45 protein-coding genes and 1 pseudogene are annotated in these 56,357 nt (G+C 71.5%); 34 read left to right on the top strand and 12 right to left on the bottom strand.

Annotated elements, in window-relative coordinates:
- Positions 1-258 precede the first annotated feature (258 nt).
- The 13 genes and pseudogenes from AC0666_RS32490 to AC0666_RS32430 all read left to right on the top strand — a co-directional run bounded on the left by AC0666_RS32490 (position 259) and on the right by AC0666_RS32430 (position 18,887).
- Positions 259-1,704: an aldehyde dehydrogenase family protein gene (locus AC0666_RS32490; protein WP_468963470.1), complete on the top strand. Its 1,446-nt coding sequence runs from the start codon at positions 259-261 to the stop codon at positions 1,702-1,704.
- 1,304 nt (positions 1,705-3,008) lie between these two features.
- Positions 3,009-4,787, top strand: a pseudogene (locus AC0666_RS32485) (DNRLRE domain-containing protein); the annotation flags it as partial.
- Between the two features lie 321 nt (positions 4,788-5,108).
- Positions 5,109-6,959, top strand: a complete 1,851-nt coding sequence (locus AC0666_RS32480; protein WP_478708955.1) for an amidase domain-containing protein — start codon at positions 5,109-5,111, stop codon at positions 6,957-6,959.
- Positions 6,956-7,528 carry a hypothetical protein gene (locus AC0666_RS32475; protein WP_478708954.1) on the top strand — a complete coding sequence of 191 codons (573 nt, stop codon included), beginning with the start codon at positions 6,956-6,958 and terminating at the stop codon, positions 7,526-7,528. The genes AC0666_RS32480 and AC0666_RS32475 overlap by 4 nt, the downstream gene beginning before the upstream one ends.
- A gap of 108 nt (positions 7,529-7,636) precedes the next feature.
- Positions 7,637-7,822: a hypothetical protein gene (locus AC0666_RS32470; protein ID WP_478708956.1), complete on the top strand. Its 186-nt coding sequence runs from the start codon at positions 7,637-7,639 to the stop codon at positions 7,820-7,822.
- A gap of 449 nt (positions 7,823-8,271) precedes the next feature.
- Positions 8,272-10,215: an acyl-CoA dehydrogenase family protein gene (locus tag AC0666_RS32465; protein ID WP_468963471.1), complete on the top strand. Its 1,944-nt coding sequence runs from the start codon at positions 8,272-8,274 to the stop codon at positions 10,213-10,215.
- 68 nt (positions 10,216-10,283) lie between these two features.
- Entirely contained in the window at positions 10,284-11,618 is a 1,335-nt protein-coding gene (locus AC0666_RS32460; protein ID WP_478708953.1) for a hypothetical protein, read from the top strand.
- A gap of 20 nt (positions 11,619-11,638) precedes the next feature.
- The gene (gene dxr / locus AC0666_RS32455; protein ID WP_468581146.1) at positions 11,639-12,892 is read left to right on the top strand and encodes a 1-deoxy-D-xylulose-5-phosphate reductoisomerase; all 1,254 of its coding nucleotides are present in this window, start codon (positions 11,639-11,641) and stop codon (positions 12,890-12,892) included.
- Positions 12,889-14,190, top strand: coding sequence for a M50 family metallopeptidase (locus tag AC0666_RS32450; RefSeq protein ID WP_478708952.1), 1,302 nt, complete (start codon positions 12,889-12,891; stop codon positions 14,188-14,190). Before dxr ends, AC0666_RS32450 begins: the two co-directional genes overlap by 4 nt.
- 175 nt (positions 14,191-14,365) lie before the next feature.
- Positions 14,366-15,523, top strand: coding sequence for a flavodoxin-dependent (E)-4-hydroxy-3-methylbut-2-enyl-diphosphate synthase (gene ispG, locus AC0666_RS32445; protein ID WP_361722282.1), 1,158 nt, complete (start codon positions 14,366-14,368; stop codon positions 15,521-15,523).
- A 139-nt stretch (positions 15,524-15,662) separates the two neighbouring features.
- The gene (locus tag AC0666_RS32440; protein ID WP_478708951.1) at positions 15,663-16,505 is read left to right on the top strand and encodes a GNAT family N-acetyltransferase; all 843 of its coding nucleotides are present in this window, start codon (positions 15,663-15,665) and stop codon (positions 16,503-16,505) included.
- A gap of 49 nt (positions 16,506-16,554) precedes the next feature.
- A complete protein-coding gene (locus AC0666_RS32435; protein WP_478708950.1) occupies positions 16,555-17,127 on the top strand; it encodes a GNAT family N-acetyltransferase in 573 nt (190 codons plus the stop codon).
- A gap of 65 nt (positions 17,128-17,192) precedes the next feature.
- A complete protein-coding gene (locus tag AC0666_RS32430) occupies positions 17,193-18,887 on the top strand; it encodes a proline--tRNA ligase (protein WP_468963475.1) in 1,695 nt (564 codons plus the stop codon).
- 167 nt (positions 18,888-19,054) lie between these two features.
- Here AC0666_RS32430 and AC0666_RS32425 read toward each other — a convergent pair whose 3' ends face one another.
- The 4 genes from AC0666_RS32425 to AC0666_RS32410 are packed head-to-tail and all read right to left on the bottom strand — an operon-like array spanning position 19,055 to position 21,976.
- The gene (locus tag AC0666_RS32425; RefSeq protein WP_468963476.1) at positions 19,055-20,020 is read right to left on the bottom strand and encodes a slipin family protein; all 966 of its coding nucleotides are present in this window, start codon (positions 20,018-20,020) and stop codon (positions 19,055-19,057) included.
- Positions 20,021-20,062: 42 nt separating this feature from the next.
- Positions 20,063-20,965, bottom strand: a complete 903-nt coding sequence (locus tag AC0666_RS32420) for an aminoglycoside phosphotransferase family protein (protein WP_468963477.1) — start codon at positions 20,963-20,965, stop codon at positions 20,063-20,065.
- A 16-nt stretch (positions 20,966-20,981) separates the two neighbouring features.
- Entirely contained in the window at positions 20,982-21,440 is a 459-nt protein-coding gene (locus AC0666_RS32415; protein WP_478708949.1) for a ferritin-like domain-containing protein, read from the bottom strand.
- Positions 21,437-21,976: a hypothetical protein gene (locus AC0666_RS32410; protein WP_468963535.1), complete on the bottom strand. Its 540-nt coding sequence runs from the start codon at positions 21,974-21,976 to the stop codon at positions 21,437-21,439. Before AC0666_RS32410 ends, AC0666_RS32415 begins: the two co-directional genes overlap by 4 nt.
- Positions 21,977-22,143: 167 nt before the next feature.
- Between AC0666_RS32410 and rimP the strand changes: the two genes are divergently transcribed.
- From rimP to AC0666_RS32370, 8 genes are all read left to right on the top strand, one after another.
- Positions 22,144-22,656, top strand: coding sequence for a ribosome maturation factor RimP (gene rimP / locus AC0666_RS32405; RefSeq protein ID WP_361722258.1), 513 nt, complete (start codon positions 22,144-22,146; stop codon positions 22,654-22,656).
- A 2-nt stretch (positions 22,657-22,658) separates the two neighbouring features.
- Positions 22,659-23,669, top strand: coding sequence for a transcription termination factor NusA (gene nusA / locus AC0666_RS32400; RefSeq protein WP_468963479.1), 1,011 nt, complete (start codon positions 22,659-22,661; stop codon positions 23,667-23,669).
- Between the two features lie 119 nt (positions 23,670-23,788).
- On the top strand, positions 23,789-24,076 hold the full coding sequence (locus AC0666_RS32395) for a YlxR family protein (protein WP_478708948.1): 288 nt from the start codon (positions 23,789-23,791) through the stop codon (positions 24,074-24,076).
- 156 nt (positions 24,077-24,232) lie between these two features.
- Positions 24,233-27,355 carry a translation initiation factor IF-2 gene (infB, locus tag AC0666_RS32390; protein WP_468581132.1) on the top strand — a complete coding sequence of 1,041 codons (3,123 nt, stop codon included), beginning with the start codon at positions 24,233-24,235 and terminating at the stop codon, positions 27,353-27,355.
- 154 nt (positions 27,356-27,509) lie between these two features.
- A complete protein-coding gene (locus AC0666_RS32385) occupies positions 27,510-27,803 on the top strand; it encodes a DUF503 domain-containing protein (protein ID WP_468581131.1) in 294 nt (97 codons plus the stop codon).
- Positions 27,804-27,831: 28 nt separating this feature from the next.
- On the top strand, positions 27,832-28,281 hold the full coding sequence (gene rbfA, locus AC0666_RS32380) for a 30S ribosome-binding factor RbfA (protein ID WP_030011581.1): 450 nt from the start codon (positions 27,832-27,834) through the stop codon (positions 28,279-28,281).
- Positions 28,278-29,186, top strand: a complete 909-nt coding sequence (gene truB, locus AC0666_RS32375) for a tRNA pseudouridine(55) synthase TruB (protein ID WP_468963481.1) — start codon at positions 28,278-28,280, stop codon at positions 29,184-29,186. The genes rbfA and truB overlap by 4 nt, the downstream gene beginning before the upstream one ends.
- A 400-nt stretch (positions 29,187-29,586) precedes the next feature.
- Entirely contained in the window at positions 29,587-30,543 is a 957-nt protein-coding gene (locus AC0666_RS32370; protein ID WP_468581129.1) for a bifunctional riboflavin kinase/FAD synthetase, read from the top strand.
- Between the two features lie 125 nt (positions 30,544-30,668).
- Here AC0666_RS32370 and AC0666_RS32365 read toward each other — a convergent pair whose 3' ends face one another.
- The 3 genes from AC0666_RS32365 to eccE all read right to left on the bottom strand — a co-directional run bounded on the left by AC0666_RS32365 (position 30,669) and on the right by eccE (position 35,244).
- A complete protein-coding gene (locus tag AC0666_RS32365; RefSeq protein WP_468963482.1) occupies positions 30,669-33,062 on the bottom strand; it encodes an SCO5717 family growth-regulating ATPase in 2,394 nt (797 codons plus the stop codon).
- A 212-nt stretch (positions 33,063-33,274) separates the two neighbouring features.
- Positions 33,275-33,973: a hypothetical protein gene (locus AC0666_RS32360; protein ID WP_468581126.1), complete on the bottom strand. Its 699-nt coding sequence runs from the start codon at positions 33,971-33,973 to the stop codon at positions 33,275-33,277.
- Positions 33,970-35,244, bottom strand: coding sequence for a type VII secretion protein EccE (gene eccE / locus AC0666_RS32355; protein ID WP_468581124.1), 1,275 nt, complete (start codon positions 35,242-35,244; stop codon positions 33,970-33,972). The genes AC0666_RS32360 and eccE overlap by 4 nt, the downstream gene beginning before the upstream one ends.
- A 274-nt stretch (positions 35,245-35,518) precedes the next feature.
- On the opposite strand from eccE, the gene eccB reads away from it, so the two are divergent.
- From eccB to AC0666_RS32335, 4 genes are all read left to right on the top strand, one after another.
- Positions 35,519-37,126 (top strand): type VII secretion protein EccB, encoded by a 1,608-nt coding sequence (eccB, locus tag AC0666_RS32350; RefSeq protein ID WP_468581123.1) that lies wholly within the window; start codon positions 35,519-35,521, stop codon positions 37,124-37,126.
- Between the two features lie 11 nt (positions 37,127-37,137).
- Positions 37,138-38,403, top strand: coding sequence for a type VII secretion-associated serine protease mycosin (mycP, locus tag AC0666_RS32345; protein WP_468963483.1), 1,266 nt, complete (start codon positions 37,138-37,140; stop codon positions 38,401-38,403).
- 214 nt (positions 38,404-38,617) lie between these two features.
- The gene (locus AC0666_RS32340; protein WP_361722225.1) at positions 38,618-38,956 is read left to right on the top strand and encodes a hypothetical protein; all 339 of its coding nucleotides are present in this window, start codon (positions 38,618-38,620) and stop codon (positions 38,954-38,956) included.
- Between the two features lie 56 nt (positions 38,957-39,012).
- The gene (locus AC0666_RS32335) at positions 39,013-39,321 is read left to right on the top strand and encodes a WXG100 family type VII secretion target (protein WP_361722222.1); all 309 of its coding nucleotides are present in this window, start codon (positions 39,013-39,015) and stop codon (positions 39,319-39,321) included.
- A gap of 115 nt (positions 39,322-39,436) precedes the next feature.
- On the opposite strand, the gene AC0666_RS32330 is transcribed toward AC0666_RS32335, so the two are convergent.
- Together AC0666_RS32330 and eccCa are read right to left on the bottom strand one after the other, a co-directional pair.
- Positions 39,437-39,682 carry a DUF397 domain-containing protein gene (locus tag AC0666_RS32330; protein ID WP_361725536.1) on the bottom strand — a complete coding sequence of 82 codons (246 nt, stop codon included), beginning with the start codon at positions 39,680-39,682 and terminating at the stop codon, positions 39,437-39,439.
- 178 nt (positions 39,683-39,860) lie between these two features.
- Positions 39,861-43,826 carry a type VII secretion protein EccCa gene (gene eccCa, locus AC0666_RS32325; protein ID WP_468581121.1) on the bottom strand — a complete coding sequence of 1,322 codons (3,966 nt, stop codon included), beginning with the start codon at positions 43,824-43,826 and terminating at the stop codon, positions 39,861-39,863.
- 208 nt (positions 43,827-44,034) lie between these two features.
- Here eccCa and eccD point away from each other — a divergent pair, with 208 nt between their 5' ends.
- The 6 genes from eccD to AC0666_RS32295 all read left to right on the top strand — a co-directional run bounded on the left by eccD (position 44,035) and on the right by AC0666_RS32295 (position 51,206).
- Positions 44,035-45,540, top strand: a complete 1,506-nt coding sequence (gene eccD, locus AC0666_RS32320; RefSeq protein WP_468963484.1) for a type VII secretion integral membrane protein EccD — start codon at positions 44,035-44,037, stop codon at positions 45,538-45,540.
- Positions 45,541-45,710: 170 nt separating this feature from the next.
- Positions 45,711-45,998, top strand: a complete 288-nt coding sequence (rpsO, locus tag AC0666_RS32315) for a 30S ribosomal protein S15 (protein ID WP_030161433.1) — start codon at positions 45,711-45,713, stop codon at positions 45,996-45,998.
- Positions 45,999-46,307: 309 nt separating this feature from the next.
- Entirely contained in the window at positions 46,308-48,530 is a 2,223-nt protein-coding gene (locus AC0666_RS32310; protein ID WP_356847858.1) for a polyribonucleotide nucleotidyltransferase, read from the top strand.
- Positions 48,527-49,906 (top strand): M16 family metallopeptidase, encoded by a 1,380-nt coding sequence (locus AC0666_RS32305; RefSeq protein ID WP_468963485.1) that lies wholly within the window; start codon positions 48,527-48,529, stop codon positions 49,904-49,906. The genes AC0666_RS32310 and AC0666_RS32305 overlap by 4 nt, the downstream gene beginning before the upstream one ends.
- 73 nt (positions 49,907-49,979) lie before the next feature.
- Entirely contained in the window at positions 49,980-50,735 is a 756-nt protein-coding gene (gene dapB / locus AC0666_RS32300; protein ID WP_468963486.1) for a 4-hydroxy-tetrahydrodipicolinate reductase, read from the top strand.
- A gap of 18 nt (positions 50,736-50,753) precedes the next feature.
- Positions 50,754-51,206: a hypothetical protein gene (locus AC0666_RS32295; protein WP_468963487.1), complete on the top strand. Its 453-nt coding sequence runs from the start codon at positions 50,754-50,756 to the stop codon at positions 51,204-51,206.
- A 34-nt stretch (positions 51,207-51,240) separates the two neighbouring features.
- On the opposite strand, the gene AC0666_RS32290 is transcribed toward AC0666_RS32295, so the two are convergent.
- Positions 51,241-51,801, bottom strand: coding sequence for a PH domain-containing protein (locus AC0666_RS32290; RefSeq protein ID WP_468963488.1), 561 nt, complete (start codon positions 51,799-51,801; stop codon positions 51,241-51,243).
- Positions 51,802-51,847: 46 nt separating this feature from the next.
- Positions 51,848-52,087 carry a hypothetical protein gene (locus AC0666_RS32285; RefSeq protein WP_468581114.1) on the bottom strand — a complete coding sequence of 80 codons (240 nt, stop codon included), beginning with the start codon at positions 52,085-52,087 and terminating at the stop codon, positions 51,848-51,850.
- A gap of 153 nt (positions 52,088-52,240) precedes the next feature.
- On the opposite strand from AC0666_RS32285, the gene thyX reads away from it, so the two are divergent.
- The 3 genes from thyX to AC0666_RS32270 all read left to right on the top strand — a co-directional run bounded on the left by thyX (position 52,241) and on the right by AC0666_RS32270 (position 55,911).
- Complete coding sequence (gene thyX, locus AC0666_RS32280; RefSeq protein WP_356847840.1) at positions 52,241-52,981, top strand: FAD-dependent thymidylate synthase; 741 nt, start codon at positions 52,241-52,243, stop codon at positions 52,979-52,981.
- A 229-nt stretch (positions 52,982-53,210) separates the two neighbouring features.
- On the top strand, positions 53,211-54,110 hold the full coding sequence (dapA, locus tag AC0666_RS32275; RefSeq protein WP_468963489.1) for a 4-hydroxy-tetrahydrodipicolinate synthase: 900 nt from the start codon (positions 53,211-53,213) through the stop codon (positions 54,108-54,110).
- 115 nt (positions 54,111-54,225) lie between these two features.
- Entirely contained in the window at positions 54,226-55,911 is a 1,686-nt protein-coding gene (locus AC0666_RS32270; protein ID WP_468581110.1) for a ribonuclease J, read from the top strand.
- A 146-nt stretch (positions 55,912-56,057) separates the two neighbouring features.
- Here the strand turns inward: AC0666_RS32270 and AC0666_RS32265 are convergent.
- Positions 56,058-56,357 (bottom strand): hypothetical protein (locus AC0666_RS32265; RefSeq protein ID WP_478708947.1); only part of this gene is annotated, 300 nt, incomplete at its 5' end.

Raw genomic sequence — 56,357 nt, 5'->3', positions numbered from 1 at the left:
AAGTACGTCCAGTACGAGCCGCGGGCCTCCGCCTTGCGATGCACCGCACCGGACAACGCGACCCGGCAAACCTTCCCGGCCACAGCACTAGCCGGAGCCCGGCCGTCCTGACGCCACAACGGGTACGCGCCCACGACAGTGACAAAGCGGCGCGGCCGGAACCTCGGGTACTCCACCCCGGACAAACAACGAAACCGCGCCGGAGTCCTACGGTGGAGGAGACAAGGACCCGCACACATCCGAAGGGCCGGGATTCGCATGACTTCCACCCACGCCTTCTGGCTCGCCGGCCGCCAGGCCACCGGCGATGCCAGCTTCGACGTCCACTCCCCGTGGGACAACCGGCTCGTCGGCACCGTCAGCGTGCCCACCGACGCCCAGGTCGAAGAGGCCGTGGCCGCGGCGCACGCCGTGACGGCGGAATTCTCCGCGACCCCCGCCCACGTGCGCGCCGCCGCCCTGGACCACGTGTCCAAGCGGCTCACCGAGCGCACGGAGGAGATCGCCCAGCTGATCTCGGCCGAGAACGGCAAGCCCATCAAGTGGGCCCGCGGTGAGGTCGGCCGTGCCGTGTCCGTGTTCCGCTTCGCCGCCGAAGAGGCCCGCCGCTTCAACGGCGGAGAGGCCCAGCGCCTCGACACCGACGCCGGCGGCGTCGGCCGTCTCGCCCTGACCCGCCGCTTCGTCAAGGGCCCGGTCCTCGGCATCGCGCCGTTCAACTTCCCGCTGAACCTGTGCGCCCACAAGGTGGCCCCCGCCATCGCCGTCGGCGCGCCGATCATCCTCAAGCCGGCCCCGGCCACCCCGCTCTCCGGGCTCATCCTCGGCGAGCTGCTCGCCGAGACCGACCTCCCGGCCGGCTCCTGGTCGGTCCTGCCCGTCGCCAACGACAAGATGCCGGCCCTGGTCAAGGACGAGCGCCTGCCCGTCATCTCCTTCACCGGCTCCGACAAGGTCGGCTACGCCATCCAGCAGTCCGTGCCCCACAAGCACTGCACCCTGGAACTCGGCGGCAACGCCGCCGCCGTCGTCCTCGACGACTGGACCTCCGAAGCCGACCTCGACTGGGCCGCGACCCGTATCGCGACCTTCTCGAACTACCAGGCCGGCCAGTCCTGCATCTCCGTGCAGCGCGTCATCGCCGACGCCTCCGTCTACGACCGCCTCGTCGAAAAGGTCGTCGCCAAGGTCCAGGTCCAGGTCACCGGCGACCCGGGCGACGACGCCACCGACGTCGGCCCCCTCGTCTCCGAGGACGCCGCCAAGCGCGTCGAGTCCTGGGTCGACGAAGCCGTCTCCGCCGGCGCCAAGCTGCTCACCGGCGGCAAGCGCGACGGTGCCTCCTACGAGCCCACCGTCATCGCCGAACTGCCCGCCGACACCACCCTCGCCCGCGAGGAGGTCTTCGGGCCGGTCCTGACGCTGCAGAAGGTCGAGAACACCGACGAGGCCTTCGCCGCCGTCAACGACTCGAAGTTCGGCCTGCAGACCGGCGTCTTCACCCGCAACATCCAGACCGCGTTCCGCGCGCACCGCGAGCTCGAGGTCGGCGGTGTGATCGTCGGCGACGCGCCGTCCTACCGCGCCGACCAGATGCCGTACGGCGGCGTCAAGCAGTCCGGCGTGGGCCGCGAAGGCGTCCGCTACGCGATGGACGACTACACGTACGAGCGGGTCCTGGTCCTGACCGGCCTCGACATCTGATTCGTACGGCCCAGAAGCCGACGGCCGGAGCCTACTGTGCGGGGGCTCCGGCCGTCTTTCTTTACACCCCCTCTGGCCTGGGGAAATGGCCGGATCTTGGCTGGCTCCGATGGAGTCACGGGAACACGGCGGTCACTCTCCCGGCCATGGCGGACGCGGATGCGGTAGGCATCGACCTGGGGCTCGGGTCGCCTCCACGGTGAAGAGGCGCTGGACCTCCGGCAGGCGCTCGGTGTCTTCCTCCGCCTCGTCGAGCAGCGCAAGCGCCGTCGACCGGTCGCCGCCGGAAGCCGCCGAGTACGCGGCGGTCAACAGCAACGTGGTCCGTACGGCCCCGGTGCGATCTTCGGATGGGTCCAACTCGGCTGCCTCGCCCGTGCGGACGTACGCCCGCGATCTGCGGTGACGGGAACGCACGCAAACTCGGCCTCTACCTCCCCGACCGCGACGTCCCCGACCCGATGGCCCAGGGCGACGACGCGTTGAACGACTGCGTCGTGCTGATCGAGGCGGGCACCGCGCTCCACATCGACCGACGTCGCGTGTCACTGACTGGTCAGCCGGACGCCGCGGACCGGTGGCAGCGCTGCCGCGTGCTGCCGCAAGTCTTCGACGTTGGCCGACCGGCACTGGTGAATCACGTTCGCGCGCTCCAGCAGCCACGGCAGCGTGTACCGGACGAGGTCGTGGAGGGTGCCGTGTCGGCGGTTTCGAACTCCTGCCGCACCGGCACTCCAGGCGGCTGGCCGGGATGGCGACGGGAACGGGCCGCGATCGCGGTCTTCTCGTCGTTGGACAGCACCACCGCGCCATCGGCCGGGTCGAGGAAGAGGCCGCACATGTCGGCGACTCGGTCCCAGAAGCCCGGGGTGTCCCGGCGCGTGAGCCAGCCCCTGGAGACACCGTCCCGCACCCGAGCCCCTCAATCCCGCGCAGGCTGCGGAGGCCGCCCGGCGGCCGCACCGCCCACCCGCAACCGGTCGCAGCCTGGCTTCCATCCTGTTCACCGGCGCCTCGTTCCAGCAGGTCAAGCAACGTGCTGACCTGTCAACGCTCGCCCTTCTCTGCAGCCTTGAACGCATGTGAGGTGAAGTGCGTCACTACGGCGCGAGTTGTGTCCCCCTTGTCCGATTGAGAGTTTGAACTGCCTGGTCAGAGCGCTACGTTGCAGCTTTCGTGTCGAGATCGCTCGATACTCACCGCAAGACTGAGGAAGTATGGCTACTCGCTTGTCCACGGCTCGACGTCGTGGAAGAGGGTCCTGGGGGACCTCGCACTGGATAGCGGGCGCGGCGGCACTCATCGTGACCGCCACCCTGCTCCAGGGCTCGAACACAGCAGTTGCGGCTGCGGCTCCGGCACGGGTCTCCGCCGCCGAGTCCGGCGGGGTGACCGAAGAAGTCGACATCGCGCGAGCCCGTGTGGCCGCGCGCACCGCGGGCCACCGCGTCGAGGCGGTCTCGGAGCGTTCCGAGACCGCTACGACGTGGGTGAACCCGAACGGCACTCTCACCACCGAAGTGGCCGCCGGGCCGGTCCGTTTCTACGACCAGCAGGCGCGCGGCTGGCGCAACGTCGATGTGACCCTGGGCCGCGGTACGGACGGTTCCGTGGCGTCCAAAGCCCACCCGCAGGGCTTGAAGCTGGGCGCGGGCACCAGGCCTCGCATGGCCCAAGCCGCCCCCGTCGCTGCGCCCGCGGTGAACTACATCAGCACCGAACTCGTCACCTTGGGCGACGGCGACCATCAGATCACCCTCCAGTGGAAGGGCGCCCTGCCGGCCCCCAAGCTCGACGGTGCCCGCGCCGAGTACACCAACGCCGTGCCTGGCGGCGACGTCGTCATCGAGGCGACCCGCGCCGGCTTCGAGCAGTTTGTCGAACTGAAGCAGCGTCCGGCCGCGGGCAACTACTCGTACACCCTGCCGTTGACCGCCAAGGGCCTGAAGGTGGAGCAGCAGGCCGACGGCAGTGTGCAGTTCACCGACCGCAAGAGCCACCGGGCGGCGGTCATGCCGACGCCGATGATGTGGGACTCCACCGTGGACCCGGTCTCCGGGGAGCACACCCGCAAGGTGCCCGCGGCCATGAAGGTCGTGCAGGGCAATGGCACGGTCGAGCTGGTCGTGACGCCCGACGCAAAGTTCCTCGCCGACCCGGCCACGAAGTACCCCGTGACCGTCGACCCCTCGACGTCCTCGCTGGGCAGTGTCTTCGACACCTACGTCCAGCAGGGTGAGACGGTCGACTGGTCGAACGACACCGAGCTGGACTTCGGCAACCCGGGTACGAAGAACGCGGACGGCACCTTCCGTACCGCGCGTTCGTTCATCACCTGGAACACCGCGCCCATCGCGGACTCGCTGGTCTCCAGCGCGAGCCTGAGCCTGTGGAACTTCCACTCGGGCAACACCGACTGCGTCGCGCAGCCGTGGGAGGTCTGGGGCGCCGCCGCCGCGACCACCGCGTCGCGCTGGACGAACCAACCGGTCATGAACACCAAGTACGCCACCTCCACCGAGACCCGTGGCAATCCCGGCTGCGCCTCGGCACCAGACGGCTGGATCAATGCCGACGTGACCACCCTCGTGCAGACCTGGGCGTCCGCGAAGGCGCCCCTGTCCAGCATGGGTCTGCGTGCCTCGTCGGAGTCGGTGACTGGGCAGTGGAAGCGCGTCAACTCGGCGAACGCCACGGCCAATCCGCCCAAGCTGACCGTGAACTACAACTACCGGCCGCAGACCGGTACGAAGCAGGAGGCCGGTCCTCCGTTCGTACAGGACAAGACGCCGGCCTGGCGTGTCGACACGACGACGCCGACCTTGCGCGACACGTTCGCGGACAAGGACGGTGACCTGGTCAACGGCACCTTCCAGATCTTCGACGCGGCCACGAACACCCAGGTCGGGAACACCCTGGTGTCGCCGTTCGTGCCCCAGGGCACCCCTGCCTCCGTGGTTGTGCCGGCGGGCGTGCTCCAGTACGGGCACATGTACCGGTTCCGTACCTCGCCCTACGACGGAACGCACTACAGCGCCAGCTGGTCCCCCTGGTCCAACTGGACCACCTTCACCGTCAGCCCGCTGCCCGACGCCCCGCAGGACCTCCAAGCCGGTGCCCAGCAGACCCTGACACCCATCCTGTCCGCGATCGTCACGACCCCGGCACAGACCCGCGTGAGCGCCGAGTTCTTGTTCAAGGACTCGGCCGGCAACCCGGTTCCCGGCCTGCCCCTGCCGCCCGTCTGGGTGGAGAGCGGCAGCCGAGCGGCCCTGGAGATTCCGGAGGGCAAGCTGACGGACGGCGCGAGCTACCGCTGGTCCGTCCGGACCTGCGACGGCGTCGGCTGCTCGCCGTGGTCGGCCGAGCAGAGCCTGACGGTCCGCCTCCAGCCGCTGCCCACCATGCCGGCGACGCAGTCCCTGGGCGTCACCGGCTCGGCGCTGGCAGGCGTATCGGCCGCCACCGACTGCAACGCGGCCGACTGCGCCACCGTACCGGGCGGCCGGCTCTGGGTCGGTCCGGCCGACGGGCACGTGTGGGCCACCCACCTGAAGGCGGACCTCGGCGCCCTGCCGAAGGGAGCCCGGGTCACCTCCGCCAAGCTGGCCCTGACCAGGGCCGACTGCACCACGCAATGCGAGGTGCAGAAGCCGGACGTGTACGAGCTGTCCGCCTCCTGGTCCCCCGCCCAAAGCGGCAAGGACCTGCTCACGGCCGCCGGCAGCGAGAGTTACGCCTCCGGCACCCCGCTGGCCGAGGTCGACTTCGGCATGCTGGTGCAGTCCTGGACCGACCGCGCGAACGAGGGCATGGCCCTGACCGTTCCCGCCGGTGCGGCCGGGGCGGCCTACTACTCGGATGCGGCGGCGGACCCCGCCCTGCGCCCGCGGCTGACGATCGAGTACCTGCCGCCGACCGCCCCGGGAGCGGTCACCGACGTGGTGTCCACGGCCGGCGACACGGGACTCCTCGCCACCTGGAACGCTCCCCTCGACGGGGGTGCGACCGGTGACATCAGCTACGTGGCGAAGGCTGAGAAGAGCGACGGCACCGTGGTCGGGACCTGGGAGGGCACGGAGCGTCGTGCCGTCTTCTCCGGGCTGGACAACTCGCTCTCCTACCGGGTCGCGGTGACGGCGAAGAACGGTGTCGGCAGCGGCCCCGTGTCGCGGTCCGCACTGGTCCGGGGCACCGCGGTGTCCGGGGGAAGCGCCTCCTACAAGGACTACGTCCAGGCGTACCTGAGCGCCCGGAACAAGGTCACCACGGGGGTGAGCCTCACCACCGCGGATGCCGCAGCCGAATCCCCTTACGGCGGGATCTTCCGCGAGGTCCTCGGTGTGCAGGAAGCCGCCATCGTGGGAGGCCGGGAAGCCCTGGCGACGCAGGGGCATTCCTACGTCGGCATTTCCTCGGCCCTGACGGACACCGTGATCGTCAACAGTGCGGCCGACCAGGTAGTGGTGCGGACTTCGGTCATCCAGACGGCGACCCTGCGGGTCGACGGCGTCGACCAGGTTTCCGAGGACCGCGGTTTCAAGCGCTTCGTGTTCAGCCTGGCCGGCGGCTCGGTGAAGCTGACGAGCGAGGCCGACGACAGCGAGGCCGGGCAGACCCTCTCCTCCACCGCCGCGGCGGGATCCCAGGTGGTGGCCACGCCTGCCGACACCGCCGGCGTGCCCACCGGTTTCACGGACTCCATTGAGCTCGGCGCGGACGGCTTCCCCACGAGGCAGACCTCCGCGGCCGGTGCCGTCACCGCCTCTTACGTCAACGGCTCGGGCACTGGCAACTGGGCCTTCAACAACACCTGGGTACCGCGGGAGTACGGCAGCAACGACTGTACGAACTTCGTGTCCAAGGCCCTCTATTACGGTGGCGGCATGAAGATGCGCTCCGGATTCTGGTGGAGCAACAGCGCCTGGTGGAAGAATCCCCCCACCTCCTGGAAGAAGAACAGCAACACCTGGTCCGGCGCCCAGAACCTGTTCACGCATCTGTTCGATTACCGTCAACCGGGCTACGTCAACCGTAGCTACAACCTCCAGCCGGGTGACATCCTGTTCTTCCGATGGAAGAAGGACAATGCGTACAACCATGCGGCAGTCGTGACGGGCATCAGTCGAGGGGTCGTCCTGATCGCCCAGCACGGGTATGAAGCTCACAGCACGCTGCCGGCGATCATGGCGAGGAACAACTCGGGCAACAACCCGATCGTGGAGGTCGGCGCCCTGCGGCCGAGGTCCCGATGAAGTCCCGCCCGGCCCGACGCGTGGCCGTTCTTCCCGCTCTTGCCGTCACCGTCGCCGCCGCCGTCGCCCTCAGCACGCTGAGCGCCTGCTCGGCCGGGGGCGCCCATGACGCCGGGGACGCGCGCTACGCCACCGACTACGCCAACCACCAGCCGTTGGCGGTGGTCGGCTACCCGACCACGGGATCGCTGGGGATCACCCAACAGGTGGTGTGGCGGATCGCGGACGGGAAGGCCGACGTCTTGGCGGGCCTGGCGGACGGGAAGGGGGACGCCGCCGACAAGGGCGTGCCCGAGAAGACCGCCGAGAACTGGATCAAGGCGTTCGGGAAGGGCGCCGCTGGGAAGGTCACCGCGGAGTTCTACGACGAGGGCTCCGTCCGGCAGGAGGTCGTGCTCTACTTCCACGACACCGGCCAGATCAAGCAGATCCAGGTCCTGGCCACGAACGCGGATGGCAAGGACGCCTGGAAGGTGACCATGGCCGAGCCGGATCCCGGGGAAGCCGTCGCCGTGCGCCCGTGGGTGCCGAAGACGCCGGGCGATCTCGGCTCGAAGACCGTGCGGTGAGCTGACGCGGTCGCGAGAACACCGAAGGGCGTTGTCCACGTGGGGAACCACGTGGACAACGCCCTTCGCGTCGTCCAGACCGCAGCCACACCAGCCCCAGTTCACCGGTTGACTGGACAGACCCTCAAACGGCTCGCGGACGACGTGGAGGAACTGCAGGCGTTCTTCGGCTTGCCCGCCGAGCACTGGATCCGCCTGCGGGCCACGCACCCGATCGAGTCGACCTTCGCCACCGTCCGGCTACGTACCAAGGTCTTCAAGGAGCCGGCATCCTGGCCGCCGCCCTCGCCATGATCGGCGGCGGGCTGTGAACGCGCTCCCGGCCGTCCCCGTTGGCCTGCGGCCCGTGCCTCTCGCTCCGCCCTCTCCGGACCGATGGGGTGTGACCAGGCCTGGCGGTCCAGCCGCCCGGCCCTCTGAGTTCGATTTCGGCGGGTGTTCCCAACTGTGCGGGGGCTCCGGCCGTCCCCTTTTCTTTTGCGGCTAGGTTCGCCTCCGGGGTGCTGTTGCCGGCTCCAGGAGGGCGTACGTCCTCGAAATCGCTCGTTCCTCGCGTTTTCTCCAGGCGTCCTTGCGCCGCGCCCTTCGGCTCACTCGCCCGGAGGTAGGTGTCCGGTCGGGGCCGTTTTCCCTCACTCGGACCGCCCCGGCTTTTCCCGGAGGGCCCAGCAGGGTACGACTCACAGGTAGCACCGGCCGGTAGGGCCGGTCCGACGACTCCGGCTGGCGAGGTGAGTCCCCTCATGTCCGCAACACAGCCCAAGGTGACCGAGCGCGAGGCACGGCAGGTCGCGGAAGCGGCCCGGGAACAGGACTGGCGCAAGCCCAGCTTCGCCAAGGAACTGTTCCTCGGGCACTTCCGGCTCGACCTGATCCACCCGCACCCGATGCCCGCCGACGAGGACGTCCGGCGCGGCGAGGCCTTCCTGGCCCGGCTGCGGGACTTCTGCGAGCGCGAGCTCGCCGCAGGCCTCCCCGCGCGGATCGAACGCGAGGCGCGGATCCCCGACGAGACCGTGCGCGCGCTCAAGGAGCTCGGCGCCCTCGGCATGAAGATCGACCCCAAGTACGGCGGTCTCGGCCTGACCCAGGTGTACTACAACAAGGCGCTGGCCCTCGTCGGCTCCGTCAGCCCGGCCATCGGCGCCCTGCTCTCGGCACACCAGTCGATCGGGGTCCCCCAGCCGCTGAAGATGTTCGGCACGCAGGAGCAGAAGGACACCTACCTGCCGCGCTGCGCCACCACGGCCATCAGCGCCTTCCTGCTCACCGAGCCGGACGTGGGCTCCGACCCGGCCCGGCTGGCGACCACCGCCGTACCGGACGGCGACGACGCGTACATCCTCGACGGCGTGAAGCTGTGGACCACCAACGGCGTCGTGGCGGACCTGCTGGTGGTGATGGCGCGGGTCCCCAAGACGGAGAACCACCGCGGCGGGATCACCGCCTTCGTCGTCGAGGCCGACTCACCCGGGATCACCGTCGAGCACCGCAACGCCTTCATGGGCCTGCGCGGCCTGGAGAACGGCGTCACGCGCTTCCACCGGGTCCGCGTGCCCGCCGCCCAGCGGATCGGCGCCGAAGGCGCCGGGCTCAAGATCGCCCTGACCACCCTCAACACCGGCCGGCTGTCCCTGCCCGCCATGTGCGTCGGGGCGGGCAAATGGTGCCTGAGGATCGCCCGCGAGTGGTCCGCCGTACGCGAGCAGTGGGGCCGGCCCGTCGCCCGGCACGAGGCGGTCGGCTCCAAGATCTCCTTCATCGCCGCCACCACCTTCGCCCTCGAAGCGGTCGTGGACCTCGCCTCCCAGATGGCCGACGAGGACCGCAACGACATCCGCATCGAGGCCGCCCTCGCCAAGCTCTACGGCTCCGAGATGGCCTGCCGGATGGCCGACGAACTGGTCCAGATCCGCGGCGGACGCGGCTTCGAGACCGCCGAGTCACTGGCCGCCCGCGGCGAGCGGGCCGTCCCCGCCGAGCAGATGCTGCGCGACCTGCGCATCAACCGGATCTTCGAGGGCTCCACCGAGATCATGCACCTGCTGATCGCCCGCGAGGCCGTCGACGCCCACCTGTCGGTCGCCGGCGACCTCATCGACCCCGACAAGGAACTCGGCGACAAGGCCAGGGCCGGCGCCCGCGCCGCCGGGTTCTACGCCCGCTGGCTGCCCAAACTGGCCACCGGGCCCGGCCAGCTCCCCGCCAGCTACCGCGCCTTCCACCCCGCCGGGCACACCGACCTCTCCGGCCACCTGCGCTATGTCGAGCGCAGCGCCCGGAAACTCGCCCGCACGATGTTCCTGGCCATGGCGCGCTGGCAGGGCCGCATGGAGACCAAACAGGGCTTCCTCGGCCGGATCGTCGACATCGGCGCCGAACTCTTCGCGATGAGCGCGGCCTGCGTACGCGCCGAGCACCTGCGCGGCGCGGGTGACCACGGCCGCGAGGCCTACCAGCTCGCGGACGCCTTCTGCCGGCAGTCGCGGGTCCGGGTCGAGGAACTCTTCGGCCGGCTCTGGTCCAACACCGACGACCTCGACCGCAAGGTGGTCGCCGGGGTGCTGTCCGGCACCTACGCCTGGCTGGAGGAGGGCGTGCTCGACCCGTCCGGCGACGGCCCCTGGATCGCGGACGCCGCCCCCGGCCCCTCCACACAGAAAAACGTGCACCGCCCCATCCGCTGACCTGCGATCATCGCCGCACGCCGGACAGGCGTACGCGAGCGGTGACGGGGAATCGGATGCATGTGAACGTGGACAGGGAGAGCCGGCGGCTCGCCTGGTGCGTGGCGCTCCTGCTGCGCCACGCACCCGACGCCGTCACCTCCGACCTCCTCGGGCGGCTCGATCCGCCCACCCGCCGGTTCCTGTGCCGCGACGAGTACCTGCCGGCCCCCGTCGTGACGCTGCTCCTGCGCGACGGCACCGACGAGGACCGCCGCACCATCGCCCGCAACCCGCACGTGCTCGGCCGCCCGCTCCCCGGCCTGCCCGGGCCCGCCCGGTACGCGGCCCGCCCCGCCCCCTCGCCCGGGCTGCTCGCCACCCTCCACGCCGAACTCGGCCGGGAGCCCGGGCCGGCGCTGACCTCCGAGGAGCTCGTCGCGCTGCTGCGCCGGCACGGCAGCCGCCGACCGCGGATCCCGCTCGACGTGCTGTCCCTCCCGCACGAGCTTGACCCCGAAGTCCTGCTGCGCGAGCACGCCGGCGCCCCGCTGCCGCCCGGCTCGGTGGAGGCCCTGCTGCTGGTGGCCGGGCTGGAGCGGAGCATCTGCCTCGCCCTGCTCGACACCCGCGGCCAGGAGACGTACGGGCCCGCCTGGATCCGCCCCGCCGTGCGGTCCGTCCGCACCGGGACCCTCACCTTCGACGAGCTCGCCGCCGCCGTGGCACCGGCCCACCGGACCCTGCTGCTGGGACAGGCCCACGCCATCGGCCGCTTCGCCTGGAACCTGGCCGAATGGGCCGGCATGCGCTCCGCCCTGATGCGGGTGCTGCGCCCGGCCCTCGGCGACGACCCGCGCCTGTGGGCGGAGCTGCGCCGGCACGCTCCCGGCTTCCCCGGCACCCTGCCGGAACTGGCGTCCGCGGTGGCCGACGGAACCGCCGCGGCGGTCTGCGCGACGGGCTCCGCGGCCGCCGCCGTCCCGGGCCTCGACGAGGCCGTGGACGCGTTGGCGCCCGGCTCCCCGTGGTGCCCCAGCGACCCGCTGAACAGAGAACTCGCCCTGGCCAGCCTCGGAGTGCCCAACGCCATGGGCGACCTCCACGAGGACATCCGGTGGGTCCGCGCCTGCCTCGACCGCGGCCTGCTCACCGGCGAGGACGTGATCCGGCACAAGGCCCCCGCCGCCTGGGCCCTGGACGAGGACCACTGGCTGGGGGACACCGACTACCCCGACCGCCACGACCGGCACCAGGCGGTCCTCGCGGCCCGCGCCGAAGCCGACCGGCTCCTGGGCGCGGCCCTGGCCGCGGACACCGGCGCCTGGTGGCGGGCCGCCCGCGCGCTGCCCGACTTCGCCGGGACGCTCCCCGAACTGCTCGCCGGTGTCGTTCACGGGGACTCCGTGTCCAACCGCTTCTGAGTTGCCGCGACAATGGGGGCATGAGCGACCGCCCAGCCCCCCTCGCCGATCCGCACGTCCTCTTCGACCCCGCGGAAGGCCGACGGGACATCGTCATCCTCGGATGCACCGGGTCCATCGGGACCCAGGCCATCGACCTCGCCCTGCGCCACCCGGACCGCTTCCGGGTGACCGCGCTGTCCGCCGCCGGCGGCCGGGTCGGGCTGCTGGCCGAGCAGGCGCGGCTGCTGCGGGTGAACACCGTGGCCGTCGCCCGCGAGGACGTCGTACCGGCCCTGAAAGAAGCGCTGAGCGCCCAGTACGGGGCCTCCGAGCCGCTGCCGCAGATCCTGGCCGGGCCCGACGCGGCGGCCGAGCTGGCCGCCTCCGAGTGCCACACGGTCCTCAACGGGATCACCGGCTCCATCGGCCTCGCGCCGACCCTCGCCGCGCTGCGGGCGGGCCGGACGCTGGCCCTGGCCAACAAGGAATCGCTGATCGTGGGCGGGCCGCTGGTCAAGGCCCTCGCCCGGCCCGGCCAGATCATCCCGGTCGACTCCGAGCACGCGGCCCTCTTCCAGGCCCTGGCCGCCGGTACCCGCGCCGACGTGCGCAAGCTCGTGGTCACCGCCTCCGGCGGCCCCTTCCGCGGCCGCACCCGCGCCGAACTGGCCCACGTGACCGTGCAGGACGCCCTCGCCCACCCCACGTGGGCCATGGGCCCGGTGATCACCGTCAACTCGGCGACCCTGGTCAACAAGGGGCTGGAGGTGATCGAGGCGCACCTGCTCTACGACATCCCCTTCGACCGCATCGAGGTCGTCGTCCATCCGCAGTCGTACGTCCACTCGATGGTGGAGTTCTCGGACGGTTCCACGCTCGCCCAGGCCACCCCGCCGGACATGCGCGGACCGATCGCGATCGGCCTCGGCTGGCCCGAGCGGATCCCGGACGCGGCCCCCGCCTTCGACTGGACCAAGGCCTCGACCTGGGAGTTCTTCCCGCTGGACACCGAGGCCTTCCCCTCGGTGGGCCTGGCCCGGCACGTGGGCACCCTCGGCTCCACGGCCCCCGCAGTCTTCAATGCGGCGAACGAGGAGTGCGTGGAGGCGTTCCTGGCCGGTCGGCTGCCGTTCACGGCAATCATGGATACGGTCTCTGCCGTGGTCGACGAGCACGGGACGCCGGACGCGGGAACCTCCCTCACCGTCCAGGACGTCCTCGAAGCAGAGGCCTGGGCTCGGGCCCGGGCCCAGGAGATGGCGGCACGGGCCGCCGTGGAGGCGCGCGCATGACAGCACTCATGACGGTGCTCGGAATACTCATCTTCGTATTCGGGCTGCTCGTCTCCATCGCCTGGCACGAGCTCGGCCACCTCTCCACGGCCAAGCTCTTCGGCATCCGCGTGCCCCAGTACATGGTCGGCTTCGGCCCGACCCTCTGGTCGCGGCACAAAGGTGAGACCGAGTACGGCATCAAGGCCATCCCGATGGGCGGCTACATCCGCATGATCGGGATGTTCCCGCCCGGCGAGGACGGCAAGGTCACCGCCCGCTCGACCTCCCCCTTCCGCTCGATGATCGAGGACGCGCGGTCGGCGGCGTACGAGGAGCTGAAGCCCGGCGACGAGACGCGGCTCTTCTACACGCGCAAGCCCTGGAAGCGCGTGATCGTGATGTTCGCGGGCCCCTTCATGAACCTGGTGCTGGCGCTGGCGGTCTTCTTCGGCGTCTGGATGACTTTCGGCGTCGACCGGACGACCACCCAAGTCGGCACGGTCTCGCCGTGCGTCATCCAGCAGAGCGAGAAGCGGGAGGTCTGCCGGGACGGCGACCCGGTGGCCCCGGCCAAGGCCGCCGGCCTGCGGGCGGGCGACCGGATCGTGGCCTTCGACGGACACCGGGTGACCGACTGGGCCGCCCTCCAGAAGCGGATCCGCGACACCGTCGGCCCCGCCACCGTCACCGTCGTCCGCGACGGGCAGAGCCTGACCCTCCCGGTCAACCTGATCGAGAACAAGGTCGCCAAGACCGACGGCCACGGCGGGTACGTCAAGGGGCAGTACGTGACGGCGGGCTGGCTCGGCTTCAGCCCCAGGAGTGAGATCGCCACGCTCACCTTCGGCCAGTCCGTGGACCGGATGGGCGACGTCGTCGACAACAGCGTGCAGGGGCTCGTCAAGCTCCCGTCCAAGATCCCGGCCCTGTGGAACGCCGCCTTCGCCGGCGGCGAGCGGGAGCCCGACTCCCCGACCGGCATCGTGGGCGCGGCCCGGATCAGCGGTGAGATCGCCACGCTGGACATCCCGGCCGAACAGCGGCTGGTGTTCTTCCTCCAGCTCGTCGGCTTCTTCAACCTGTCCCTGTTCCTGTTCAACATGCTGCCGCTGCTGCCGCTGGACGGCGGGCACATCGCGGGCGCCCTGTGGGAGTCGGTCCGGCGCACGGTGGCCCGGGTCTTCCGGCGCCCCGACCCCGGCCCGTTCGACGTCGCGAAGCTGATGCCCGCGGCGTACGTGGTGGCCGGCGTCTTCGTCTGCTTCACCCTGCTCGTCCTCGTGGCCGACGTGGTGAACCCGATCAAGATCACCTAGTTCGACCGCATGTGCGCCACGACGCGGGGAGCCGGGCACGAAGCGTGCCCGGCTCCCTACGTTCGGGTGGTGGGGCCCCCTCGGGTGCACGGCCCGCCGCGTGGTTGGCGTAACCTCGAAGGCTGGAGCCCGCCGATCTCGGGACCTTGATCCACACCTTGGGGTTGCACAGCAGATGACTGCCATCTCTCTCGGAATGCCGGCCGTGCCGACGAAGCTTGCCGACCGCAGGGTCAGCCGCAAGATCCAGGTCGGTTCGGTGGCCGTCGGTGGCGACGCACCCGTGTCGGTGCAGTCCATGACCACCACTCGTACCTCCGACATCGGCGCCACGCTCCAGCAGATCGCCGAGCTGACCGCCTCCGGCTGCGAGATCGTCCGCGTGGCCTGCCCGACCCAGGACGACGCCGACGCCCTCGCCGTCATCGCGAAGAAGTCGCAGATCCCGGTCATCGCCGACATCCACTTCCAGCCGAAGTACGTCTTCGCCGCGATCGACGCGGGCTGCGCCGCAGTCCGCGTCAACCCGGGCAACATCAAGCAGTTCGACGACAAGGTCAAGGAGATCGCGAAGGCCGCCGCCGACGCGGGCACGCCGATCCGGATCGGCGTCAACGCGGGCTCGCTCGACGCCCGGCTGCTCAAGAAGTACGGCAAGGCCACCCCCGAGGCGCTGGTCGAGTCCGCGCTGTGGGAGGCCTCCCTCTTCGAGGAGCACGGCTTCAGCGACATCAAGATCTCGGTCAAGCACAACGACCCGGTCGTCATGGTCAACGCCTACCGCCAGCTCGCCGCGCAGTGCACCTACCCCCTGCACCTCGGCGTCACCGAGGCCGGCCCCGCCTTCCAGGGCACCATCAAGTCCGCCGTCGCCTTCGGCGCGCTGCTCTCCGAGGGCATCGGCGACACCATCCGCGTCTCGCTGTCCGCGCCGCCGGTCGAGGAGGTCAAGGTCGGCATCCAGATCCTGGAGTCGCTGAACCTCAAGCCGCGCCGCCTGGAGATCGTCTCCTGCCCCTCCTGCGGCCGCGCCCAGGTGGACGTCTACAAGCTGGCCGAGGAGGTCACGGCGGGCCTCACCGGCATGGAGGTCCCGCTGCGCGTCGCGGTCATGGGCTGCGTCGTCAACGGCCCCGGCGAGGCCCGCGAGGCCGACCTCGGTGTCGCCTCCGGCAACGGCAAGGGCCAGATCTTCGTCAAGGGCGAGGTCATCAAGACCGTCCCCGAGTCGAAGATCGTGGAGACCCTCATCGAAGAGGCCATGAAGATCGCCGAGCAGATGGAGAAGGACGGCATCCCCTCGGGCGAGCCGACCGTCGCGATCGGCGTCTGAGACCAGGCCCCGAGCCCCGGCCCGTTCCCGCAGCTCGCGGGCGGGGCCGGGGCTCTTTCGTGACCTGCGGGACCAGGCATCCTCAGGTGGCGGCGGGTACAGTTCGGAGATCAGCAGACTTTATGGTGAGGCCCCAGTGTTGACGCAGACCACCACCCGGGTCCTTGAGCCCAGCGATCTGAACGCCGCGCTCGGCATCCTCGGGCGCGAGCCGGTCGAGAACGCCTTCGTCACCTCCCGGGTCCAGGTCGCCGGACTCGACCCCTGGCGCCTGGGCGGCGAGATGTGGGGCTGGTACGCCGACGGAGAGCTGCGCTCCCTGTGCTACGCGGGCGCCAACCTGGTCCCCGTCTGCGCCGGCCCCGACGCCGTCCGCGCTTTCGCCGACCGGGCCAGGCGCACGGGCCGCCGCTGCTCCTCCATCGTGGGCCCCGCCGAGGCCACCCGGCTGCTGTGGCAGCTCCTGGAACCCAGCTGGGGGCCGGCCCGGGACGTCCGCTCCCACCAGCCGCTCATGGTGACCGACCGGCAGTCCGCCGAGGTCCGGCCCGACCCGCTGGTCCGCCGCATCCGCAAGGACGAGATGGACCTGATCATGCCTGCGTGCGTGGCCATGTTCACCGAGGAGGTCGGTGTCTCCCCGCTTGCGGGCGACGGCGGCCTGCTCTACCAGGCCCGGGTCGCCGAGCTCGTCGGCGCCGGCCGCTCCTTCGCCCGCGTCGAGGACGGCAAGGTCGTCTTCAAGGCGGAGATCGGCGCCGCGACCGCGCACGCGTGCCAGATCCAGGGCGTCTGGGTGGACCCCGAATTCCGCGGGCGGGGCCACTCCGAGACCGGGATGGCGGCCGTCGTCGAGTTCGCGCTCCGCGATGTCGCGCCCGTGGTCAGCCTGTACGTGAACGACTTCAACACCGCTGCGCGGGCGGCGTACCGGAGGGTCGGCTTCCGCGAGGTCGGCGCCTTCATGAGCGTCCTGTTCTGACCGCCGGGGGCATACCGGCAGGCCCGGACCGCCCAGTAAGGTCACCCGCATGCTGCCTACCTCCGAGGGCCATGACCCCGCCCGCCCGGCCGGACTCCGCATCGGTCCCCTCGACCTCGCCGCCCGCGTGGACGAGGCCCTGCGCGTGCAGGCCGTCGCCTTCGGGCTCAGCGAGGAGGAGATCGGCATCCGCCGCTACATCGTCCAGCGGCACATGGGCTGCCGCGGAGCCCGCGCCCTCGGGGCGTTCACGGAGGACGGGGCGCTCGCCGGGTTCGTGTACGGAATGCCGAACGACCGGGCGTACTGGTGGTCCTCGGTCGTCGAGCCGTACCTGCGGGCCGAGGGCCACGACGGCTGGCTCGACGACTCCTTCGTCATCACCGAGCTGCACGTCCACCCCGGATTCCAGGGGCACGGCGTCGGCCGCACCCTGATCACCCGGATCACCGACACCGCCGAGGAGCCCCGCTCGATCCTGTCCGCAATCGACACCGAGAGCCCGGCCCGCAGCCTCTACCGGGCCCTCGGCTACCGGGACCTCGCCCGCCAGGTGCACTTCCCGAGCGCCGGCCTTCCGTACGCGGTCATGGGGGCCCCGCTGCCGCTGCGCCGCCCCTGACCGCCGGCCACCGAAGGCGGCGAATTCGTTTCCGGCGCCCGGGCGGCCCCCGATAGCCTCGCGGCATGTCTACGCAACACGTGCAGCGCATGTCCCGCCTCATGGCCAAGACCCTCCGTGAGGACCCGGCCGACGCGGAAACGCTCAGCCATCGGCTCCTCGTCCGCGCCGGATACGTCCGGCGCAGCTCCGCGGGCGTGTGGACCTGGCTGCCGCTCGGCAAGAAGGTCCTGGACAACGTCTCGCGCATCGTCCGCGAGGAGATGGACGCCATCGGCGCCCAGGAGGTGCTGCTCCCGGCGTTGCTGCCCAAGGAGCCGTACGAGGTCAGCGGACGCTGGTCGGAGTACGGGGACCTGCTGTTCCGGCTCAAGGACCGCAAGGGAGCCGACTACCTGCTCGGACCCACGCACGAGGAGATCTTCACCCTGGTGGTGAAGGACCAGTGCACCTCCTACAAGGACCTGCCGGTCATGCTCTACCAGATCCAGACCAAGTACCGGGACGAGGCCCGGCCGCGGTCGGGAGTGCTGCGCGGACGCGAGTTCCAGATGAAGGATTCCTACTCCTTCGACGTGAGCGAGGAGGGCCTGGAGCAGTCCTACGCCCTGCACCGCGCCGCGTACCAGCGGATCTTCACGCGCCTGGGGCTGGACCACCGGATCGTCTCGGCGGTGTCCGGGGCGATGGGCGGTTCGGCGTCGGAGGAGTTCCTGGCGCCGGCGGCGGCCGGGGAGGACACCTTCGTGGACTGCCCGTCGTGCGACTACGCGGCGAACACGGAGGCGGTGACCTTCGCCCTGACCCCGGTGGACGCCGAGCACCCCGTCCTGGAGGAGGTGGACACCCCCGACACCCCGACGATCGAGACGCTGGCGGCCCAGCTGGGCGTCCCCGCGTCGGCGACGCTGAAGAACCTCCTGGTGAAGGTCGACGGTGAGATCACGGCCGTGGGCGTGCCGGGGGACCGGGAGGTGGACCTCGGCAAGCTCGCCGAGCATCTCGCCCCCGCGGTCGTGGAGTTGGTGACCGCGGAGGACTTCACCGACCGTCCCGACCTGGTCCGCGGCTACGTCGGCCCGCAGGGCCTCGGCAAGGTCCGCTACCTCGCCGACCCCCGTGTGGCGCCCGGCACTTCGTGGGTGACGGGAGCCAACCGGGCCGACACGCACGCGCGGAACGTGGTGTGCGGGCGGGACTTCGAGGTCGACCGGTACCTGGACGTGGTGGTCGTGGAGCCGGGCGACCCCTGCCCGCGCTGCGGCGCCGGACTGCGGCTGGACCGCGCCATCGAGATCGGGCACATCTTCCAGCTCGGCCGCAAGTACGCGGACGCCTTCGCCCTGGACGTGCTCGGCAAGGAGGGCAAGCCGGTGCGGGTCACGATGGGCTCGTACGGGATCGGCGTCTCGCGGGCGGTGGCGGCGCTGGCCGAACAGACCGCGGACGAACGGGGACTTGCGTGGCCGGCCGAGGTGGCTCCGGCGGACGTACACGTGGTGGCGGCGGGCAAGGCCGTGCAGCTGGCGCTCGCGGAATCGGCGGCCACGGCTCTGGCGAAGGCCGGCCTGCGGGTCCTCCTGGACGACCGGGCGGGGCTCTCGCCGGGCGTGAAGCTCACGGACGCGGAGCTGATCGGCGTCCCGTGGATCCTGGTGGCGGGGCGCCGGTCCGCGGACGGCGTGGTCGAACTCCAGCACCGCGCCACGGGCACCCGCGAGGAACTCCCCTTGGACGAGGCCCTCGCCCGCCTGGCGTAGCGCACGGGCGCCGGGCGGCGGCTGCCGCTGCGCGGAGCCGTCCGCGGGCCGCCCTTCCACCGTTCCCCGTGCTGAGCCCCGGGCCCCCGGACCCCGTCCGAGGTCCAGGGCCGCAGCCCCGGTTCAGGGGGGTGGGACCGGGGTGGGCAAGGAGTCCCGCACGGCGGCTAGCCGCACGGCTCGTCCGCCTCCGCCGCCGGAGGCGAGCCGTTCAGGGACAGGCCGAAGGCCAGAGGGTCCGCGGCTTCGCCGGGAGCGCCGGCCGCCGGGGCTTCCGGCGAGGCCGGGCCGGTGAGGGACCCGGCGGCGGGGGTCCCGCCCTCGGCTGCTGCCGGCGCTGCGGCGGGGGCTTCGCCGGGCGCAGCGCCCGACGCCGGAGCGGCACGTTCCAGGAAGCGCAGCAGCTCCACCGGGAACGGCAGGACCAGCGTGGAGTTCTTCTCCGCAGCCACCGCCACCACCGTCTGCAGCAGCCGCAACTGCAGCGCCGCCGGCTGCTCCGACATGACCGCCGCCGCCTCCGCCAGCTTCTTCGAAGCCTGGAGCTCCGCATCCGCGTTGATCACCCGAGCCCGGCGCTCGCGGTCCGCCTCCGCCTGCCGCGCCATCGAGCGCTTCATCGTCTCCGGCAGGGAGACGTCCTTGATCTCGACGCGGTCGATCTGGACGCCCCACCCCACCGCCGGGCTGTCGATCATCAGCTCAAGGCCCTGGTTCAGCTTCTCCCGGTTGGACAGCAGGTCGTCCAGGTCCGACTTGCCGATGATCGAGCGCAGCGAGGTCTGCGCCATCTGCGATACCGCGAAACGGTAGTCCTCCACCTCGATGATCGCGTTCGCCGCGTCCACGACCTTGAAGTACACCACGGCGTCCACCCGCACGGTGACGTTGTCCCGGGTGATGCCCTCCTGCGCGGGCACCGGCATCGTGACGATCTGCATGTTCACCTTGCGGAGCCGGTCGACCCCCGGGACGATCATGGTGAAGCCCGGCCCGCGGACGCCCTCCCGCAGCCGGCCGAAGCGGAAGACAACGCCCCGCTCGTACTGCCTCACCACGCGTGCGGCGGTGGCCGCGACAGCCGCGATTCCCACACCCGCCGCGATTACCGCTGTCACCAGTTCCTGGACCATGACGGCCTCCCGCGGGGCATATCTCCCTATCCACCGTATGCCCTACAACCAGGCCGCGAACTCCAGCAACAGCTCCGCCTCCTGGCGCCGCCCGGCGGCCAGGGCCCGGTTCCCGGACTCCACCGCCCGGAACACCGTCCAGCCCCGCAGCCGGTCCCGGTCCACCTCCAGCGCGTCGGCGAGCCGGTTCACCCGGCGTCGGGCGCCCGCGGCCCCGGCCGAGGACGCCACCTGGTCCTCCAGCCGGTCCCGCACCAGCCGGGCCAGGTCGTACGCCCGCTCGCCGACCAGCGGGTCCGGGCCCACCGCCAGCCACGGGGCCCGCTCGCCCGCCAGCACCTTGCCCTGCCGGAAGTTCCCGTGCAGCACCAGTTCCTCGGGGGGCAGGGCGGTCAGCTCCTCGCGGATCGCCAGCGCGGTGGAGGCCAGCGCCTCGGCCTCCGCGGGGGCCTTGCGCAGGGCCTCCGCCTGCCGGGCGGTGCGCTGCTCCACCGTCTCGAAGGGGTGCCCCGGCGGCGGGGCGACCCACAGCCGGCGCAGCGTCCCGCACGCCTCCAGCAGGGCCTTCGCCTCCGGCAGCGACCGCAGCGACACCTCGGGGTGCAGCCGTTCCAGCAGCAGCGCCCCGTCCTCCGCGTGGTGGCGGGTGTCGAGGACCCGTACGGCTCCGAAACCGCCCCAGTGCGCCAGGGCGGCCAGCTCCCGGTCGGGCCGGGCGTGCGGGGGAGCCAGCTTCAGCGCGGCCGGGGTGCCGTCGGCGTACTCGACGAGGACGACCAGGCTGCTGCGGCCGCCCGGCGCCTGCACCCGCTGGGCCCGTACGTCACGCCGGGTCAGCGCCGCCTCGGTGAGCCGGGGCAGCTGCTCCAGCCAGTCCGCGTCCTGCGCCGATTCCGGCGTCTCGCCGAGCGCCCGTACAAGCCGCTGCGGCGGTTCGAAAGCCATGCGTGCGTGGTCCCTTTCAGCTGGTGGGGGCTCGGTCGGCGCGTTCCGTGAGCCCAGGGAAGGCTACGCCGACACCCCGCCAGCGTGCCGCGCGCACGGCCGCGGCGCTCAGCGCGTCGGCCGCCTCCCGGCGCAGCCGGCCGTCCGAGGCCCGCACGAGATCCGAGTACGCGCCCGCCACCCGGTCCTCGATCTCGGCGGCGAGCCGCTCTGCGTCGGCCGGGCCGCGCACCTCGAAGGGCAGGGCGTACGCCGCTTCCGCGGGTCGGGGCGAGCCGCCCATCTCGCGCACGGTGCGGGCCAGGGCGTCACGCCGCGCGAGGTGGCCGCCGTATGCCTCCCGGGCCTCGGCGGCCCGGGCGGCCCCGGCGCGTGCGCCGATCACCCCGTAGCCGTACGCCGCGGCGTGTTCGGCGGCGAGCGCGGCCTGCGCGGCCCCCAAGACCCGGTTGGCGGGGGAGGGTTCGGGCTTCACGGCGTGGCTCCGGGGGTCGAGGTCAGCAGGTACGCGTGGACGGCGCCGCACGCCGCCACCGAGGCCAGCAGCCGGGCCAGCTCCCCGGGCGCCCCGGACAGGGCGATGGTGCGGGCCTCGGCCAGGCTGCGTTCGGCGTCGGCGAGCGCGGTCAGGGCTTCCTCCGGGCCGGCCGCCACCGGCTCGCCGCTCGGGGCGGCGGCACCGGCCGGTGCGGGTGAGGCGGCGGACGGCGCGCCGGAGGGCTGCGCGGAGGCGGCCTCCGGCGCGGCCAGGGCGGTGGCGTGCGCCGCCACCGAGGCGCGCAGCGGTGCCAGGCGCCCGGCGAGGGCCGGATGGGCGGCGGCGGTGGCGTCGTAGCGTTCCAGCAGTCGTTCACTGTCCCGAACGGCCGATGCGCGCATCCGCCGTTCGAGTGGAACACCGGTGTTCGCACCGGCCGCGCCGGTGCCGTCGGAACACCCGGTGAGCAACGCGGCGCCGCCGACGCCGACGGCGCCGGCGAGCAGGCTCCTTCGCGAGAGCCTCGAAGACATGGTCCAGGGCACGGCGACGTCCTTGAGGTGGGGTCCGGCAGGGTGTGATCACCGTACCCGGGGCCCCGTCCACAGGGCGGACGGCAACACCCTCCGCGACCGGATACCCTTTGACCTGACACGCGACGGAAAACCACAACAGCACACGCGGCCGAGGAGTCACCCGGATGAGCACCACCCAGAGCGACAGGCTGCGCGGACTGCTGGAGCCGCTCGTCGCCGCCAAGGGCCTGGATCTTGAGGACATCGAGATGTCCAAGGCGGGCAAGCGCCGGATGCTTCGCATCATCGTGGACTCCGACGAGGGCGTGGAGCTGGACGCGTGTGCCGAGCTGAGCCGCGAGGTCTCCGACAAGCTCGACGAATCCGACGTGATGGGCGAGGACGAGTACGTCCTCGAAGTGAGCTCGCCGGGCGCCGACCGCCCGCTGACCGAGCACCGTCACTACGTCCGGGCGACGGGCCGTCTCGTGAAGTTCCAGCTGTCCGCCGAAGGTGAGAAGGGTGCCGGGGAACTGGTCGCCCGCATCCTCGGCGTCGACGACGAGGGCTTGGACCTCGAAGTTCCGGGCGTGAAGGGTCGCAAGGCGACCGCCCGCCGCATTGCTTTCACCGACATCGCCAAGGCGCGTGTCGAGATCGAGTTCAACCGCAAGGACAAGAAGGAAGAGGAGGCGTAGCCGTGGACATCGACATGAGTGCCCTGCGGGGTCTGGTCCGGGAGAAGGAGATCTCCTTCGACCTGCTCGTCGAGGCGATCGAGTCGGCCCTCCTCATCGCGTACCACCGCACCGAGGGAAGCTTCCGGCGCGCACGCGTGGAGCTGGACCGCACCAACGGCCACGTCGTCGTGTGGGCGACCGAGGACCCGCGGGACCTGGAGGAGGGGCAGGAGCCCAAGGAGTTCGACGACACGCCGTCGGACTTCGGCCGGATCGCCGCCACGACCGCCAAGCAGGTGATCCTCCAGCGTCTGCGCGACGCCGAGGACGACCTGACCTTCGGCGAGTTCGCGGGCCGCGAGGGCGACGTCATCACCGGTGTCGTCCAGCAGGGCAAGGACCCCAAGAACGTCCTCGTCGACATCGGCAAGCTGGAGGCCATCCTGCCGGTGCAGGAGCAGGTCCCCGGCGAGGAGTACACCCACGGCCTGCGCATCAAGGCGTACGTCGTACGGGTGGCGAAGGGTGTCCGCGGTCCGTCCGTGACCCTGTCGCGGACCCACCCCAACCTGGTGAAGAAGCTGTTCGCGCTGGAGGTCCCGGAGATCGCCGACGGCAGCGTGGAGATCGCGGCGATCGCCCGCGAGGCCGGCCACCGCACCAAGATCGCGGTGCGTTCCACCCGCTCGGGGCTCAACCCCAAGGGCGCGTGCATCGGCCCGATGGGCGCCCGTGTCCGGAACGTGATGGCCGAGCTGCACGGCGAGAAGATCGACATCGTCGACTGGTCGGACGACCCGGCGGAGATGGTCGCGAACGCGCTGTCACCCGCCCGGGTGAGCAAGGTCGAGGTCGTCGACTGGGACTCCCGCTCCGCCAGGGTGACCGTGCCCGACTACCAGCTGTCGCTGGCGATCGGCAAGGAGGGGCAGAACGCCCGCCTCGCCGCGCGGCTCACCGGCTGGCGCATCGACATCCGCCCCGACACCGAGCCGTCCCCGGACGCAGCCCGGGACCGGGACGGGGAATAAAACCGCTGTCCGTCGGAGCTGTCCGACGGGTAGACAGGATCAGGACAGCAGAACTCGACAACATCCGTTCGATTTTTCGCCCGAAGGGGTGAGGTCGGTGCGGGGAGGTAGACTTAGGCGTGTCTGGCCGGACGCAAGCCCGCGCATGCCCCGAACGCACCTGTGTGGGGTGCCGGGAGCGAGCGGCCAAGAGCGATCTGCTGCGCATCGTGGCGGTCAGGGACGAATGCGTCCCTGATCCAAGCGGTACGCTGCCCGGCCGGGGTGCATACCTGCACCCTGCCGTGGTCTGTCTCGACAAGGCGGTCCGCCGCAGAGCGTTCCCCCGGGCCCTGCGGGCCCCGGGAGCACTCGACACGGCGGAGCTGCACAAGGCCGTGGCCGACCAGGCCGAGGCGACACCGTAAGAAACGTACGAAGAGCACGGCACGGATACCCCGTGCGGTCAGGTACCTCGCGAGTTGGAAGTAGGTCGAGATTGCGATGAGCACTCGATGAGTACGCGATGAGTACGCCCATGAAGTAGCGACGGTCCGGCGTAACCCGGACCTAAAAGGAGCGAAGTGGCTAAGGTCCGGGTATACGAACTCGCCAAGGAGTTCGGAGTTGAGAGCAAGGTCGTCATGGCCAAGCTCCAGGAACTCGGTGAGTTCGTCCGTTCGGCGTCCTCGACGATCGAGGCGCCGGTTGTACGCAAGTTGACTGACGCACTGCAGGGGCCCGGCGGCAACGCCGGCAAGTCCGCTGCGAAGCCGGGCGCGCCCCGCAAGGCCGCGCCCGCCAAGCCCGGGGTTCCCACCCCCGGCGCCGTTGCACGTCCCGCTGCCCCCAAGCCCGGCGCCCCGGCCCCCAAGCCGGCCGCTGCCGAGGCTCCGGCCGCGCCCGCCCCGGTGACGCCGGCCGCCTCCGGCCCGCGTCCCGGCCCGAAGGCCCCGGCCGCCCCGAAGCCCGCTCCGGCGGCTCCCGTGGCGACCGAGTTCACCGCGCCCCCGTCGGCTCCGGCCGCTCCGGCGCGCGCCGAGCGTCCCGCCGGTCCGGGTGCGACCCCCGGCCCGCGTCCGGCGCAGCAGCGTCCCGCGGCCCCGGGTCAGCCCGGTGCCCGTCCCGGCGCCCCGCGTCCGGCCGGCGCCCCCGGTGCCCAGGGACAGCGTCCCGCCGGTGGCCCCGGTGGATCTCAGGCCCCGCGTCCCCAGGGCGCCCGTCCGGCCGGTCCCCGTCCGGGCAACAACCCCTTCACCTCCGGCGGCTCCACCGGTATGGCGCGCCCGCAGGCGCCCCGTCCGGCCGGTGCGCCCCGTCCCGGTGCCCCCGGCGCCGGCGGCGGCCAGGGTGCTCCCCGCCCGCAGGGTGGTCCCGGCGGCGCTCCGCGTCCGCAGGGTCCCGGCGGCGCCCGTCCGACCCCGGGCGGCATGCCCCGTCCGCAGGGCGGCGCCCCGCGTCCGGGTGGTGCTCCCGGTGGTAACCGTCCGAACCCGGGCATGATGCCGCAGCGTCCCGCTGCCGGTGGTCCCGGTCCGCGTCCCGGCGGCGGCCCCGGTGGCCGTGGTCCCGGTGCGGGTGGCCCGCGTCCCGGTGGCGCCGGTCGTCCCGGCGGCGGCGGCTTCGCCGGCCGTCCGGCCGGTCCGGGCTCGCGTCCCGCGGGCGGCGGCGGCTTCGGCGGCCCGCGTCCCGGCGGCTTCGGCGGCGGTCCCGCCGGTGCCGGTGGCGGCGGTCGTCCCGGCTTCGGTGGCCGTCCCGGCGGTCCCGGTGCCCGTGGTGGCACGCAGGGTGCCTTCGGCCGTCCCGGCGGTCCGGCCCGTCGCGGCCGCAAGTCGAAGCGTCAGAGGCGCCAGGAGTACGAGGCCATGCAGGCCCCGTCCGTGGGCGGCGTGATGCTGCCCCGCGGCAACGGCGAGACCGTTCGCCTGTCGCGCGGTGCGTCCCTCACCGACTTCGCGGAGAAGATCAACGCCAACCCGGCGTCGCTGGTCGCGGTCATGATGAACCTCGGCGAGATGGTCACTGCCACGCAGTCCGTCTCCGACGAGACCCTCCAGCTCCTCGCCGGCGAGATGAACTACACCGTTCAGATCGTCAGCCCGGAGGAGGAGGACCGCGAGCTCCTGGAGACCTTCGACATCGAGTTCGGCGAGGACGAGGGCGGCGAGGAATTCCTCATGCCGCGTCCGCCGGTCGTGACCGTCATGGGTCACGTCGACCACGGTAAGACCCGACTGCTCGACGCCATCCGCAAGACGAACGTCGTTGCGGGCGAGGCCGGCGGCATCACCCAGCACATCGGTGCCTACCAGGTCTCCACCGAGGTGAACGACGAAGAGCGTCGCATCACCTTCATCGACACCCCGGGTCACGAGGCGTTCACCGCCATGCGTGCCCGCGGTGCCAAGTCGACCGACATCGCGATCCTCGTGGTCGCGGCCAACGACGGCGTCATGCCGCAGACGATCGAGGCGCTGAACCACGCCAAGGCCGCCGGCGTCCCGATCGTCGTCGCGGTCAACAAGATCGACGTCGAGGGTGCCGACCCGACCAAGGTCCGCGGTCAGCTCACCGAGTTCGGTCTGGTCGCCGAGGAGTACGGCGGCGACACGATGTTCGTCGACATCTCCGCCAAGCAGGGTCTGCACATCGACTCCCTGCTGGAGGCCGTCGTCCTCACCGCCGACGCCTCGCTCGACCTGCGCGCCAACCCGGAGCAGGACGCTCAGGGTATTGCGATCGAGTCCCACCTCGACCGCGGCCGCGGTGCCGTCGCCACCGTCCTCGTCCAGCGCGGTACCCTCCGCGTCGGCGACACGATGGTCGTGGGCGACGCCTACGGCCGAGTGCGCGCCATGCTCGACGACAAGGGCAACAACGTCGAGGAAGCGGGTCCGTCGACCCCCGTCCTGGTCCTGGGTCTCACCAACGTCCCCGGCGCCGGCGACAACTTCCTCGTCGTCGACGAGGACCGTACGGCCCGTCAGATCGCCGAGAAGCGTGCTGCGCGCGAGCGCAACGCCAACTTCGCCAAGCGTGTCCGCCGGGTGTCCCTGGAAGACCTGGACTCGGTCCTCAAGGCCGGTCTGGTCCAGGAACTCAACCTCATCATCAAGGGCGACGCGTCCGGTGCGGTCGAGGCCCTGGAGTCCTCGCTGCTCCAGCTCGACGTCGGCGAAGAGGTGGACATCCGCGTCCTGCACCGCGGTGTGGGTGCGGTCACCGAGTCCGACATCGACCTGGCGATGGGCTCCGACGCCATCGTCATCGGCTACAACGTCCGTGCGGCCGGCCGTGCCGCGCAGATGGCGGAGCGCGAGGGCGTCGACGTCCGCTACTACTCGGTGATCTACCAGGCCATCGAGGAGATCGAGGCGGCCCTCAAGGGTCTGCTCAAGCCGGAGTACGAAGAGGTCGAGCTCGGTACGGCGGAGGTCCGCGAGATCTTCCGCTCGTCCAAGCTGGGCAACATCGCGGGTGTGCTCATCCGCTCCGGCGAGGTCAAGCGCAACACCAAGGCGCGGCTCCTGCGCGATGGCAAGGTCATCGCCGAGAACCTCACCATCTCCGGTCTGCGCCGCTTCAAGGACGACGTCACCGAGATCCGCGAGGGCTTCGAGGGTGGTATCAACCTCGGAAACTTCAACGACATCAAGGTCGACGACGTCATCGCGACGTACGAGATGCGCGAGAAGCCCCGCGCGTAAGCGCGAGGCACATCGCACGGTGTCGTAAGCCCGGGGCCGGTCGGCGGAATATCCGTCGATCGGCCCCGGCCGTTGCGTGTACGGTTCTGGTGATCCTGCCGCGCGACGGCCCGGCAGGCCACCTAACCCGCACCGGCGGGACATCCGGAACTGAATGTACGTGGGGACTCTGTCCTTCGACCTGCTCCTCGGCGACGTCCACTCGCTGAAGGAGAAACGCTCCGTGATCCGGCCCATCGTCGCCGAGCTCCAACGCAAGTTCTCCGTGAGCGCGGCCGAGGTGGGCCATCAGGATCTGCACCGCAGGGCCCGAATCGGGGTCGCTCTGGTGAGTGGGGACACGGGGTTCCTCTCGGACGTGCTGGACCGCTGCGAGCGGCTGGTCGCGGCGCGTCCGGAAGTGGAGCTGCTGTCGGTGAGACGGCGGCTGCACGGTGATGAAGACTGATAGCAAGACATAAGAAGGAGACGGACCAGTGGCCGACAATGCGCGGGCGAAGAAGCTGGCGGACCTCATCCGGGAGGTGGTGGCCGAGAAGCTGCAGCGTGGTGTCAAGGACCCCCGCCTCGGTACGCACGTGACCATCACGGACACCCGGGTCACCGGCGACCTGCGGGAGGCCACGGTCTTCTACACGGTGTACGGCGACGACGAGGACCGGGCCAGCGCGGCAGCGGGCCTGGAGAGCGCCAAGGGCGTACTGCGTTCCGCGGTGGGCCGGGCGGCGGGTACCAAGTTCACGCCGACCCTGACCTTCGTCGCGGACGCCCTCCCGGAGAACGCCAAGACCATCGAGGACCTCCTCGACAAGGCGCGCGCCTCCGACGCGCAGGTGCGCGAGGTGTCCTCGGGTGCCCAGTACGCCGGCGACGCCGACCCGTACAAGAAGCCGGGCGAGGACGACGAGGACGCAGCCGCGGAATGAGCAAGCACGCAGGCACGACGCCGGACGGCCTTGTCATCGTCGACAAGCCGTCCGGCTTCACTTCGCACGACGTGGTCGCCAAGATGCGCGGGATCGCCAAGACCCGCCGCGTCGGCCACGCCGGCACGCTCGACCCGATGGCGACGGGTGTGCTCGTCCTGGGCGTCGAGAAGGCCACCAAGCTCCTCGGCCACCTCGCGCTCACCGAGAAGGAATACCTCGGCACCATCCGCCTCGGCCAGAACACGCTGACGGACGACGCGGAGGGCGAGATCACCTCCAGCACGGACGCCTCCCGGGTCACCCGCGAGGCCGTGGACGCGGGGATCGCCAAGCTGTCCGGCGAGATCATGCAGGTGCCGTCCAAGGTCAGCGCCATCAAGATCAAGGGCGTGCGCTCCTACAAGCGCGCGCGGGACGGCGAGGACTTCGACATCCCGGCGCGTCCGGTGACCATCTCGTCCTTCCAGGTGTACGACATGCGGGACGCGGAGGCCGAGGACGGCACCAAGGTCGTCGACCTGGTCGTCTCCGTCGTCTGCTCCAGCGGTACGTACATCCGCGCCCTGGCGCGCGACCTGGGCGCCGACCTCGGCGTCGGCGGGCACCTGACCGCGCTGCGGCGCACCCGGGTGGGCCCGTACAAGCTCGACCGGGCGCGGACCCTGGACCAGCTCCAGGAGGAGCTCACCGTCATGCCGATCGGCGAGGCGGCGGCCGCGGCCTTCCCCCGCTGGGACCTGGACGCGCGCCGGGCCTCGCTGCTCGCCAACGGCGTGCGCATCGAGATGCCGGACGCCTATCCGGCAGGCCGGCCCGTGGCCGTCTTCGGCCCCGAGGGCCGGCTGCTCGGGCTCGTGGAGAACAAGGGCGGCAAGGCCAAGTCGCTGGCCGTCTTCGCCTGATCCACGGCGACGCCCGGTCCGCAGTGCCCGATCCGCAATGCCAGACCGCAATGACGTGGAGCGGTGAGCGCACATCACCCGCCGCTCACCGCTCCACGACCCCCCTCGCGTAGGTCTCTTTCCACCCGAGCCCCCGTATTCACCCGTCCGAGCAGGCGCGCGGAGTGACTGACGGAGCACAAGGGGGCGCTTTCCACCGTCGTATCCGCCGTGCGCCGTGGACCGCCGGGCCGCTGCGGCCACCGCTCGCGCGACGCCGTGTCGCCGAGATGACACAGAGCGCCGCGGACCCGGATACCGATGCGGGGCCCCGGGCACCGGCATGGCAGTCTTAGACCTGCAATCGGCAATCAGGACAGGGCATACAGGGCCTCAACGGTTCGGGCGAGGAGCGGTCACAGTGCAGCGCTGGCGTGGCTTGGAGGACATCCCCCAGGACTGGGGACGCAGCGTCGTCACCATCGGCTCCTACGACGGCGTGCACCGGGGTCATCAGCTGATCATCGGGCGTGCCGTCGCCACGGCGCGCGAGCTCGGCATCCCGTCCGTGGTCGTCACCTTCGACCCGCACCCCAGCGAGGTCGTGCGCCCCGGCAGCCACCCGCCGATCCTGGCCCCCTACGACCGCCGTGCCGAACTGATGGCCGAGCTGGGTGTCGACGCGCTGCTCGTCCTGCCCTTCACGGCGGAGTTCTCGCAGCTCTCCCCGGCCGACTTCATCGTCAAGGTGCTCGTCGACAAACTGCACGCCCGCGCCGTCATCGAGGGCCCGAACTTCCGCTTCGGCCACCGCGCCGCCGGGAACGTCGACTTCCTGCGCGAACTGGGCTCCACGTACGACTACCAGGTCGAGGTCGTCGACCTGGTGGCGCGCGGTGAGGCGGGCGGCGGCGTGCCGTTCTCCTCGACGCTGGCCCGCAAGCTGGTCGCGGAGGGGGACGTGCAGGGCGCGGCCGAGGTGCTGGGCCGACCGCACCGGGTCGAGGGCATCGTGGTCCGGGGTGCGCAGCGCGGCCGCGAACTCGGCTACCCGACGGCCAATGTCGAGACGCCGCCGCACACCGCCATCCCGGCGGACGGCGTGTACGCGGGCTGGCTCACGGCCAACGGCGAGCGGATGCCCGCGGCGATCTCAGTGGGCACGAACCTGCAGTTCGACGCCACCGAGCGGACCGTGGAGGCGTACGCGATCGACCGGGTCGGCCTCGACCTGTACGGCCTGCACGTGACCATCGACTTCCTCGCGTATGTGCGCGGGATGGCGAAGTTCGACTCGCTGGACGGCCTGCTGGAGGCCATCGCGGACGACGTGAAGCGGGCGCGCACGCTGACCGAGGCGTACGACGCCGAGCACTGAGCCGCGGCGGCGGACGCTGCTGCCGCGCCGGAACGCACGAGGGCCCGTACCTCCCCGCCGGGGGAGGTACGGGCCCTTCGCGCTGCCGTCGTCGGTCGGCCGGCGGGCCGGTCTGCCCGCGGCCGTCAGCCGAGGCGCGGGTCGCGCGGGGGCTGCTGCGGTGCCTGCGGTCCCTGCGGGGCCTGGGGCTGCGGCTGGTGAGGCTGCTGCGGCTGCCAGGGCTGGCCGGGCTGCGGGTAGGGCTGGCCGTACGGCTGCGGCGGCTGCTGGTAGGGGGAGGGGGCCTGCGGCTGGCCGTAGGGCTGCGCAGCGGGGTGCGGCTGCTGGGGCTGCTGCGGCTGGTGGGGCTGCTGTGGGGCGCCCCAGTGGCCCTGGGGGGCCTGCTGGGCAGCTCGTACGAAGTCCTCCGCCACCAGGGCGGACAGGTTGAAGTACGCCTCCCGGGTCTTGGGCCGCATGAGGTCGAGGTCGACCTCGGCACCGGCCGCGAGGTGCTCGTCGAACGGCACGACGACGACGCCCCGGCAGCGCGTCTCGAAGTGCTGGACGATGTCCTCAATCTTGATCATCTTGCTGGTCTCGCGGACTCCCGAGATGACGGTGAGGGAGCGCGAGACGAGGTCCCCGTACCCGTGCGCGGAGAGCCAGTCGAGCGTGGTGCTCGCGCTGCTGGCGCCGTCGACGGACGGGGTCGAGATGATGATCAGCTGATCGGCCAGGTCCAGGACCCCGCGCATGGCGGAGTAGAGGAGGCCCGTGCCCGAGTCGGTCAGGATGATCGGGTACTGCCGGCCGAGCGTCTCGATGACGCGGCGGTAGTCCTCGTCGTTGAAGGTCGTGGAAACGGCCGGGTCCACGTCGTTGGCGATGATCTCCAGGCCGGAAGGGGCCTGGGACGTGAACCGCCGGATGTCCATGTAGGAGTTCAGGTACGGGATCGCCTGGACCAGGTCCCGGATCGTGGCCCCGGTTTCGCGCCGGACGCGGCGGCCGAGGGTGCCGGCGTCCGGGTTGGCATCGATGGCCAGGATCTTGTCCTGGCGCTCGGTGGCCAGGGTGGCGCCGAGGGCGGTGGTGGTCGTGGTCTTGCCGACGCCGCCCTTGAGGCTGATGACGGCGATGCGGTAGCAGGACATCACCGGGGTGCGGATGAGCTCCAGCTTGCGCAGCCGCTCGGCCTCGGCGGCCTTGCCGCCGAAGCGGAAGCCGGAGCGCTGCGGCTTGGGCTTCTGCTTGCCGCGCAGCAGGCGGTCGGAGGACAGCTCGACGGCGGCGGTGTACCCGAGGGGCGCTCCGCCGGAGGCCGGGCCGGGCTGGTAGCGCGGGTCGTGCGGCTGCGGGCCCGGTGTCGGCTGGGGCGCGGGCGCCCACTGGGCGCCGGTGCGAGGGTCGACGTGGGGCGGGGCGGGTGCCGGAGCCGGCGCCGGAGCGGGGAACGCGTAGTCGTTCTGGGGCTGCTGGGGCTGCTGCGGCTGGGCCGGGCCGGGTGCCGGTGCCGGGGAGGCCGGCGGGGGGAAGCCGTACCCGTTCTGCGGCTGCGGCTGGGGCTGCGGCTGGGCCGGGCCAGGTGCAGGTGCCGGTGCCGGGGAGGCCGGCGGGGGGAAGCCGTACCCGTTCTGCGGGGCGAACGACGGCGGCAGCGCAGGCAGTTCACTGCCGGATCCCTCGAAGGAGGTCGCCACGGGCGGGTGAGGAGCAGCCGCAGGACTGACGGGAGAAGGCGCCTGCGGAGCCGGAGCCGGAGCCGGTGCCGCGTAAGGCCCGGGCGCGGCGTCCGCCACCGGTTCGGCATCCGGTGCCGGCGCCGCATACGGCGAGGGCACGGCGTCCGCGCCCGGGGAAGCGAAGGGCGCCGGGACGGCGTCCGCGACCGCTTCCGGGGTCGGGGGTGCCGGGGGCGTGAAGGGCGCGGGGGCCGCGTCCGTGACCGGGGCCGGGAAGGGTGCCGGGGCGGCGTCCGCGACCGCTTCGGGGGTCGGGGGTGCCGGGGGCGTGAAGGGCGCGGGCGCGGCGTCCTCCACCGGCGCAGGCGCGGACCGCTGCTCCGCCGGGGCCTCCACGGCGGCGAACGGGATGGCCGTCCCGTCGGGCGGAGTGTCGTGCCGCTGGACCGGGGCGGGCGCCTCGGCGGCGGGCTTCGCCAGGGCCACGGGCGTCGGCGAGGGCGCGGGCGGGGCGTCGTCCACCGGGGCGCTCACGGGCGCGGGCGGCCCCGGCGGCTGCTCGGCCGGAGCCGCGGACGGCGCAGGCGTGCCCGCGTCGTCCGCAGGGGTGCGCGGGGCCGGGGGAGCGATCCGCATGGTCGGGGGCGAGCCCACGTCCGAAGGGCTGTGGGGTTCGAAGCCGCTGCCCGCGGGCAGGTCGGGTACCGGCGTGCTCTGGGCCGCGCCCTGGGTGTACCAGGCCGGCGGGGTGTAGTCGATGGTGAACTCGCCCGTCATCTCGGGCTCCGCGTCGGACTGATCGTCCGTCGGGACGTCCCACGTCCCGCCGCGCCTCTCGTTCCGATCGCCGTTCACTGGTCCTCCTGGTCTGTCGAACACCGGTCCGGCGCCCACCTCGACGCCGCGCCCGCACTCAGCCTAATCGGGCCCTGAGGCCAGTGTCCGCCCCCGGTGGTCGCCGCACGGTGCCAGGGGCGGTCGGAGCCGGCTCCACGGGGTCGGCCGCGGTGGCCTCTCCCACGGGGCGGCCGCCTCTGAGCGAGCGTCATTGCCTTCCGTTCCCGCGGTCAGTCGATGCGGCGGGAGGGCCCCAGGAGGTTGGTCTCCGCGTCGGTGCCCTGGGTCATGACGAACTGGCGGTCGCGCCCCGTGCACCAGAGCGTCACGCCGTCGCCCAGCGTCGGCAAGGAATCCACCGCCGCCTGCGGCAGGTTCATCAGCCGGCCGATCTGCTCCGCCTCGTCGGGGGACACCCGCTGCACGCCCACCAGTGAGGAGTTCTGCAGCAGGCGCGGCGCCGTCGGGCTCAGGTACGGCAGCAGCGTCAGCACCGACTGCCAGGGGCCCGCCACCACACGCCCGCGCGGCGGCCGCATCCCGCAGTCGCGGATCACCAGCACCGGGCTGCCCGCCGACGCGCCCTGCGGGGGCACCCGGCCCACCTCGTGCAGGGTCACACACTGCTGCCCGCCGCCCGCGGCCTGAGCCAGACCGGACCACACCGCCCCGCGGCCGGTCTCCACCGCGACCCGTGCACCCGTGGCCGCCGCGCGCAGCGCCAGGACCTGGGCGGTCCACAGGCCGCCGATCAGCGTCACCTCGTACGGCGTCGGCCGGTTGACCCCCAGCACCGCCGGCCGTCCCTCGGCGTCCACGCCGATGACGACCCCGTCGTCCCCGACGGGCAGGGCCAGCACATCCAGATCCGCCGCCGGCACGACGTGCCGCTCCCGGCGTGGGCCGATCAGCCCGAAGCCGCCCCTCATCGCGCCCCTCCCAGCGGCAGCGAAGCCAGCAGCCCCGGTACCTGTTCACGGTCGAGCCGGACCAGGCCGGTCCGTACGCCCCGGGCCGTCCGCTCCAGCTCCCGGCGGGCAGCCACCAGTTCCTCGTCGCTGCGGCCCGTCACCCGTACGTGGCCGGTCAGGGTGACGCCTTGGCGCTCCGCCGGAGCCATCGTCAGGCTGAAGTTCGTGGCCAGGGCCGGAAGCGAGGTCAGCAGCGCCACGAACTGCGGCAGCGACGCCGCCCCGGCACCGCCCAGCTGCGGCCAGCGGCCTATCCAGTACGTGGTGTGCCGCCGGTCGTCGCAGCGCCAGGTCCGCGCCGTCTCCTCCGTCCGGCGGCCGGTGCTCGACGAGCGGCCCGCCTGGGTGATCGCCATCGGGTTCGCGCACGAGGAGGTGGCCAGCGCGGCCGTCAGCTCCTGCTCGGTCAGCACCGTCGCCCGGAAGCCGGCCCCCGTCAGCCGGCTCGCCAACTGGTCGGCCGCCCGCACCACGCAGCGCTGCGCGCCCGCGAGGCCGCCGCCGCGCGCGGTGACCGCCTCGGGGCACAGCTCCGGGTCGAGCTTGAGCGCGATCCACGTCAGCCGCACCGCCGGAGTGCCCGTCTGGGCCTGCAGCGGCGCGTAGTTGCGCGTCGCCATCGACTGGGCCGGCAGGTGCGGTGCGGGCGCCGGCTGGGTGTGCTGCACCAGTTGCGCCGACTCCAGCCGGATGCCGTCCACTTCGAGGATGTCGCGGACGAGTGCAAGGGGCAGCGGCCGGGCACCGCGGTCGGGCCGCAGGGCCGTTGCGTCCATGTCGACCTGGACCACGGCCGTCAGGAAGGTCCCGTCGCCCACCATCCCGACCGGCCGCCGGTCGCGGTCGCTGAAGGTGAGGGTGCGCAGCGCGGGATCGGCCTCGACGAGCGGGGCCAGCCCGGGCTCGGTCCCGGCCGGGACCGTGAAGGCCGCGGCACGGCGCCTGCGCGCCCGCAGCGCGAGCGCGCCGCCGATCCACTCGGGCAGGGAGCGCTGGTGGCGGCGTACGACCGCGAGCACCACGAGGGCGAGGGCCAGGGCGCCGGCGGGAACCAGCAGCAGCGGCTCCACGACCCAGGCCACCAACAGGGCGGCCGCGGCGACCTGCAGCAGCACGAGCTGTTGCAATCGGAACGGACCGAAGCGGCCAGGACTCGACTTCGGATGCGGTGTCACCCCGCCGCGCACGGGTGCGGCCGCGCCGGTGCGCGGCTGCGTCGCGGTGGCCATCACTCGCCCACCTCCCCTTCCCGGGGCCAGACCCCGTGAGTACCGGAGCTGCGCGCCGCCCGCCGCACGCTCCCGGAATCTCCCCAATCCATTCCCACAGCCCCGATGCCCCGAAGACCCTGAATAGTGCGGTCCGGAAGGAGTTGAGCGGCCGCCCCACCCTACCCGGCCCGTGCGCACCCTCCGTCAAGAGGCATAGTAGGTGCCCGGTCCGACAATCGAGGCCCGGGGACCGTAACCACCGACCGGGCCGTGCGGGGAGAAGCAGGCGGTCATGGCATCACGGCGTGATGAACTCAACGCGTACACCTTTGCGAAGCGGCGCACGGTGGCCGCGTTCCTCCAGCCCTCCGCGACGGGCTCCGAGGAAGGTGCGCCGCGCCCGCTGCGTGCGGTCCTGCCCGGAATGGTGGTGGGGGCACTGGTCCTCGCCGGATTCGGCGCCTGGGGCATGTTCAAGCCGCAGGCCCCCAAGGGCTGGGACGAGCCGGGGACGAAGGTCATCGTCGGCAAGCAGTCGACCACCCGGTACGTGGTGCTGACGACCAAGGTGAACGGCAAGGACCAGACCCGGCTGCACCCGGTGCTGAACCTGGCCTCCGCCCGACTCCTGCTGGATCCGCAGAAGTTCAAGGTCATCCAGGTCGAGGACAAGGTCCTGGACGCGGGCAAGCCGCCGCGCGGCCCCATCATCGGCATCCCGTACGCCCCGGACCGGCTGCCCGCGAAGGGGGACGCCGGCAAGGCCAAGCGCTGGGCCGTCTGCCAGGCGCCGGGCGGCAATTCCAAGACCGTGCAGACGGCCACCTTCGTGCTCGCCGACCGCGAGGCGGGGCTGATGGACGACGCCCGCAAGGTCACCGACAGCCAGATGCTGTACGTCCAGAGCACGGGCGCGGGCAAGGAGCGCTACCTGGTCGACGCGACGGGCCACAAGTACAAGTTCCCCGAAGGCACCGCGGACGCGGGCAAGATGACCAACGCGTTGGTCGGCAGTACTGGAGCCACCCCGCAGCAGGTCACCGAGCAGTGGCTGGCCACGCTCGACCCCGGCGACGACCTCGCCTTCCCGCAGTTGCCCGCCGCGGCCGGCACGAAGGCCGACGTCCAGGGCCTGACCAGCGCCGACAACAAGGTCGGCATGGTGCTGAAGGCACAGACCGGGTCCGGTGCGCAGCATTACGTCGTGCTGCCCGGCAAGGTCGCCCCGGTCTCCGACTTCGTCGCCTGGCTGCTGATCTCCGCGCCCGCGACCGACGGCCTCAACATGCACGGCAAGCCGCGCGAGGTCGACCTCCAGTCGCTCAACCCGGACACCGCCCCCTTCAAGGGCGAGGCCAAGTGGCCGCAGAAGAAGTCGGAGCGGATCAACCAGACCGCACCCGCCGACGCCGCCGCCACCGGATCCGCCGCGGGCGCCGGCGCCCGCGACACGATCTGCAACGTCCTGCGCTCCGTGGACGGCCAGGGCAACCAGACGCTCAGCACCTGGGCCGGCACCGGCTTCCCCATCGACATCACGGCCAGCGGTACGAGCGCCTACGTCACCCCGGGCTCCGGACTGCTCTACACCCAGGTCCAGGGCAAGCAGACCACCGCCGGCGGCGCCCTGTTCCTGGTCACCGACACCGGCCTGCGGTACGCCGTACAAGCCAACGGCGACAGCGACGCGGAGAAGTCGAAGATCGGCGCCCCCGACCAGCAGCAGGGCGCCGCGGGCGCCACCGGCACCGCGGACGGCCGCCCCGAGCCCAGCCAGGCGCAGGTCCGGCTCGGCTACGGAGGCGTCGTACCGGCCCTGGTGCCCATCGCTTGGTCGGAGTTCCTCTCCAAGGGGCCCCGCCTGGACACCAACTCGGCCCGCCAGCCGCAGGGTTCGTGAGGACACCGCCGATGCCCACTCCCACGTACCGGCGCGGCGCCCTCCTCGCCGCGGGCCTCACCCTCGCCGCGGTCTGCGCCGCGAACGCCGCGAACGCCGCTGCCCCCGCGGCCGCGCCCCCGCGGCAGACACCGCCGCCCGGCCTGCTGCTCAGCGGCGCAGGCGAGTGCACCTTCCCCATGAAGAAGCAGATCGCCGACCGCCCCTGGGCCCTGCAGCGGCTCCTGCTCGATGCGCTCTGGGCGCAGACCAAGGGCAAGGACAAGGACGGCAAGAGCGTGCGCGTCGCCGTCATCGACACCGGCGTCGACCGGGCGAACCCGCAGCTCAGCGCCGCCGTAGACACGGGCGCGGGCAAGGACTTCCTCGACCCCAAGGGCGGCGACGGCACGATCGACACGGTCGGGCACGGCACGAAGGTCGCCGGACTGATCGCGGCCCGCCCCCAGGAGGGCACGGGCTTCGTCGGGCTGGCACCGGAGGCCACGATCATCCCCATCCGGCAGAACGACGGACAGGGCAAGGGCAACGCCCTGAGCCTGGCCCAGGCCATCGACCACGCGGTCGCCAAGGGCGCCCAGGTGATCAACATCTCCCAGGACACCGACGCCGCGCTGAGCGCGGACTCCGAGCTCGGCAAGGCGGTCCAGCGGGCCATCGACCAGAAGATCGTGGTCGTGGCCTCCGCGGGCAACGACGGCATGACCGGCGAGAAGCGCCGCACCTACCCGGCGGCCTTCCCCGGCGTCCTCGCGGTCGCCTCCTCGGACCGCAACAACGAGCGGGCCGCCTTCTCCCAGCCGGGCGACTTCATCGGGGTCGCGGCACCCGGCGTCGACATGGTCTCCACCGTCCCCGGCTTCGGCCAGTGCATCGACAACGGCACCAGCTTCTCGGCCCCCTACGTCGCCGGCGTCGCGGCCCTGCTGCGCGCCAAGCACCCCGAGTGGACGCCGCAGCAGGTCGTCTGGCAGATCGAGGGCACGGCCGAACGCTCCGTCAACGGCCGTGATGACTACGTCGGCTGGGGCGTCGTCGACCCGGTGCGCGCGCTCACCCAGGACCACGACACCCCGAAGGCGCCCGTCCCGGACCCCGGACCGCCCCCGGCAGCCGCCCCGGAGGCGGCGCCGATGCAGCTGTCGGAGACGGCGCAGGAGCGCGAGGAGCGGTTCGGGACGTACGCTCTGGGCATCGGGGGCGTGTTGATCGCGGTCATCGCCGGTACGGCGACCGTCATCCGTGACGCACGGCGACGCCGTCGCCGTTTGCAGTGAACAGTCACAGTTCATCAACGGAAGCAGCCCACCGATGTTGGGGCAGTGCGATGAACTGGCTAGAGTGGCACCAGGCTTCACGACTGTGATCGGGGGATCGCGTGAAGCGGAGGGGGAGTTCCGGAAGCATGTGGCTCAAAACCGTGCCGGGAACGTCCGCTCTGCTGCGCAATCCGCCGGTTCTGCCGGCGAATTGAGAAGTGAGGAGCTTCGGATGAGCAACAATTTCGGTCTCGCAGACGATCCGATCGTCCAGGCGAAGAACAAGATCGAGACGACGGCCAACGCCGTCACCACCCAGTCCCGCGAGCTGGCCGACATCCTCGCCACGGTGAGCGCCGGCTGGACCGGTGTGGGTGCCTCGGGCTTCATCGACGCCCAGACGGTCGTGAACGAGGACCACGACGAGATCCGACGGCTGCTCGGAGTGCTGCACAACGCGGTCGCGCAGACCAAGAACCTGAGCAACGCCCAGGACGACGACGTGCGCGCGGCCTTCAAGGCCGTCCAGTCCTCCGGCGGCGGTTCGGGTTCGGGTCTCAACAGCATCTGACCTGACGTCGTCACGTCACGTCGTTCCCCACTCAGCCCCGCGCGAAGGAGAAGATCATGGCTGGTACCGACGGGCACACCCGGGTTCGGTATGAGAGCGTCCAGGAGATGGCCAACCGGATCCGGATCGTCTCGAAGAAGATCGTCACGGACCTCCAGGAGATGGACCAGGCCCTGAAGGTCGTGACCGACACCTGGGACGGTGAGGCGCACGCCGCCTACGTCACCCTCCAGGGGAAGTACAAGGCCAAGGCCGACCACATGCACCACCAGCTGGAAAAGGTCGCCACGCTCATCGAGCACGGCAAGGGCCAGTACCGTGCCACCGACGTGAAGGCCTCGCGCCTGTTCACCGAGGCCTACTGAGCCACGCGGGCCTCCCGGCCCACCGGGGCCTGCCGGGCCCCTGCCGTACGTGACCACGGGGCGCGCCCGCATCGGGCGCGCCCCGTCGTCGTACCCGGAAGCGTCCGGCAGAGGCCTAGCGGGGCCCGCGTTCCAGGTCGAACTCCCCGTCCCGGGCACCGAGTACGAAGGCCTCCCACTCGGCGGCGGTGTACCGCAGCACGGTGTCCCGGTCGAGCGAGGAGCGCATCGCCACCGCGCCCTCGGGGAGCCGGGCGATCTCGACGCGCTCCTCGTCGGGGCTGGTCCCGGGCGGCCCTTCCCACTCCACGCCGCTGATGTCGAGCGCGTACAGCTCGTCCTTCTCCTGCTGGGTGCCCATGTGCGGCCTTTCCCTCGGCGGTGCTGCGTGTTCGCTGCCGATTATCGGTGCTGCGGACCGGGCCGGGGGAGTGTTTCCCGCCTAGTCACCGATCTGGGCGGCGAGTGCCCGGCGACGGCCTCGACCTGGTCGGCTCGGGCGTCGGGGACGGGGGGCCCGGTTGTCCGGGCCCCCCGTCTCACATCCCCGGCAGCCGGCCCAGCTGGACCAGCGAGGCACCCCGCTTGCGCGAGTGGAAGTAGGCCCGGCCCGGCGGCATCGGGCGCGGGCGCACGTTGCCGATCAGGTCGCCCTCGGACGGGTCGCCCGAGAGCACCACGCCCTGCGCCCCGAGCTCCTTGAAGCGCTGCATGAACGGCTCGTACATCGAGCGCGAGGCGCCCGCCGAGTTCCGCGCGATGATGAAGCGGACGCCCGTGTCCCGGGCGAACGGCAGGAACTCCACCAGCGGCGCCAGCGGGTTGCCCTGGCTGGTGGCCACCAGGTCGTAGTCGTCGATGATGATGAACACGTCCGGGCCCGTCCACCAGCTGCGGTCCCGCAGCTGCTGCGGCGTGACGTCGGTCGGCGGCTGGCGCCGCGAGAACACGCCGCCCAGCGCCTCCATGTGCGTCTGGAGGGAGCTCGCCATCGGCGCGTACTCCAGCAGGTGCTCCTCCGGCAGCGCCCCGAGCAGGCTGCGCCGGTAGTCGCCGACCACCAGCCGGGCCTGGTCGGGCGTGTACCGGTCCGCGATCTGCTGGGCGATCAGCCGCAGCAGGTTCGTCTTGCCCGACTCGCTCTCGCCGAAGACCAGGAAGAAGGGGTCGCTCTCGAAGTCGACGAACACCGGCTCCAGGTCCGTCTCGTCGATGCCGATCGCCAGCCCGCGGCCGGGGTACTCCCCGCCCCGGGGCAGCTGGTCGGCGTGCAGCAGCCGCGGCAGCAGCCGTACGCCGGGCGCCGCGGCCCCCGTCCAGTTCTGCTTCACCGCCGACACGAAGGCGGCCGTGGCCTCCGACAGGTCCTCCGGGTCGTGCGAGCCGTCGATCCGCGGCAGCGCCCCCAGGAAGTGCAGCTTCTCCGCCACCTGACCGCGCCCGGGCATGCCCGGTGGTACGTTCGCCGCGACCTTGCGGTCGAACTCGGAGTCCATGACGTCGCCGAGCCGCAGCTCCAGCCGGTTCAGCATCTGGTCCTTGAGGGCGGCCCGCACCTCCATGTACCGGGCCGCGGTGATCACCACGTGGATGCCGTAGCCCAGACCGCGCGATGCGATGTCGGTGACCACAGGCTCCAGGCCCTCGTACTCGCCCCGGAAACCGCCCCAGCCGTCGACGACGAGGAACACGTCGCCCCACGGCTCACCGGGCAGCTCGCCCGCCGCGCGCCGCCGCCGGTAGGTGCCGATCGAGTCGATGCCGTTGGCGCGGAAGAACTCCTCGCGCCGGTTGAGGATGCCCGCCACCTCCGCGACCGTACGCCGCACCCGCTCCGGGTCCAGGCGCGAGGCGATCCCGCCCACGTGCGGCAGCTCGGCGACCGCCGACAGGCTGCCGCCACCGAAGTCCAGCCCGTAGAACTGCACCTCGCGCGGGGTGTGCGTCAGCGCGAACGAGGAGATCAGCGTCCGCATCAGGGTCGACTTGCCCGACTGCGGACCGCCGACGACCATCATGTGGCCCGCCGCACCCGAGAAGTCCCGGTACAGCACCTCGCGCCGCTGCTCGAACGGCTTGTCGATCAGGCCGAGCGGCACCACGAGCCCGCCGGGCCGCGTGTACCCCTCCGCGTGCAGCCCGCGCTCGGCCGAGGGGGCCAGCGCCGGCAGCAACTGGTCCAGCGGCGGGGCCTGGTCCAGCGGCGGCAGCCACACCTGGTGCGCCGGCACCCCCTGCCCCTCCAGCCGGCTCACGATCACGTCCAGCACGGTGTCCGCGAGCGCGTCGTCCTCCCGCGGCGCCTGCGCCGCCAGGTACGCCGGGTCCGGCGCCGCGTACACCACCGGCACCGGCGCCGCCGTGAACAGCGCCGGGCGGCGCTCCACCGGGAACAGGCCCACCGACAGGTCCGGGCCGCCCGAGCGGTAGGTACCGGAGACGTACGCCGCCTTGAACCGCGTCATCTCGTCCGTGCCGAACTTCAGATAGCCCGAACCCGGCACCGACGGCAGGTGGTAGGCGTCCGGCACACCGATCGCCGTACGCGACTCCGCCGCCGAGAAGGTCCGCAGACCGATCCGGTACGAGAGGTACGTGTCCAGGCCGCGCAGCTTGCCCTCCTCCAGGCGCTGCGAGGCCAGCAGCAGGTGCACGCCCAGCGACCGGCCGATCCGGCCGATCTGGATGAACATGTCGATGAAGTCGGGCTTGGCCGTGAGCAGCTCGGAGAACTCGTCGATGACCAGCACCAGCGAGGCCAGCGGCTCCAGCGGGGCGCCCGCCGCGCGCGCCTTCTCGTAGTCGTGGATGTTGGCGTAGTTGCCCGCCGAGCGCAGCAGTTCCTGCCGGCGCTGGAGCTCTCCGCGGATCGAGTCGCCCATGCGGTCCACGAGCGTCAGGTCGTCCGCCAGGTTGGTGATGACGGCCGCGACGTGCGGCATCTGCCCCATGCCGGTGAAGGTCGCACCGCCCTTGAAGTCGGCGAGGACGAAGTTCAGCGTCTCCGAGGTGTGCGTGACCGCCAGGCCCAGCACCAGCGTGCGCAGCAGCTCCGACTTGCCGGAACCGGTCGCGCCCACGCACAGGCCGTGCGGGCCCATGCCCTCCTGCGCGGCCTCCTTGAGGTCCAGCATGACCGGCGCGCCGTCCTCGCCGACACCGATCGGCACCCGCAGCCGCTCACCGGCCGACCGCGGCCGCCAGGTGCGCGCCACGTCGATCGAGGCCGCGTCGCCCAGGTTCAGCAGATCCGTGAAGTCCAGGTTGGCCAGCAGCGGTTCGTCGTCGTCGCCCCCGCCGGTGCGCAGCGGCGCCAGCTGCCGCGCCAGCGCCTCCGCGGCCGGCAGCGACAGCGTGTCCGGCACGCCCTCGTACGCGACGCCCGCACCCGACTCCAGCCGCAGCCGGCCCGGCCGCACCACGACGGACAGCCCGCCGCGCGGCTCGTCCAGCTCGCCCGCGACCACCTCGACGATGGTGACGCCCTGCAGGCCCTCCGCGGCCGCGAACACCGAGTCCGGCGGCACGAGTCCGCCGCGGGAGTTGGCGTCCAGCACGACGACCAGGTGCGGCTGGTCCAGCACCGGGGACACGTCCCGGCTGAACCGCGGCCGCCCCTCCAGGCGGGGCGCGAGCAGCGCCTCCAGCTCGGTGAGGTGGTCGCTGAACAGCCGTTTCGTACCGGCACCGTCCACCTGCCCCGGCACCTGCGTGTGCGGCAGCCACTTCGTCCAGTCCCACGCGGGCACCGCGCCCGGCGCGGCCACCACGGCCACCACCAGGTCCTCGGGGGAGTGCAGCGTCGCGAGCTGCGCCACCATCGCCCGCGCCGTCCCGCGCGCCGACTCCGGCTCCCCGGACACCGTCACGTGGTAGAAGGCCCGCATCGACACCGCGACCGGCAGCCCGTCCAGCGAGGAGTGCACCTTCAGGAAGCGCTGCATCGCACCCGCGGTCAGCGGCTCCAGCTCGTCCACCGGGGCCGTGTCCGGCGCCACCAGAGGCGTCGACAGGCGCTGCGCGCCCAGCCCCAGCCGGGCCTGGCCGAAGTCCGCGTCACCGACCCGGCGCTCCCACAGCCGCGAACCCTCCGCCACCACCGACCACAACTGCTCGGGCGCGGGGTGCAGATACAGCTGTGCGTCGCGCTGCGCCCGGGCGGTCCTGCGGACCTGACGCCGGGTCTGCGCGAGGTATTTGAGGTAGTCCCGGCGCACATCGGCCATTTGCCCCTGCGTACCGCGCCGATGGCGCATCAGCTGGGCGATCATCATGCCCACCGTGGACACCAGCATCAGCACACCCATGATGCGCATGAACGGCGCCGCACCCGGCATGAAGAAGAAGACGACCGACGAGCCCATGCCGAGCATCGGCAGGAGCTGCATCAGCATGCCCTCCTGCTGCCCGCGGGGAAGCTCCGGCGGAGCCTCCAGTCTCAGCTCGTCCGAAGGGACTTCGGGCGGCAGGGACCGCGGCGGGCGTTTGACGACGATCTGACTCACCGGAGCATCAATCCCTCGAAAACGGACGGGACGTCGCTACCGGCGCCCCCAAGTCCCGGACGCGAAGGGGTCTCCCACCCGCGCGACGGTGATCCTACTTGCCGACAGTCACGCATACGCCCGGTAGGGTGGCCCGCGCAGTATGCGCATCCGCGAATCCGAGGCGGCGGACCGCGCAATCGCTTCGCCAACCAGGGGGGTCACACAGGTGAGTACGGCCGCAACGACGGGCTTCTGCAGGGTCACCGTCGTGGCTCCCGACAGCCGCATCGACGTCGCCCTCCCCGAGGACATCGCCGTCGCCGACGTCTACCCCGAACTGCTGCGCCTCACCGGCCAGACCCAGCCCGTCGGCGCTCCGACCGGCTTCCACCTGGTCCGCCGCGACGGCACCGTCCTCGACGGCGCCCGCACCCTCGCCGCCCAGCAGGTCCTCGACGGCGAGGTGCTGAGCCTGCGCCCCTTCGCCGAGTCCCTGCCGCCCGCGGTCTTCGACGACGTCTCCGACGCCGTCGCCTCCGCCGTGGTGCGCGACCGGCACCGCTGGAGCGACGACATGCTGCGCGGCGCGGGCCTGGCCGGAGCCGCCCTGCTCTTCGTCCTGCTCGGCTTCGTCCTCTGGTACGCCGACCCGCTCCGCCACGACATGCACGGCCTGCCCGGGATCATCGCCGGCGCGGCCGGGCTGCTGCTGGCCGCCGCGGCGGGCGTCCGCGCCCGGGTCTACCGCGACCGCGGCTCCGCCGTCGCCCTCGGCCTCGCCGGCCTCCCGCACCTGCTGATCGCAGGGTCCGGCATCATCGCCCCCGCCGCCGGGCACGGCCCCGGCCGGCTCCAGTTCCTGCTCGGCTGCATCTGCGTCCTCGTCGCCTCCGTGGCGCTGGTCGCGCTCACCCCGGACGGGGACGCACCCTTCGTCGCGGCCACCTTCGTCGCGGCCACCGGCACCCTGGCGACCTTCCTCGCGATCGTCACCGAGGCCTCCGCGACCGCCACGGCCGCCGTCTGCGCCCCCGCGGCCATCGGCCTCGTCGCCTTCCTGCCCGGCCTCTCCGCCCGCTTCGCCCGGCTGCCCATCGGCTACGCCGCCCCGCAGAGCGCCGTGGAGGACTACGAGACCCCGGACCGCTACGAGGCCGAGCCGTACGGTGACCCCTCCGGCTCCGAGCAGCCCGAGCCGGGCGCCCCGCTCGATGCCGAAGCCATCGCCGCCCAGGCCCGCCGCGGCCACGAGATGCTGCTCGGCCTGGTGGGCGGCTGCGCGGCGGTCGTCGTCGGCTGCGCCGCGGTCCTCGGCTTCTCCGACAACACCTGGGGGCGCCTGTTGGCCCTCGCCACCGGTCTGGCCATGCTGCTGCGCGCCCGCCTCTTCCGCTACACCTCCCAGGTCGTGTGCACCCTGGTCGCCGGCCTGTCGGCCGTCGCCCTGCTGATCCTGGGTCTGGCCCTGCACCCGCCGGCCGACCTCCTGCGGGAGCTCGTGCAGTACCACGACCGCGGCGGCCTGGACCTCCGTACGATCTGGCTGTCCGCCGCGGTGGCCGCCGGTGCGGCCCTGCTCGCCGGAATTGCGCTGGTCATCCCCCGCAAGGGTCTGTCACCCTTCTGGGGGCGACTGCTCGACCTCACCGAGGCAGCGGTGCTGCTCAGCCTGGTCCCGCTGGCCCTGGCCGTGCTCGACGTGTACGCCCGGGCCCGCTCGCTCACCAGCTGAGACGGGGCCGGGCGGCAGCCTGGTACGCTGTGTAACGGCCGTTTGTGTACGCGCCCCCGGAAGTCCTTCTGGAGGCTGCGCCCAGCGGACCCGCCTCCCGAGTTACGGAAGATCCCCAGAGAATTCGACCTGGGGCACTCGGTGGCCACGAAGACCCATGAGGAGTACGCGTGTCGCTCGACGCCGCTACGAAGAAGCAGATCATCGCTGAGTTTGGTGCCAAGGAGGGCGACACCGGCTCCCCCGAGGTCCAGGTCGCCATGCTCTCCAAGCGCATCACGGACCTGACCGAGCACCTCAAGACCCACAAGCACGACCACCACTCCCGTCGTGGTCTGCTGATCCTGGTCGGCCAGCGTCGCCGCCTGCTGCAGTACCTGGCCAAGAAGGACATCCAGCGCTTCCGTACGCTGGTCGAGCGCCTCGGCATCCGCCGCGGTGCGGCCGGCGTCAAGTAAAGACGCTGTGAAGGGAGCGGTTCCCACACTGAGGGGGCCGCTCCCTTTGCTGTACGTGCCGCTGTACGTGCGGGACGCACCGGACGCTTTGTAGTCTGGACGTACGCGCAAGTTCAGCACCACGTGCACAACTGAAGAGGAGGAGCGCCCTCCCAGGCCGCCGGTCCTCGGTAGTGGTACCCGGAAAGCCCACGGGCACCGAACCGGGTACTTCGATCGAAGACCGGCCCGCACCCAAGGAGCGCTTCTCCGCACCGTCCGCCGCCACACGGGCTGCGGACGGAGACGACGAAAATGGAGAAAACGCTAGTGGAGAACGAGACCCACTACGCCGAGGCCGTCATTGACAACGGTTCCTTCGGCACCCGCACCATCCGCTTCGAGACGGGCCGTCTGGCCCGCCAGGCCGCCGGCTCCGCCGTTGCCTACCTGGACGACGACACGATGGTGCTTTCCGCCACCACCGCGTCGAAGAAGCCCAAGGACCAGCTCGACTTCTTCCCCCTGACGGTGGACGTCGAGGAGCGCCAGTACGCGGCCGGCAAGATCCCCGGCTCCTTCTTCCGCCGCGAGGGCCGCCCCTCCGAGGACGCGATCCTCACCTGCCGCCTGATCGACCGCCCGCTGCGCCCGTCCTTCAAGAAGGGCCTGCGCAACGAGATCCAGGTCGTCGCCACCGTCATGGCGCTCAACCCGGACCACCTGTACGACGTCATCGCGATCAACGCCGCGTCCGCGTCCACCCAGCTGGCCGGCCTGCCCTTCTCCGGCCCGATCGGCGGCGTCCGCGTCGCGCTGATCCGCGGCCAGTGGGTGGCCTTCCCGACGCACACCGAGCTTGAGGACGCCGTCTTCGACATGGTCGTCGCGGGCCGCGTCCTGGAGGACGGCGACGTCGCGATCATGATGGTCGAGGCCGAGGCCACCGAGAAGACCGTCACCCTCGTCAAGGGCGGCGCCGAGGCGCCGACCGAGGAGATCGTCGCCGCCGGTCTGGAGGCCTCGAAGCCCTTCATCAAGGCCCTGTGCAAGGCCCAGTCGGACCTGGCCTCCAAGGCCGCCAAGCCCGAGGGCGAGTTCCCGGTCTTCCTGGACTACCAGGACGACGTCTACGAGGCCCTCGCCGCCGCGGTCAAGGGCGAGCTCGCCCAGGCGCTGACCATCCCCGGCAAGCAGGACCGCGAGGCGGAGCTCGACCGCGTCAAGGACCTCGCCGCCGAGAAGCTCCTCCCGGCCTTCGAGGGCCGCGAGAAGGAGATCTCCGCCGCCTACCGCAGCCTGACCAAGGCCCTGGTGCGCGAGCGCGTCATCAAGGACAAGGTCCGCATCGACGGCCGCGGGATCACGGACATCCGTACCCTCGCCGCCGAGGTCGAGGCCATCCCGCGCGTGCACGGCTCGGCGCTGTTCGAGCGTGGCGAGACCCAGATCCTGGGCGTCACCACCCTCAACATGCTCCGTATGGAGCAGCAGCTGGACACCCTTTCCCCGGTGACCCGCAAGCGCTACATGCACAACTACAACTTCCCGCCGTACTCCGTCGGCGAGACCGGCCGCGTGGGTTCGCCCAAGCGCCGCGAGATCGGCCACGGCGCCCTCGCCGAGCGCGCGATCCTCCCGGTCCTGCCGACCCGCGAGGAGTTCCCCTACGCGATCCGCCAGGTGTCCGAGGCCCTCGGCTCCAACGGTTCGACGTCCATGGGCTCGGTCTGCGCCTCGACCATGTCGCTGCTGAACGCCGGTGTGCCGCTGAAGGCCCCCGTCGCCGGTATCGCCATGGGCCTGATCTCCCAGGAGATCGACGGCAAGACCCACTACGTCGCCCTCACCGACATCCTCGGTGCGGAGGACGCCTTCGGCGACATGGACTTCAAGGTCGCCGGCACCAAGGAGTTCGTGACCGCCCTCCAGCTCGACACCAAGCTGGACGGCATCCCGGCCTCCGTCCTGGCCGCGGCCCTCAAGCAGGCCCGCGACGCCCGCCTCCACATCCTCGACGTGATGATGGAAGCGATCGACACGCCGGACGAGATGTCCCCCAACGCCCCGCGGATCATCACCGTCAAGATCCCCGTGGACAAGATCGGCGAGGTCATCGGCCCCAAGGGCAAGATGATCAACCAGATCCAGGAGGACACCGGCGCCGAGATCACGATCGAGGACGACGGCACCATCTACATCGGTGCCGCCGACGGCCCGGCCGCCGAGGCCGCCCGCGCCACGATCAACGGCATCGCCAACCCGACCATGCCGGAGGTCGGCGAGCGCTACCTGGGTACGGTCGTCAAGACCACCACCTTCGGTGCCTTCGTCTCCCTGCTCCCGGGCAAGGACGGCCTGCTGCACATCTCGCAGATCCGCAAGCTCGCCGGTGGCAAGCGCGTGGAGAACGTCGAGGACGTGCTCGCGGTCGGCACCAAGGTCCAGGTCGAGATCGCCGAGATCGACCAGCGCGGCAAGCTCTCCCTGATCCCCGTGATCGACGGCGAGGCCGCCGGTGACGACGCTGACAAGGACGACTCCGACAAGTGACGTCGCGTAGTTCCCGTGTGACGGCCCGCCCCTCCTCCGAGGGGCGGGCCGTCGCCCGTACCCAAACCCTCCTCAAGGGCGAGAACGGCATCGGCACCGTCCGGCGCACGGTCCTCCCCGGCGGACTGCGCATCGTCACCGAGACGCTGCCCTCCGTCCGCTCCGCCACCTTCGGCATCTGGGCGCACGTGGGCTCCCGCGACGAGACGCCCACGCTCAACGGTGCCACGCACTACCTGGAGCACCTCCTCTTCAAGGGCACCGCTCAGCGCAGCGCCCTCGACATCTCCTCCGCGATCGACGCGGTCGGCGGCGAGATGAACGCCTTCACGGCGAAGGAGTACACCTGCTACTACGCACGGGTGCTCGACACCGACCTGCCGCTGGCGATCGACGTCGTCTGCGACATGCTCACCGGCTCGCTGATCCGCGAGGAGGACGTCGACGCCGAGCGCGGCGTCATCCTCGAAGAGATCGCCATGACCGAGGACGACCCGGGCGACTGCGTGCACGACCTGTTCGCGCACACGATGTTCGGCGACACCCCGCTGGGCCGGCCCGTCCTCGGCACCGTCGACACGATCAACGCCCTCGGCGCCGACCGGATCCGCCGCTTCTACAAGAAGCACTACGACCCCACCCACCTGGTGGTGGCCGCGGCCGGCAACGTCGACCACAACAAGGTCGTACGCCAGGTGCGCGCGGCCTTCGAGAAGGCCGGTGCCCTCGGGCGCACCGACGCCGAGCCAATCGGCCCGCGCGCCGGCACCAAGCGCATCCGCACCTCCGGCAAGGTCGACCTGATCAGCCGCAAGACCGAGCAGGCCCACGTGGTGCTCGGCATGCCCGGCCTGGCCCGCACCGACGAGCGCCGCTGGGCGCTCGGCGTGCTGAACACCGCCCTCGGCGGCGGCATGTCCTCCCGCCTCTTCCAGGAGGTCCGGGAGAAGCGCGGCCTGGCCTACAGCGTGTACTCGTACACCTCGGGCTTCGCCGACACCGGCCTGTTCGGCGTGTACGCGGGCTGCCGGCCCAGCCAGGTCCACGACGTGCTCCGGATCTGCCGCGGCGAGCTCGACAAGGTCGTCTCGGAGGGGCTCACCGACGAGGAGATCAAGCGGGCCATCGGCCAGCTGTCCGGCTCCACCGTCCTCGGCCTGGAGGACACCGGCGCGATCATGAACCGCATCGGTAAGAGCGAGCTGTGCTGGGGCGACCAGATGTCGGTCGACGACATGCTGGCCCGGATCGCCGCCGTGACCCCGGACGACGTCCGCTCGGTCGCCCGGGACGTCCTGGCCCAGCGGCCGTCGCTCTCGGTGATCGGACCCCTGAAGGAGAAGCAGGCCGCCCGCCTCGACGAAGCGGTGGCCTGAGACCCGGACACCTCGGGGCCGGGCACCGGCCGCCGGCCGGTGCCCGGCCCGTACGACAGGAAGCGAAGGAAGCATGAGCAGCAAGCTGCGCGTAGCGGTTCTCGGTGCACAGGGCCGCATCGGCTCCGAGGCGGTCAAGGCCGTCGAGGCAGCCGAGGACATGGAGCTGGTGGCCGCCCTCGGCCGTGGCGACAAGCTGGAGAAGCTGGCCGAGACCGGCGCCCAGGTCGCCGTCGAGCTGACCACGCCCGCCTCGGTCATGGGCAACCTCGACTTCTGCATCCGCCACGGCATCCACGCCGTCGTCGGGACCACCGGCTGGACCGAGGAGCGCCTCGCCCAGCTGGACGCCTGGCTCGCCGGCTCCCCGGAGACCGGTGTGCTCATCGCCCCGAACTTCTCCATCGGCGCCGTCCTCACCATGAAGTTCGCCGCGCAGGCCGCCCGCTACTTCGAGTCCGTCGAGGTCGTGGAACTGCACCACCCCAACAAGGTCGACGCCCCCTCCGGCACGGCCACCCGTACGGCGCAGCTCATCGCGGCCGCCCGCGCCGAGGCCGGCTGCGCCCCGCAGCCCGACGCCACCGCCACCGCCCTCGACGGCGCTCGCGGCGCGGACGTCGACGGGGTCCCGGTGCACGCGATCCGCCTGCGCGGCCTGCTGGCCCACCAGGAGGTGCTGCTCGGCGGCGAGGGCGAGACCCTGACCATCCGTCACGACTCCCTTCACCACAGCAGCTTCATGCCGGGCATCCTCCTCGGAGCGCGCCGCGTGACGCAGACCCCGGGCCTGACCTTCGGCCTGGAACACTTCCTCGACCTCGGCTGATGAGCAGGCAGTAGCACCATGCGCGCGAAGATCACCTACTTCCTCACGGCCGCCGTCCTGGTCGTCTACTTCGTCCTGGTCGGCAGCCGGGGCCTGATGCTGCTCCGGCAGGGCACCTGGCTGACCGTCACCTTCGGCGTGGCGGTGCTGGTCCTGCCCGTCATCGGCGTCTGGTTCCTCTGGAAGAACACGCAGTTCGTGCGGAAGGCCAACCAGCTCGCGACCGAGCTGGAAGCCGAGGGTGGACTGCCGGTGGACGAGCTGGAACGGGACCAGTACGGCCGGATCCTGCGGGACTCCGCCGACGAGGTCTTCGCGCGCCGCAAGGCCGAGACGGAGGACGCGCCGGGAGACTGGCGCAGCTGGTTCCGCCTCGCCGTGGCCTACCACGACGCCCGCGACACCCCGCGGGCCCGCAAGGCCATGCAGCGGGCCATCGCCCTGCATGACAGGAAGCCCGTACAGGTCTGATCCCCGTACGGGCTTCCGGTCCTGGCCCGCCGCCTCAGGCGGGTACGGCCCGGTACTCCTCGGCCCAGGCCTCCACCGCGTCGGTGGCCCGCTCGAACGCCTCCGCACGGGCCAGGAAGTCGGCGTTGTGGTCGGTCAGCAGCACCGGCAGCTCGGCGCCGTCCCGCCCGGCCACCGTCAGGGCCTGGCCCTGTACGGTCCTCGGCAGGCCGAGCCAGCGCACCGGCTGCTGCGCGGTGCGGACCTCGGCGACCTCGCTCCAGGTGAGCGAGCGGGTCCTGAGGAAGCCGACCAGGCGCAGCCCCTTGGGGCTGACCCAGATCCCCGCCACCAGCAGCCGCAGCGCCGCCCCGATCACGCTGAGCGCGGCGACCAGGCAGACGATCGCCACCGCCCCGGCGCCCGCGAACGCGATGATCATCGTGGCGAGCAGCATGAAGGCGGCCAGCAGGAGCAGCAGCGCGGCGCCTGCGACCCGCCAGGGGCCGGGCCGGTAGGGCCGGCGCCAGCGGTCCTGGTCTGCATGGGCGAGGACCTCGTCGCCGTCCTCGTGCGCGTCGAACGCGCTGTCGGCCGTCATGAAGGGCAGGGGCACGGCGGGACCTCACTCACATGCACGTTCGGTTGGGCTGCCCGTGAGGCTACCGCCCCCGGGAGGCCTCCGACTGCTGCGACGTGGCGGGCGTCTGATGGGGCTGCAACGCCGGTACGCCGAAGAGCAGGGAGCCGACGAGCCCCGCCACCACGGTCAGCCCGACCAGGGTACGGGCGGCGAACTGCGTCTTGCTCAGACGCTCGCGCGGCGGCGGGGTGACGTTGCTGCGGAATCGGTCGGCCTCGGCGACAAAGGCGAACGGGACGGGTTCGCGCCGGCTGAACATGAGGGGACTCTCCTCGGGATCGGAGTGGCTGTACTCACAAGGACGTGCGAACTGCCCGCCAGGTGCCCCCGATCGGGAAATCGATGCGCGAGCTGCCCTGACGGGCGCCGTAGAGTGGGCGCGCCCCATGTGAGACGTTCGGAAGGACCCCCGGTGAGCGAGACCGCCGCTTCAGACCTGAAACCCAGCTTCCGCAGTGATGTGACGGTGGAGCTGGTGAAGCACTCCGCCGCCGACTCCGACGTGCTGTGGGCCGCCCGCGTCTCCACGGCGGGCGAGCAGTCGCTGGACGAGCTGCAGAAGGACCCGGAGCGCTCCAAGGGGCTCATCAACTACCTGATGCGCGACCGCCACGGCAGCCCCTTCGAGCACAACTCGATGACCTTCTTCATCAGCGCCCCGATCTTCGTGTTCCGCGAGTTCATGCGCCACCGCGTCGGCTGGTCGTACAACGAGGAATCGGGCCGCTACAGGGAGCTGGAGCCGGTCTTCTACGTCCCGGACGCCGAGCGCAAGCTCGTCCAGGAGGGCCGCCCGGGCAAGTACGTCTTCGTCGAGGGCACCGCGGCGCAGCAGGAGCTGACCGGCCGGGTCATGGAGGATTCGTACCGCCAGGCCTACGAGGCCTACCAGGAGATGCTGGCGGCGGGCGTGGCCCGGGAGGTGGCCCGTTCGGTCCTGCCCGTCGGCCTCTTCTCCTCGATGTACGCCACCTGCAACGCGCGCTCGCTCATGCACTTCCTCGGTCTGCGCACCCAGCACGAGCTCGCCAAGGTCCCGTCCTTCCCGCAGCGGGAGATCGAGATGGTCGGCGAGAAGATGGAGCAGCACTGGGCCTCGTTGATGCCGCTGACGTACGCGGCCTTCAACGCCAACGGGCGCGTGGCCCCGTAAGGCCCGGACGGCGTGTTCGTACGGATGTGCCGAGCCAGGTCCGAAGTGTCCGTATTGCCACGTTTCGTAAAGTTCATCTAGGCTGATCAAACGGACCCGGCACTGCTTGAACCCCCGAGCAGGCAGTGCCGGGCTCCACACTCCTCCCGGCCCACCGCCGGAGGCGCACCACCCTGTTGACGTCCCCCGAGGGGACACCGCGAGCATGGCAGCGAGTAGCGTGTTACCCATGGCTCCGATCTCGACTCCGCAGACCCCCTTCGGGCGGGTCCTCACCGCCATGATCACGCCCTTCACGGCTGATGGCGCACTCGACCTCGACGGCGCGCAGCAGCTCGCCGTCCACCTGGTGGACGCAGGCAACGACGGCCTGATCATCAACGGGACCACCGGCGAGTCCCCGACCACCACCGACGCGGAGAAAAACGACCTCGTACGAGCCGTCCTCGAAGCGGTCGGAGACCGTGCCCACGTCGTCGCCGGCATCGGCACCAACGACACCCGCCACACCCTGGAGCTCGCCCGCCAGGCCGAGCGCACCGGCGCCCACGGCCTCCTCGCGGTGACCCCGTACTACAGCAAGCCGCCGCAGGAAGGCCTCTACCGGCACTTCACGGCCATCGCGGACGCCACCGGGCTCCCGGTCATGCTGTACGACATCCCCGGCCGCAGCGGTGTCCCGATCAACACCGAGACCCTCGTCCGGCTGGCCGAGCACCCCCGTATCGTGGCCAACAAGGACGCCAAGGGCGACCTCGGCCGCGCCAGCTGGGCCATCGCCCAGAGCGGCCTGGCCTGGTACTCGGGCGACGACATGCTGAACCTGCCGCTGCTGTCGGTCGGCGCGGTCGGCTTCGTCTCCGTCGTGGGCCACGTGGTCAGCCCGGAGCTTCGCGCCATGCTCGAAGCGCACCTTGCCGGCGACGTACAGAAGGCCACGGAGATCCACCAGAAGCTGCTCCCCGTCTTCACCGGGATGTTCCGCACCCAGGGCGTGATCACCACGAAGGGCGCCCTGAACCTCCAGGGGCTGCCCGCGGGCCCGCTCCGGCTCCCGCTGGTCGAGCTGACCGACGAAGAGACGGCCCAGCTCAAGATCGATCTTGCCGCCGGCGGGGTACAGCTCTGACACCAGACTTCACAACTGAATAAGCAATACCCCACGAAAAGACACATGAAAGTGCACGAATGCATGCCCGCCACGTGCCTACGAGGAACGTGGCGTGCATGGTGAGGAGAGACTTTTGAGCCATCCGCATCCTGAACTCGGTCCGCCGCCGAAGCTCCCGAAGGGCGGCCTCCGCGTCACCCCCCTGGGTGGTCTCGGCGAGATCGGCCGCAACATGACCGTCTTCGAGTTCGACGGCCGGCTGCTGATCGTTGACTGCGGCGTCCTCTTCCCCGAGGAGGAGCAGCCGGGCATCGACCTGATCCTGCCGGACTTCACGTCCATCCGGGACCGGCTCGACGACATCGAGGGCATCGTCCTCACCCACGGTCACGAGGACCACATCGGCGCCGTCCCCTTCCTCCTGCGCGAGAAGCCGGACATCCCGCTCATCGGCTCCAAGCTGACGCTGGCCCTCATCGAGGCGAAGCTCCAGGAGCACCGGATCCGCCCCTACACCCTTGAGGTGAAGGAGGGCGACCGGGAGAGCCTCGGGATCTTCGACTGCGAGTTCATCGCGGTCAACCACTCCATCCCGGACGCGCTGGCCGTCGCCATCCGCACCCCCGCGGGCCTGGTCGTCGCCACCGGCGACTTCAAGATGGACCAGCTCCCGATGGACAACCGCCTCACCGACCTGCACGCCTTCGCGCGTCTGAGTGAGGAGGGCATCGACCTCCTCCTCTCGGACTCGACGAACGCCGAGGTCCCGGGCTTCGTCCCGCCGGAGCGCGACATCTCGGGTGTCATCCGCGGTGTCTTCGCGGGTGCCCAGAAGCGGATCATCGTGGCGAGCTTCGCCAGCCACGTCCACCGCATCCAGCAGGTCCTGGACGCCGCGCACGAGTACGGCCGCCGCGTCGCCTTCGTCGGCCGCTCGATGGTCCGCAACATGGGCATCGCCCGCGACCTGGGCTACCTGCGGGTCCCGGCCGGCCTCGTCGTCGACGTGAAGACCCTCGACGACCTGCCGGACGACGAGGTCGTGCTGGTCTGTACGGGTTCCCAGGGCGAGCCGATGGCGGCCCTGTCCCGGATGGCCAACCGCGACCACCAGATCCGGATCGTCCCCGGTGACACCGTGATCCTCGCGTCGTCGCTGATCCCGGGCAACGAGAACGCGGTCTACCGCGTGATCAACGGCCTGACCCGGTGGGGTGCGAACGTCGTCCACAAGGGCAACGCGAAGGTGCACGTCTCCGGCCACGCGTCCGCGGGCGAGCTGCTGTACTTCTACAACATCTGCAAGCCGCGGAACCTGATGCCGGTCCACGGCGAATGGCGCCACCTGCGGGCCAACGCCGAGCTCGGCGCCATGACGGGTGTCCCGAAGGACCGCATTGTCATCGCCGAGGACGGCGTGGTCGTCGACCTCGTCGACGGCAAGGCCCGGATCTCCGGCAAGGTCCAGGCCGGCTACGTGTACGTGGACGGCCTGTCGGTCGGCGATGTCACCGAGGTCCACCTGAAGGACCGCCGGATCCTCGGCGACGAGGGCATCGTCTCGGTGTTCGTCGTGGTGGACAGCACCACGGGCAAGGTCGTGAGCGGCCCGAATATCCAGGCCCGCGGCTCCGGCATCGAGGACTCGGCCTTCACGGCGGTCGTGCCCAAGATCGAGGAGGCCATCGCCCGCGCCGCGGCCGACGGCGTCGCCGAGCCGCACCAGATCCAGCAGCTCATCCGCCGCACGATGGGCAAGTGGGTCTCGGACGGCTACCGCCGCCGCCCGATGATCCTCCCGGTCGTCGTCGAGGTCTGACCCTCGCCGTAGCGCCGTCACCGGAGCGGGGCAACCGGATTTGCATCCGGGGCCCCGCTCCAGTACGTTTACGGCTCCACCTCGTACGACGCCCGTGCACATCCGTGTGCCCGGACGCGTCCCGCGAGGCGGGTGGTCATCACGACTCAGATCACCTGATAAAGTCTGATCCGCCCGAAAGGGAAAGGCCCTCCAACGGCCTCCGAATTCAAATCCAAGCCGGAAACGGCACGGAAATGATCTGGTAAGGTTGGAATCGCCGGAAAGGGAAAGCGCGAAAGCGAAGAACCTGGAAAGCGAGCGGGACTGACTCTGATAGAGTCGGAAACGCAAGAACGAAGGGAAGCGCCCGGAGGAAAACCCGCGAGGGTGAGTACGAAGGAAGCGTCCGTTCCTTGAGAACTCAACAGCGTGCCAAAAATCAACGCCAGAAGTTGATACCCCGT

The organism is Streptomyces sp. NPDC043680, from assembly GCF_056436685.1.
Note: the sequence above shows the minus strand (reverse complement) of the source record. Positions and strands in the feature narration are given on the sequence as shown.

Coding starts and splice junctions, on each gene's coding strand:
- AC0666_RS32490 (WP_468963470.1), top strand. CDS start 259: ATGACTTCCACCCACGCCTTCTGGCTCGCCGGCCGCCAGGCCACCGGC.
- AC0666_RS32480 (WP_478708955.1), top strand. CDS start 5,109: ATGCCGGCGACGCAGTCCCTGGGCGTCACCGGCTCGGCGCTGGCAGGC.
- AC0666_RS32475 (WP_478708954.1), top strand. CDS start 6,956: ATGAAGTCCCGCCCGGCCCGACGCGTGGCCGTTCTTCCCGCTCTTGCC.
- AC0666_RS32465 (WP_468963471.1), top strand. CDS start 8,272: ATGTCCGCAACACAGCCCAAGGTGACCGAGCGCGAGGCACGGCAGGTC.
- dxr (WP_468581146.1), top strand. CDS start 11,639: ATGAGCGACCGCCCAGCCCCCCTCGCCGATCCGCACGTCCTCTTCGAC.
- AC0666_RS32450 (WP_478708952.1), top strand. CDS start 12,889: ATGACAGCACTCATGACGGTGCTCGGAATACTCATCTTCGTATTCGGG.
- ispG (WP_361722282.1), top strand. CDS start 14,366: ATGACTGCCATCTCTCTCGGAATGCCGGCCGTGCCGACGAAGCTTGCC.
- AC0666_RS32435 (WP_478708950.1), top strand. CDS start 16,555: ATGCTGCCTACCTCCGAGGGCCATGACCCCGCCCGCCCGGCCGGACTC.
- AC0666_RS32430 (WP_468963475.1), top strand. CDS start 17,193: ATGTCTACGCAACACGTGCAGCGCATGTCCCGCCTCATGGCCAAGACC.
- AC0666_RS32425 (WP_468963476.1), bottom strand. CDS start 20,020: ATGGTCCAGGAACTGGTGACAGCGGTAATCGCGGCGGGTGTGGGAATC.
- AC0666_RS32420 (WP_468963477.1), bottom strand. CDS start 20,965: ATGGCTTTCGAACCGCCGCAGCGGCTTGTACGGGCGCTCGGCGAGACG.
- AC0666_RS32410 (WP_468963535.1), bottom strand. CDS start 21,976: ATGTCTTCGAGGCTCTCGCGAAGGAGCCTGCTCGCCGGCGCCGTCGGC.
- rimP (WP_361722258.1), top strand. CDS start 22,144: ATGAGCACCACCCAGAGCGACAGGCTGCGCGGACTGCTGGAGCCGCTC.
- AC0666_RS32385 (WP_468581131.1), top strand. CDS start 27,510: ATGTACGTGGGGACTCTGTCCTTCGACCTGCTCCTCGGCGACGTCCAC.
- truB (WP_468963481.1), top strand. CDS start 28,278: ATGAGCAAGCACGCAGGCACGACGCCGGACGGCCTTGTCATCGTCGAC.
- AC0666_RS32360 (WP_468581126.1), bottom strand. CDS start 33,973: ATGAGGGGCGGCTTCGGGCTGATCGGCCCACGCCGGGAGCGGCACGTC.
- eccE (WP_468581124.1), bottom strand. CDS start 35,244: ATGGCCACCGCGACGCAGCCGCGCACCGGCGCGGCCGCACCCGTGCGC.
- eccB (WP_468581123.1), top strand. CDS start 35,519: ATGGCATCACGGCGTGATGAACTCAACGCGTACACCTTTGCGAAGCGG.
- mycP (WP_468963483.1), top strand. CDS start 37,138: ATGCCCACTCCCACGTACCGGCGCGGCGCCCTCCTCGCCGCGGGCCTC.
- AC0666_RS32340 (WP_361722225.1), top strand. CDS start 38,618: ATGAGCAACAATTTCGGTCTCGCAGACGATCCGATCGTCCAGGCGAAG.
- AC0666_RS32335 (WP_361722222.1), top strand. CDS start 39,013: ATGGCTGGTACCGACGGGCACACCCGGGTTCGGTATGAGAGCGTCCAG.
- AC0666_RS32330 (WP_361725536.1), bottom strand. CDS start 39,682: ATGGGCACCCAGCAGGAGAAGGACGAGCTGTACGCGCTCGACATCAGC.
- dapB (WP_468963486.1), top strand. CDS start 49,980: ATGAGCAGCAAGCTGCGCGTAGCGGTTCTCGGTGCACAGGGCCGCATC.
- AC0666_RS32295 (WP_468963487.1), top strand. CDS start 50,754: ATGCGCGCGAAGATCACCTACTTCCTCACGGCCGCCGTCCTGGTCGTC.
- AC0666_RS32285 (WP_468581114.1), bottom strand. CDS start 52,087: ATGTTCAGCCGGCGCGAACCCGTCCCGTTCGCCTTTGTCGCCGAGGCC.
- dapA (WP_468963489.1), top strand. CDS start 53,211: ATGGCTCCGATCTCGACTCCGCAGACCCCCTTCGGGCGGGTCCTCACC.